Genomic DNA, 57,671 nt, shown 5'->3' with positions numbered 1-57,671 from the left:
GCGGGCGGTGCCGTGAACACGGCGGTGAGCTCCATGAAGTGGCGTCGGCCGAAGCGTTTCTCGGCTTCCGGACCGATGAACAGCAAGCCGCCGTCGCGCTCTAGGAAACCCCGATCGACGAGGTACGTCAGGATGGGTTCCGCCTCGTCGAAGAACTTCAAACCGGGCCACCAGGAACGCCACATGTGATCACCCACTGCGTTCTCCTGTAGGCAAAGCGCCAACAGTTGCTGTGCAACGATGTGCATCGGAGAAGGCGGCGGCTTGACCGGCTCCACCCAACCTTGCGACCAAAGGAGCAACAGCCCGGCAGCGTGGAGTAGGCCCTGGTCCGAGAGGGTTAGGAACAGGCAATTCCGCGCGGTTCCATACCGCCGCCCAGTGCGGCCGAGCCGCTGGAGGAACGACGCGACAGTGGTCGGAGCGTCCAGCTGAACCACCCGATCGAGGTCGCCGACGTCGATGCCGAGCTCCAAGGTACTAGTCGACACTATGACACAGTCGCGCGCCGATGCGAACGCCTCCTCTGCCGCGCGTCGCTCGTCCAGCGCGAGGGAAGCATGTGACACATAGGTCGTCACGTCGAGTGCCCGCAGTGCGGCGGCGAGCTCCTCTACGCGTTTGCGTGAGTCGCAGAACACCAGCCGCTTCTCCCCCTTGTGCAGCGCAGCGATTACTTTGGCGGCGTTGAGCACGGAACCGACGAAGTCTAGTTCGAGATCGACAGGAATGATCGTGCTGTGGCTGGGAGAAGCAGTGATCCCAGTGGAGGAAGCGTCGGCGTCTCCGAAGGAGGGGTTGACGACCTCAGCTGGTACAACACCCCGGTTACCCCCCTGCAGCCAGGCCAGTAGTTCGTCGGGGTTGCCCACCGTAGCCGATAGCCCGACTCGCTGGATTGGACGCCCCGCGAGCCGGGTGAGGCGTTCCAGTACCGACAGCAGGTGCCAGCCGCGGTCGTCACCAGCGAAAGCGTGAACTTCGTCTATGATCACCGTGCGTAGACCCCGGAACAGAGCCGCATGTTCTACCTTGGCGCTCACCAACATGGCTTCGAGCGATTCGGGCGTGGTGAGTAGCAGGTCAGGCGGTTCCCGCAGGATCGCCGCTCTCTGACCCGCTCCCACATCACCGTGCCAGAGAGCCACGGACAGTCCTAGCCAGGAGGCGTAGTCGTCGAGCCGGGGACGCAGATTGTTCAGCAGCGCCTTGAGCGGGCAGACGTAGATCACGCGTAGGCCTGGGGAGTCAGCCCAGGCGGCAGCTGACAGTACTGGAAACACGACGGCCTCAGTCTTGCCTCCGGCCGTCGGGGCGAGGAGCAGGCAGTCTGCACCATCGAGCACCGGCCGGATGGCCGCCGCCTGCAGGGGGCGCAGCGACCGCCAGCCGAGGGTGTTGACGATGTGGTGAACCAGGGACGGGTGGAGCGCATCCATGGCTAGAGATCCAATTCGACGTCGTCCGCCCGTGACGCAACGGCGTTGCGCTCCACCTCGCTCAGCTCGTCAGACAAAAGTGTAAGGGCGTAGTGTCGGCGTGGATCGAAGTCGGTGAACTCCTCGACCCGATCCAGCACGTCAGCGACCAACTTGCGGAGGAAAATTCGAGGTGCGACGCCGACCTGACCGCCGAGCTCCCCGGTGACGGCAGCGGCGAGCGAACCAATATAGGCGTTATCCACCGATGAGGCGATCCGATGGGAATCCTTGGACCCTGTTGCGTAGAGATCCCGTACGGCCCGGCCCAGTTTTTCCAACTTCTCCTGGTCGAAGCCCCCCAGGCGTAGCTGGACAGCTCGCGGCGAGTCGAAGCGTGGATCTGTAGCGAAGTCGGTGGCGAGTCGCTGGGCAAGGGGAACGAGTCGCCGTACTCCCTGATGACCGTCGAAGAATTGCGGTGTGCCGGTGATAACCAGGAAGAGCCCGGGAAATCGCCCGGAGTCGATCTCGTCGATGAGCTGACGCAGCGCGTTCAGACCTTTCTCCCGCACATCGCCACGCACCCGTTGGAGGGTTTCGATCTCGTCCAGCACCACGAGCAGACCGGGGTGCCCACAGTCACGCAGGATCGTTAGAAGACCCTGCAAACACCCAAGTGCCGCGAAATGATCGAGGTCGCCCCGCACGCCGGCGAATCTGCGTGCCGAGGCGGCCACATGCGGCTGGCCGCCCAGCCACGCGAGCAACGCCTCGGCCGTCGCCGCGTCACCGGAGATCATGGCACGGCGGTAGCCACGAAGCGCCGCAGCGAATGCCGGCGTCGTACGGGCGACGGCTGCGAGTCGCCGTTCAAGCAACTCCTCGACAGTTGCGGTGAGGTCAGCGTCCGGTGTCGCAGCCAGGACCTCTTCCTCGAGGGTGTAGAACCACGCGTCCACTACGTCGCGCAGCGCGCTGGGCGGATGCGCAGCCGTGGACAACCGTTCGGCAAGCCTCCGGTAGACGGTCTCCAGCCGGTGTAGCGGTGTCTCCGTCTCAGAGACCTGGATCTCGCTCGTCGCCAGACCTCCTCTGCGCGCCCGCTCGGCGAGCCACCGGGCGAAGAATGTCTTGCCGGAGCCATACTCGCCCCGCACCGCCTTGAAGGCAGCCCCCTGCTCGGCGACCTTACCGAGCTCTTCGTCAATTGCATTCTCGAACCGCTCCAGCCCGACCGCGAAAAGATCAAGGCCAGCAGTCGGGACAGTGCCGCGTCGCAACGCGTCGATGACTTCACGTCGACGGGCAGGGCTGACGGTGGGCCTCACCCCTGCTCCCGGAAGCCGAACTGTGTCTTCAGCAACTCCTCATCGAGTGTGACGGTGCGGCCAGCGTCAATCACGGCAAGGATCGGATAGCTCTCCACATTCAACAGGGTACGTAGCGTGGCGAGCAGGCCAGGCACGCGAACCGGCTGGGTGGAGGCGATCTCCGCAATGGCCTCGACTGACAGGGTCCCTCCGGCGTCGATCAGCGCGTCGATGACCACGGAGACCAAGTCGTCCTTCGGCGGCTTGCGGACGTATCTCCGCTGCTCCCGGTAAGTCTCGGTGTCGACCACCTTCTCCCCCAACGTGGAGACAGCCGGAATTTCCGAGACAGCAAACAGCGCGTCCACCTGTGGAAGGGCCTTTTTGCTCTGCCTGACTTCAGCTGGCGCTATGGGCATGGCCGCCTGGAAGGACGTGCCAGGTTCCCACCATGCTGGGACAGTCCGTTCTGGTGGAAGCAGGTGCCAGCCGCGCGGCAGGGATGCATCAGCCGAGGGTAGGAAGACCAGCACCGGGATTGTCATCTCCGCCAAGGCTGCGCCACCGTGATAGCCCGCCTTTCGGGGGGTGTAGCGAATCGTCTCACGCCATGGCACGACCACTGTGCCACCGCCTAGGAGCACTCGGGGCCCGCTCAGCTCGACTTCCCCATTCTTGGCTGGGATGTTCGCGCTCCGCCAGCGGGCTGCGGTGGCGTCCTCGCCCGAGGGCAGCCCGCGCTCGCGTTCCAGTACGTGGCCATGGTCGGATACCAGGACGACCGGGCGGCCCCGCAGACGCGCGGCTGTAAGGAGCTCGGCCAGGTATGAGATCTCGTTGACGGCCCACTCGGCCTTCGCCGGGCCCCGGTCGAGCGCATCGTCGATGGTGTTCAGAACCACCGCGACAACCTGACGTTCGTCGCCTTCCGCTCGGCTGATCGCATCGTTGACCCGGCTCGACAGCCGCTGGGCCGCCCCGCCGGCCAGGTCGCCCTTGTGAAAGAGCACCGCATCGATCCGGTGGCGCCGCCAGAAGGCCGTGAATCCTGCCTGCTCGATGTCCTGCCCACCGCTGGTGAGCGTCGCGCAGAGCAAGCTAACTCTGCTGACCCTGGTCACCGACGGAATTGCAGCCAGCGCCGCCTCTCGTCCCGACGCATCGCGGGCCGCTTCCACCCAGCCCGCCTGCCGGATCTGCTCAGCCAGTCGCGACGCGGCGGCACTACTCATCCCGTCCAGAATCAAGATCAGAGGCGCCGGGTCAGTGCCGCGGGAGAGAGGGAGCGCGATTCGTTCCATCGTGTTCTCTGCGACCAGTAGCCCATCGGACGGGGCAGAGGCCTGGCTCCAGGCAGCTAGTCTTCCAGCAAAGCCCTCATCGACCTGGTCCCGGACGACTCGAGCCTGGTCGTGGATGCGTGCGTATGCCTCGGCCGTCGCTGGGGAGGCGGATGGGTCACCGAGCCACAGGATGGCAAGGGCCCGGTCCACGAAGCCCAGCGTTCGGACGTGCGTTTTGATGCCATCGGCCACAGTGGCGGGCGGCTGATCAGGATTGACGAGCCAGCGCACTAGCCGCACCGCCATCCGCGCCGGATCGACCTCCTCGGCACGCAGCCTCGCCAGCTCGTGATCCTCGACAGCGTGCAGCGCCTGCTCGACGGCACCCAACCCTTGTCCGTCCCTCTTGGCAGAACGCGGTCCCGGCTCGCCAGGCATTTCGGGGATCAGCAGCGCTGCCAGCTCGTCGATCCGAGCCCGTAGCGCGGAAGGGAGCACCGAGCTGTGCCCGGCCAGCGCCCCGGCGCCAAACAAGGAAAGAAGCTGGTCGGCGCGACGCAGGACGAAGTCGAGTAGCTGCCCAGTCGTCGCCGAAGCAGGATCTGTGTCGGCGGCCCTGCCAATCCACAGGGTTACTATGCCGCGGGCGGCCTTCGCCAGCGCCAGGAGTTCCCCTGGATCGACCAGGCGGCCGAGATAGCCTTCCGCCCGGCCCTGAGCCCGGCCGAAGGCCAGCGCCCGGCCCTGGGCCGCCACCGGGTCTTGGTCGCTCGCGTCGGCCTGCGACAGATCGGCCTTCCACAACGTTTCGGCGACAAGCGCGAAGGGCAGCGCATCGGTTCCGTTCCCGTTGCGAACCAGTGCGAAAAGGGGATATGCCGCAGGGCCAGCCGTCCTGACCAGCCAGTCCTCCAGTCCCACACGCTCGTCCGGACCCAGCTCGTCCAACCGAGACACGTTGGTGCGCTCCAGCGTCCAGGTCAGAAGGTCAGTGATGTCGGGCGCGTCGGAGGTGAGGCCGAGCCGATGCTGGACCAGGCAACGCAACGCGGTGTCGTAATCCAGCATCGTCCCCGGCACCTTCAGTCCGTCACGTCTGCCGATGGACAACAAGCCCTCGGCAACCCAATCCAGGTCACGCAGGCGCGGGTCCCGCTCGCGAGCGCCGAACCTCTGCAGCACGATCTCCCAGCGGTGAATCCGCAGCGCCCGCTGTTTCACGGCGCGGCTTCGCAAGGTGTTCCCTAGTTCATCGTCGGACCGAGGTGTGACGATGACGAGCAGCCCGCCGGGGTGGCCGACCTCGGCTTCGAGCACGCTGAGCACCGACGGGCAGTCAGCCACGCGTACCTGCCGTTCCTCCACCTTCAGCTCGGTCGGCGCGCCCGGTTCGTACCTTCCGTACAGCAGAATGATGTCCTGCGTAGGCGGGTGGGTTCGCCGCATCAGGGTCCGGACGAACTCGCGGACCACCAGGTCGTTGAGGAGTGGGGCGTCGCTCACTCGCCGCCCACCGCTCGCCAGCCGATCTCCAGTTCGACGCCCGGCCCTTTCGAGAAGACTCGCCGCAGCTCGGCGACTAGCTCATCCAGCTCGGACGCACGCACCCGTCGCACGCCACCGCTGCGCTGGTCCGCACTACCCTGCTGGGCGTCGTTTCCAACCAAGCCTGTGTCCCCGGCCTGGACCGTGACAGGCACCTGATCGGCCGACATTGGGTTCTGACCCTGAAGCGAGATATCGCCTGGAGTGACCGGCCCGGGCTGGATGGTGGCGTTGCTGGCCTCCCGAAGCAACGAGATCGCCGAGGCCCGCACGTCCTTGAGCGCCGAGGGAAGGGAGGTATCGCTCGACTCGTCGGAATTGGCAGTGTCCGCGAGATTGTCGAGCACCCGCCGAGCCTGCGTCCCGATGCTCCCTTCTCGCTTGCCCAGCTCACGCAAATCCTTGATGAGAGTCCAGTCCGTCTCGACCTCGAGCGCCCGCCGCACGGCCTCAGCCTGCGCCATGCTCGTTCCGACCGTTTCATCGGTGGCGGGAAGACGCTCACCGGCAAGGAAGCGGATCAGGGGTGTGGGCTCGTCAAGCCTGCCGATCCTTGCCAGCAGGTCGGCGGCGACCCTCATGGTATGCAGGCGTCCCTGCCGGGCGTCGGCGTCGATGCCCAGCTCGCCCGCTCGCTTCTCCAGCGCACGGACCAGGCCGGTGTTCGGGCCCACAAGGTGTGCGGCCCTGTCACGCACTGCAGAGCAGAGCCTGCCGACGTTGGGCGCCGAGTACACCTTGCGGATCGGCACGGCAAACAGGCGCTGGGCTCGCTCCAAAGCGGTCTCGAAGTCGTCCTGGCTCGGCAGCTCCTGAGCCCTCAGCGAGTAGGTGGTGTCGATGCCGTCTAGCGACGGGGCGGAGACCCGCGTGCCGTGCCGGATCCACATACGGTTGTCGGTGAGGGCGTAGTGGGAGACGATCAGGTTGCGGACCAGACGGTCGGTGCCGCGCAACTCATTCTCTTCCAACCACTTCAGGAGGTCCTTGACATCGAGCACCGGAACGTTGCCTGCCCACTGGTTGATCCGGTCGCGCCACTCGTTACCGAGCTTGAAGAACGCCTCCTGCTGCATTTCACCCAGCCGCAGCGGGTGCGCGATCTTATACATTACCTTGCGGCTGTTCCGCTCTACTTCGGCCCGGCCGCCCTCAGCGGCCACCACGGTGATGACGTCCAGCACCGTACGCAACTCGGCGGCACGGACCGCCGCGCGGGACTTGTTCTGAGGGTCGAAGTCCGGGTGCTTAGGATAGAGATGAGTGAATAGGTTGTCGGTCAGATAGACGAGAGCGTCGAAGAAGCTGTGGCCGACGTGCAGCCGGGGTCGATGAGTGGCGTCCATGCACACCACGTGCTCATCGACCTCGGTGGCGATATTCGTCTGCATTGGCTGCAACGTTCCGTACGCCTGCTTGAGGACACCTTTCAGCTCCGAGGTGAGCGAATCTCGCAGCCACGCCATCTGGTTGAGAGCCTTCTGCCGATCCCGCGAGGATAGGCCGGAGGCGAACTCGTTGATCCGCCGGTCGTTCCCGAGGAGATACCGCAACTTCAGCAGCCGTCCGAGGTCATCACGACGCTGGGCGGTGATGAAGGACGGTAGCCAGCAGATGACCGGCCCGTTTTTCCCCCGCTGCTGGAGGTCGCCGATCCGGGACAGGTCCTCGTGCGGGTTGTGTGTGCCGGTGTCGAACGGAAAGTCGAAGACGATCCGGGCCTCCTCTGGCGGATCGAAGTCGAACTGTGTGTCGGAGAGAGATCCAGCGTCCCTGATGTTGCCAAAGACCAGCCCGACGGTCCGCTTAGTACCCCGCCACACCACGTCGATATGCGGGTTGAACGACTCCCGGTCGGCCACGTCGAACTCGCTCCACAGCAGGTCCCTGACCAGGATCTGCCGGTTGCCCTCGGTGTCCACATTCGCCGGCAGCTCGCTCAGGATCGCATCGATGTTGACCCCGGTGAGATGCAGACTGAAGACCGGGGTCTCGCTGTCCTTGGTGTAACGGATCTCGCCGAACTGCCCGGAGAGCTGCCTCAGCCGCTCAACGACCTTGGATGGCTCCATCCCTTCGACCCGGGTGCGGATCGAGCCATAGTTGAGCGCGGCCACCTTTCCGGCGGTAAGCTTTTTGATCGCTGGAACGTCGGGGGCCAGCGCCGCGAGCAGCAACGTTTTGATCAGCCTATCGTCCATCCGGTACGGATGCTGGTGCGGAAGGCTGCGCAGGTCGGCGGCGGTCAGGCCGTGGGTCTGCAGCAGGAACGGCCGAACCTTCTTGTCGTAGAAATCCTTGGCCGCCTCGAACTCGTGCCTGAGCCGGTTGGAGAACGGTTGGACGGCGCCGTCGGAAAGGATGTCCCACAGGTCGCCGAGTGGGATGAGCTGCCCCACCTCAAGGTCGTCCCGGCGGGCAACAAGCATCTCCCGCAGTACCTTCAGGCCGGTCCGCTCCCGCTGCAAGGCACCTGAAATGGCGATCAGGGTGTTGATCAGCGCAGGGCTGAATGGGTAGAACTTTCGAAACGCTTCGGCATCGGCGTGGGTCAGCCCGCTAGCGTCCAGCAGCGTGTCCCAAACTTCAGAGCGGTCACGGGGCAGCTGTGCAAACGCCTCGTCCAGCATCTTCCTGGCGGCATCGTCCTTAGGTTTGAGCACCCGCTCCTGGGCAATGTCCGGCAGGTTGTTGTCGGCGAGCGTGATCGTGGAGAAGCTTCGCTCCAAGTACTTGATGGTGTCTTCGAGGCTCACCACATCTGCACCGGCAACCTCTTTGCCGACGAGTTCGGCAATGTCGCGCTGCCGCGCGATGAACGACACGATGGGCACCGGCCTGCCCGCATCTCCGCTCTCGACCAGCTTCACCAGCTTGTTGGCCTCGGTGGTGACGAACTCCAGGTTCGCCAGGTGACCATTGAGCCAGAGAATCAGCTCGTCAAGGAAGAGCACAACGGCGTCGTATCCGATGTTCTTGGCATGTCGGCTGATCTCCGCCAGCCCTGTCTCCAGCGGGACGAACGCAGTGCGATCCCCGTGGACGGAGCTTCTATAAGCCGATAGCAAGCTGTCGAGCAAAGCACTGATCAGCTCGTTGCGCAGCTGGTCACCTGGAGGGGCGTGGAAGGCGGCGTCGAGCTCCGTGCAGGTCCAAGGCGTGCGAGGGCCGGATGGATCCGCTGCCGGAGCGTCGTCGTCCCAGTCGTCCTCGTCAGCGGCCCGCCCCGGGAGGGCGTCGATGAACGCCTGGTCGCCCATCCGCTCGCGCAGGATCCTGCCGTTGACCAGTAGGTGATCGTCCCGGTAGACGGGAGGCGTGGATGCCTCGGGGTGCAGCTCGCGGACCCGCTTGACATATCCGCTGAGGATCGCGGCGTCCAGCGACTCCGAACCCACCAGATGGAAGGGGACCAGCAAGAAGCGCCTGTTCTGGATCCACGCTTGGTGCTTGGTGACAAGCGGCTGTAACCGCGGCTTGTTCTCAGCCGCCGGCTCACGATTCACGACGGCGTGCAGGATCGTCATGAAGTGGCTCTTGCCCGAGCCGAAGGAACCGTGAAGGTAGGCCGCCATTGACTGCGGTGTCTGCACCGCCGTGCGGATCAGCTCCAGGGCCTCGTCCAGCTTCTCGTAGAGCTGGTCGGTCACCACGTAATCGCGCACCGCCTGCTCGGTGGCGTCGAACGTCGCGGTGATGTCCATCACCAAGTCCCCTGGGTCAACGCGCCGGGGGATGTCGATGAGGTCGCGGAGCAGCCTGCTCACAGCGTTTACTCCTTCTTCGCGCGGCGTTTACGGGCGGCCTTCTCCGGCCGCCAGGCTTTGAGGTCATCCTGGCTGAGGGAGTACCGGGATTGGTAGTCCATTAGGACCGACGAAAGGTCCTCCGCTAACGAGTCGCCCCACTCGTCCTTCTCAGCGTGCCACTGCCACACCCACGGCATGATCTCCGCCAGGCCGGCGAGCAGCGGGACCACGCGCTCCTTACCCCAGGCGTCGCCATCAACGCGCTCGGCGAGCAGCCTAGCCAGGGCCAGCCCCTGCTCCCCATGATTCCACCCAGCCCAGCCGATCAGCAGGGACTCATCACCGTCCGGCCCGGCCTGCGGATAGGAGGTGAAACGCTCCTTCGGCACATCGAGCTTGCCACGCAGGTCGAAGAACGCCTTGGAGGTGAAGTCGGTGCCGGTGTACTTGGGCGGCACCTGTATGTCGAGCCGCTCTCCCGTCCTGTCCTCTTTTCGCTGCTTATCCCAGACCTCTTCCCACTGCACGTGCTTACGCAGCCCCGCCTCGGTGTAGCGGAGCGCCGCCAGATACGGAACGTGCTGGTCAGCGATGACCATCTTGAGCACAGCGGCGACGTCCAGGTCGGGCTTGCCCAGGTGGTCTCGTGCGTACAGCTCGGCAACAGACAGCACGTCCTTGCCCTGGCCCGTCACGTCCCGGCGCAGCGCGTCGGCAAGCTGATTGACCGTCATCACACGAGGATCGGGCTGACCCCCACGATTCCGGAACCACAGCGAGCTGTCTTCGCACCGATCCAGCAGCCAACCCCTGATGGCCTCAGCTTCGCGGTCAGCCCAGCTCTTCTGGTGCCAACGCCGCTTGCATTCGGGTCGCTCTATCAGAGCGAGGTCCCGTCGACGCCTAATGATCTCGATTCGCTTGGCCACCACCCGCCGGTAGGCCTCCGGCCACTCCGCCGGGATTTCCCTAACCGGCTCCGCGTTGTGCCGCCGGAACCAGTGCGTATCAACTTCGCCCGCATCTTGCTGACTGGCCAGCACGAACTCGAAGGCACGCTCGCCGAACCGAATGTCGGGCACTGTCGCCGGGTCAGCCCGCAACTCTGCGGCCTCTCGCTCAGAAATCAGCCCGTAGAGCCGGTAGGTCTCCCAGTCCAATTCCTCCTGCAAGGCGATCATCCGCGCCCTGATCCACTCAGCCGCTGTCTTGGCTTTGTCGAACCGCTTTCGCGTAGGCACACCATTCATACAGACCGCCCAGGGAACCTGCACCGACAATTCCTGTGCGAGCCCATCCAGCTCCCGAGCAAGCTCCAATGGCCTACCAATTGGCAATGGCAGTTTTTCAACGTTGGAACTATTGAAAACGTATCGCTCCATCCATGCCTCCGGCTGAATTCCCCGACCAATGCCACTCCCCCCCTTAGGAAAGCAGCGTTGACGCAGCCAAAAACATGCTACCGAACTATTAAGAACTCCGAGCAGGGCCAGGTGTGAATCAGCCTCCTCGCCATCCATCAGCTTGATCACGGGGGCGGAATTTTTAAATACACTTCCGCTTCGACCGAAAGAGAAGTGATTATGGGTTGCCATCTCGCTGAAAGTGATCGCAAAGGGGGTGCGAAGTTTCCTGCTAGTCAAGCGACCGTATTCACTCCACTTCAAGCCACCCTGAATCTTCGTCTTTCCACCAAAGAGAACGTTATTCGACACCACCGTACGGTACGGCCACATATGCAGCAAAAGGGGCTTGACATACTCTACATCGATCGGTTCAAAATCTGCAGTATAGGGGAAAATCGCGACTTCCCCGTCCAATTGACCCCAGTCCCGCACACTATCGCCCACCACCATGCGCCGCCGCCAGGCTGGCGTTATTCCACGCCGACATGCAGTGTATGTCGACATTAGATAAACGTCATCTTCCAGAGTGAAGGATGTGATCCCAACCGAGTCAGCTACACTATCTACCCGCCCTTGAGAAACCTTGTCCAACTGCTCGATGAGCTCCAGACCTCCGGCGGCAAGCACCCATGGATGTCTACCGAAGTAGCGCGCTCGATCGACAAGACCGGCTGTGATCCACTTACCTTCATAACGCGCGTCTTCGACATGTTCCTCAATCTCTTTCCACACGTGCCCACGAGAAGGATCATCAGGAATATTCGGTTCTCCTTGAACGCTCCGCACGGCGTGCACCATGCCGCCGATTCGCGATATTTGGTTACGGCCAACCAGAATCACCGTTGGAGTTCCATGGCCAGGAATATAGGCTCCCGACGTATCGATAACGTGAGTTAGCTCCACTTTCTGCGCCAGATAATTCTCGATAAGCTTGTCGCCGAATTCACGTTTCATGAATGAGTTAGACGTAATTTGCCCGATATACCCTGGCTTGCCACTACGCCGACCACGGGCAAGCTCGAAGAACAAGGCGACAGACGGAACTGAGAGTACATACTTTCCCCCGCAGACATCCTTGAACGCCTTCCTGTAGGCCTCCCGCTCGGCCGAGTCCCGTACGGCGATATAAGGCGGATTTCCGACGACGACGTGATAGCTCCCTCGTTCCAGGACGCCTGGATAGTCGTAGATATCTTCCTCTGTATAGGTGAAAGGTCGATCTTTCCCAGTCTTTTCACCCGATATATCGAACAAGGTGCCCGTTCGTCCGCTGTGCGAGTGGTGCCAAAGGGAGTCAGCGACGGCAACGTTGATAGGAAAGGCGGGGGCGGTGGCAAGGCGCTTGATCTGACCGGCCTTCATTGCGGCGATCAGTAGGCGGAAGCGGGCGATGGCAGCCGCGAAGGGGTTCTTGTCGACACCGTGGATCGAGTTCAGGGCTCGCCGGATCAGTTCCCAGTCGTTGACGCCCTCAGCCTTCTTCCGCCATCCGGCCAGCAGGCGATCGAAAGCACCGAGAAGGAAGTGGCCCGAACCGCAGGTCGGGTCGATCAATCGGAATTCCTCGGTAAGCGGGAAAGCCTCCAGCGCAGGCGTCAGCGTCAGGTCGAGGATGAACCTCTCCACGAAGTCGGGCGTCTGCAGCAGCGCGTAGGCATCCTTTGCATGGTCGGACAGGTCCTGATAGAGGTCGCCGAGGAAGCGGGTGTTCCAAGACAGGTCGGTGAAGTCGTGGACGATGGCCCCCGACTCATCGGTGCGACGCCAGAAGGCGAGGAGTTGTTTGGCGGCATCGTGTGACGGCGTGATCGACCACATCGGGTTGTGGCGCTTCGAGAAGAGCCCCGCAGCCACCGGCGACGCCGACAGGGCGTCGAATGACGCGATGAGCCACGAGCGGGCAGTCAGGTAGTCGGCGTCAGCGTCGATAGGAGCGGTGCGAAACCGTTCTTCGGCGCGTTCCGTCGCCAACGCCAGCCGCTCGCCCGGGCCAGCGATGAACGGCAGGTCAATCAGCTCGTTGTCCTCGCAGAACCGAACGAACACGGTCGCCAGCACCCACGCAACAGCCGACTGGATGACGCGGTCCTCGCGCCACACGCCAAAGCCGTTCGCCGTTCGCTTTGCCCTGCGGGCGGCCTGGTACTCCGTGTCCAGTCTGTCGGCGAATTCGTTCTCCGCACTGCGCTCCCGCAGATCCTCAATCAGTAGCTTGACCTGCCTCTGCAGATCGGTCTTGAGAGCTTCGCGGTCGACACCTGCCACTGAAGGCTCCATCACTTTGCCGCCTACGCTGCTTTCTCGCCCAGTGACCTGAGCAGTTCAGCCGTCAGCTCCAGCCACTCGTTCTCACCGATGACCTCGACCAGCAGACCATCCAGAGTGGGCCGTTGCCTGGGTGTTCCGGTGGGGCAGAGCAGCCATACCCCGCGAGCCCCACGGCGCCCAAACCGCGCCGCCTGCTGGATGTCGACCAGAAGCTCACGTCCGCCTGGGTAACGGGCGAACACGCCACCGTTGTGGAGCAGCACCGTACCGGAAGGTTGCGACAAGCGGGTGGCCAGACGCTGCCACGCCTCCCGCACGTAGCCGGCGAGACCACGGGGGATGACGCGGTCCCGGCTGAAGCGTTCGTCGGCGCGTAGCAGGTCCGACCATGGCCGGTCCCGTTCCATTGCCAAGTCTGCCAGGGCATGCAGGAACACAGCTCCCACGTCGACCGGCTCTACATCTAGGGACTCGGGAAGGATTCGGGCAGCGAGGTCGGCGCGTCGCAGGTCAACGTTGAGGGCGAGGAAGCCTCCTCGGCCGACGGAGCCGGTGATCCGCTGCATAGCGGCCGAATCCACGACCACAGCCGGGCGGGTAACTGCTTCCCGGGTACGACTGGCGGAGAACGAGAGCGCGCTAATCGTCCCCGAAACCTGCCTGCGGTGGAACCGGCCACCCTCCGAGATCAGCTCGAGCCCTGCTTTGTCGAGCGCCGCTACGAGTGCTGCCTCGACCTGGCGTGGAGTTGGGTATTGCCCTAGCCCAAAGGTGGATTCAGGGAAACGGCTCTTGACGAGTGCTAACAGCTTCTCCGCATCAAGACCGTCAGGCCCGGGGTTGATCGCGCCCTGAGTAAGCTTCAGTGCCCGGTCCAGGCCGAGGTTACGCGGATAGAGCTCCAACCTAGCGGTCGCCGCCGCCGTGACGGAGGTCGCGGCAGCGAGGGCTACCAGTCGGCTATCGGGAATCGTCGGTAGACCGTTGGGAGACTTCACGCTGCCGCGAAGCTCACGGAGCACGGTTAAGGGACCAGGGAGCGGGTCCAGCATGGCGAGTTCGTCCGCCCGCCTCCCCAGGCGGACAGCGTAGTCGATCAGCTCGGCCCCATTGGGCAGCGACTTGTCGTCCAGGGACTCCAGCGCAATTATCATATTCGACCCATGCCGACTCCGGTCGAGGCGAGGCTCCGATTCAATCGAGTCGTCCGCGCCCTGCTTGTCACCACGGAGTTTCTCGGTGCGTCGCTCGCTCTCCACCGCGATCATCGCCGCCGCATACGCATAGGCAAGGCGGGTCCGCTCATCCTCAGCGCGCGCACCGCGCCGTTCAAGCAACCCAGCCGCGAGTTCGGATGCCTCCATGATGCGCGACGCCTCGTTCAGAAGATCGAGAACGTCCTCACGTAACCGCGTCACGTGGTCGTCGAGCAGCCACCGGTCGCTGGAGGTCCGCCAGTGCCGGGATACAGTTACCTGGGATGTCCCGAGCAGCGCCCCCACAGCCTTCTGCGTCGGCCAAGGGTCCAGCTCGGGGATAGCGCCGGATGAATCAGGCAAACCCAGCGATAGCCTGACGGCCTCCCCCTCCTTCGACGTCCGGTGCCCGCGCCCAGGCAGCAGGGAGAGGATCAAGTCGTCGAGATAGCCGATCTGGATGCGCAGAGCCGGCTCCACCCCGCCGTGGGGGACGACGTCTGCGAGCGGCTTCCACTGGCGGATGCGGCGGAGCAGTTCATTGCGAATCGTCCGGCCCACGCCGCGAACCTTTGTCACCTTGTATGCGGGCACGGCCAGCAGCTCACCGACTGTCTGTGCACCAAGGCCAGCTGCCGCCGCTACGGCACGCGGGGACAACCCCGCCTCTCGAAGCGGCGTGGTGAGGGCCGCCTTGGCGGCGTTGAGGTCACGCGCCTCCTCGGTGCTCTCCGGCTCCGTGGTGGCGGTGGCAGCTGTAGTGGGCGGACGCTCGGCGTCGAGCTCGGTGAAGATCGCACGCCAGGCGTCGCGCATCTCGCGCAACGTCTGGAACCGCTTGTCGGTGTCACGGTGCAGCGCCCTGGCGAAGAACCTGTGCAGGCCATCGCGGAGCTCTGCCTCGAACGCCTCGACAGCAATCGCGGGCAGCTCCTCATCGGTGAACTTCGGGTCGGCGTCACCACCACCCCACACCGGCTTCTCACCCGAGGCCATCTCGTGAAGGGTGATCGTCGCGGCATACCACTCGGCGTGCGCATCGTAGACAGGACGCCGATCAGTACCGATGAAGGGGTCAATGTAGGCCCGGGTGCCCACCCCCACGTCCCGCTCGGGGGCCCTGGCGTGGGAGAAGTCGAAGAGAACCAGCTCCTGTGAGCGGTCCCGGCGGCGACGGATCCCGAGATTCTCCGGCTTGATGTCGCGGTGCCAAACTTGACGCCCCGCAAGATGATCCAGAGCGGAGAATAGGTCATCGCCGAACCTCTCCAGCTCGTGAATGCTGCACGGGCCCTTATCGCGTATGCGCTGGCCAAGCGATTCTTCACCGGCCTGCTCGATGGCCATGACCATGCGTCCAGCGGTCGCCGTGGGCCCATCGAGCCAGCGCACTACGTGGGAGTCGTGCAGGAGGCGCAGCACAGCGGCCTCCTCCCGGAGGGTCTCCTCCTTCTCCTCGTCCAGCGCGACCTTGAGGACTCTGAACTCCTCTTCGATGCCCTCACCAAGCCGCTTGACAAGCAGCGCCTTGGCCGTGGATCCAGTGCCGAGCGACCGGACGACCTGCCACTCACCGTCGATTACCTGGCCGGTGACCAAGTCGAGCGGATCGACGTCATCGTCGTCCACCCGTGCGAGTTCCTGCTGAACCTCGTCGAGCTTCCCAAGGAAGGCTAGGACGTCGGGCACATCGTGGATACGGTTCTGCGAGTACGGCTGAGTAGACTGCCACACCAATGTGTCCAACACCGCGGGGATGCCGTCTGCCAATGTGCTGAGCAGAAGTCCCGAATCCGTCTTCAGCCGCGTAGCTACCTCCCTACGGCTCGGAGCCGGAGGCCTGCCTGTGACGATGAGGTGCGCCAGGGCGCCCAGCCCGAACACGTCCATCCCGAGCGGGTCGGCGTTAGGCTGGTCGAACTCCGGCGCGAGGTACACATGAGTCTCGGACGACACCTGCCGGCCGGAAAGCGATGTCGGCTCCAGGCTACCGAGGCCAGTGGAGTCAGAAGTATGGGTCGCGGTCCGCCAATCGCCGATCCGCAGCACCGGCCTGCTGCCGTCCGGCTTCGCCGACACCCAGACACAGCGGGCGGCCAGGGCCCGATGGTAGAGGTGTCGCTGGTGGGCATAGTTGAGCGCTTCGGCGAGCTGGCGCACCATGTCGAGCCGGACGGCGAGGTCCATGGTCTCGGCATACTGGTCGAGGTAGCGGTCGAGGCGCTCGTCGCTTTCCTTGTGCCGGAAAAACACCGCTGGCCCGGCCTCGTGCACCTGGTAATCGGCGACCTGTACAACGCCGCGGTGGGTGAGCCCTAGAAGCGCCGTGTACTCGCGCCGAGCGGCGCGCTCGGTCATCCGCTGATCCGCCGCGGAAGCAAGCCTCCGCGAGAGGTAGATGCGGATGCGACGCTGATCTCCAGCCATGTCAGCGTCGTGGGCAAGCCGATCTTCCCAGTCGGGGCCCGCATCGATGGGCTTGCTGTCCATCTTCCAGCGGCCGATCTGGAGGTAGCGCCGAGACCCTTCCACCCCGATCTTGCGCATCAAGCGGGATAGCTGCAGGTCGAAGTCCGGTTTGACCTGATCATGCCGACTTCGCGGGGGCCGGTTAATCAGATCACTCCAGACCTGGGGCAGGCCATTAGTGCCACCTTCCCGGCCGAAGACCTTGATGCGCTGCTGCTGATCAAGTTGGACTATCAAGCTGGGATCGGAGAGGAAAACGGCTGCATCAATGAACGGAATGAGACTCTCGTTCACTCTGAGCTCACGCGCCGCCCACCTCAGGCGCCCCTTCAGCTCCTTGGCCTTCCGGTCGGTCGCCGCGAACGGGTTAGTCATCCTGCTGGTCTTGCCACCGGGCCGGTGAAAGATCCATGTCTTTCCGTTCTCACCATGGTTAACGATCCGGCCCGGATGGCTCTTCATTTCGATCAGGAAAAGCCCAGCCGGCGCACAAACCAGAAGGTCGCACTCAGGGGATCTGCCATCCGGCGTACTGAAAGTGAACGTCGCCCAGGCCCGGTACGGCTCGACATCCGGCATGAGACTCCGGACGTGATCGAGCCCCTCCTGTTCCCAGGGGAACGGAGAGGGGAACTCTTGGTTCCAGCGCCCTTCACCGGCAGCCACGCGTAGCCCCTCCTCATCCGTCTCCCCGTCGGTCGACAGGATGTCACTGTTTTACCGCCTTGGTGAAGCGTCGGCCACCGACTTACTTGCGTTCCGCAGAATCCACCCTCGCCTGGCGACGCAAAGAACGGTCTGACCTGCAGAATCTCTACAGTCCGCCTGAATCATCCATTTCTCTAGGCGATCGCAACAGCCCAGGTCAGCGAAACGGGTGATTGCGGTGGGAGGCCAACAATGGGTCACGAAACGGCATAGGCAAAACCCTACAATCAGGACAAACAGGCAGTATCCAGGTAGAACCTTGCATCGGCGCTCTATCATCGCTCCTACAGCGGGCCTACAACGGCCTTCGGTCAGGCCTCCGGGGAGCTTCGCCGGGTGACCTCGCTATCTGCGGAAACGTCAGGACCCAGAGACGCGGCCTGTGGCAGCCGCGAAAGCGAACCCCTTGGTCAACAAGCATGCCGTTGCTCCATTGCGCGGAACGCGGGACTTACATCGCCTCCGGTAGGGCTGATCCGACGGCGTCGACCAACGATGCCTCATCCCCTGTCTCGTCACGCTGGGCTCGAGCATGTGCTCCAACACGCGCACGGCCGGGAATCAGACCCGCGCCCGCGATGGTCCGATTAACTAGCCCGGGATATGCATGGGATGATCTTGTATGACTTAGGTGACACACAGGCTGTTTACCCAGGTCGCAGCAACTGAACAGACGAAGGAACCTCCACTCTCCTACAGCGGGTGCCGCAGGTTCGAAGGGGGCACTCTGTGATGTCGCGAGACATCGGAAACCCTCGAACCTGCGGCAGGACCGCAGGTTCGAGGGTTTTCTTTACTGTCTGGGCTGTTGTGGCTGATAGTCGCGGGTCGGGTCGACGGTCAGCTCCCACAGGAGTTCGCCGGCGACGGCGTCGATGATGCGGACGTCGAGATCTTCGATCAGGAGCATGACGCAGGTTCGGGCGTAGGTCCGGCCGACGCCGATGTTGTGCAGGCCTCCGGCCAGGCGGAGGATGACGACGCCGGCCTGGTCGATGCGGTCGTGGCGGACGCGGGTGTGGGTGCCGGTCTCGCGGCTGGCAAACGTAAGCCGCCCGCCCGCCTCGGGGGCGTCGGCCATTCCACAGCCAAGACCCACGTGAGCCACTTCCTCACCAAGCTGGGCCTGCGCGACCGCATCCAGGCGTGATCTTCGCCTACGAGTCCGAACTGATCACCGCTCAAGTCGGCAGGATGCCGCCGGTAGGCACCGAGCCCCATCGGGTCGGCGTGGTCCGCAGCAGCGATTGCGCTGGCGAAGCCACCGCCCGAACCAAGCGGGAGTTGATCGAGGTGGCGCTGCTGCGGCATGTCGAGCAGCTCACCGACCGGCCCACGCGTTCGTCGCCGACACCGATCCGGCCGTGGCATGGCCCGTCCTCCTACGGGCGATGATCAAACCGGTATCAGCAAACTCACCCTCGCACCCCCTGGTGGCCGACCGCGACGAGTTCTCGTCGACACCGCCGCTTCGAACCGACTGAAGGCCGTGGTCAGCGAGGTCCTGCGTCGGGGCGGGGCTACCCGACAGATCATCGGGCCATGAAGACCTTCTTGGCTTCGGGGGAGTCGGGGGTCGAGACGTAAGCTTGGCCGACGGACAGTTTTTCCAAGGCCTGGGCCATGTCCTGGCCAGCTCGGCCGCGCAGGAAACCGGCGACTGTCTTGCTTTGCGGGTAGTTGCAGCGGAACGCCACCTTAGTGCCGGCGTTGCCGAGCACGTCCTTGTGGAAGTCGTCCACTCCCTGACTGGCCACCACCACGGCGACGCCGTATTTGCGGCCTTCCTTCATGATCTTCGGCAGAGTGACGTCCTTGGCCAGCCGGTGCGCCTCATCCAGCACCACGGCCAGGCGCAGCTCGCTGGTCTTTCCCCAGTGGAACATCTCCCGGTAGACCTTGCGCAGCACGAACGCGGCGGCGGCCAGCTGTACCTGTTCCATCAGCGTATGCACGTCGAGCACCACCCCACCGGTGAGCAATTCGCCGAACCGACCCTCGCCCGCGTTGTCCCCGAACAGGCCGAACTCGCTCAGCGGACGAGTTCGCGCCGCGACGTTTCGGCCGTGCCCGGCACTTTCCTTCTGTTCCAGGAGCTTGGCGAACTCAGCCATAGTCGGCAGCCCTGTCGGGCCGTTGGCCGAACCGAAGCCGTGTCGTTGGTACAGCTCGCGGAGAACCTCGTAGACCACATTCCGTTGGATCTCCCCCAGCGCGCTCACATAGCCGACGACCTCGGCCAGCTCCCACGCCGTCTGATTATATTTCTCGTGGCTGACGTCGGTCCGGAGCTCGAATGGGGAGAAGTCCAGCCCGTCGCCCGCGTCGACGACCGTTGCGTCGGCCGCGGGGTCGGCCGCCATGTCGCCGTGGAAATCGATGACCAGCGCTGGCAAACCTTGCTCGGCGAATGAGTTGAGAATACGCCGGGTGGTCACCGACTTGCCCTGCCCGGGAATGCCGAGAACGAACATATGCGGACTGCCCGACGTGCTGATCCGCCACGTTAGATCGGCGGAGTTCGCGTCCTTCCCGAGCACTACCCGCACTTCATCGGGCCGTTTCTTAACCGACTGTGTCGCCGGTGTTTCCGTGGTGGATGCTGGCTCTGATTGCGGGGTAGCCAGGACCGGCTCGGAGAGCGTGTCCACGGCCAGCTGGGCAACGGGTTCCGTAATGTCCACGGTGGACACCGGGGCCCGGCTCGGTGTCAATGTGGCGATGCCTGCTGTGCGCAGTTTCGGAGCGGTCAATGCCTCGATCGATATCCCGCGATGCTCGCTCGGCAGGTCCGGCTCGCCGGACAGGCTGACCACGTATCCCTGTTTAGAGATCTCCGGACGGGTGCCGTCCTCGATCCGGGCGAACTGGCGTTCTGCTGCGGCCAGCCGCTCGGCACTGAGCAGATCCGCTTCGAAGGCCCGGTTCGCGTGGTAGCGCAGGATTCCCGCCAGCCGGGCCCGCTGCAGGTCGGCATCCAGACGGGGTTGGTCGTTGCCGAGGAAACCGTCCTCCAACATGGTCACCGTGGCGTTGAGGCTGTCGACGATGTTCTCGGCGAGTTGATCTGGCGACGTGTCTTCCTTCAGCGGCTTGACCTCGACGCACTCGAACCTGATCGCCTGCCGGGTGGCGCGGACCAGAATCAGGTCGCAGAACCGCGCCTTTTCCTCCGGTGACTCCTTGTCCTGCGATTTCTTGCGCGTGATGCCGAACATTTCCTGGTGCATGTCGACCGGTACGACGATCGTGTCCTTCAGGTCGCCCCGGCTCTCCAACCAGGACACCAGCGCCGCGAGGCTCACCGCCTCGGCGGCCAGGTCCGACTGACCGATGAGACGCAGCGCCAACCGCCCGGACACGAGTTGCATGGCCCGCAGGGTGCCGCGCACCGACTGGGTGTCATCGGCGAATCCCAGGCCGCGCATCGCGGTGGCAAGCAGGCGTTCGATCTCGGCCTGGTGTTTCGTGGTCACGGTTAGCCGAGGCCCGATTCCTTCCAGGAAGTCGGGCGCGTAGTCCAGGATGTACGGCTGGTTTTTCTTCGGGCTCGACGAATACAGTTCCGGTCCGAGGTTGCGGTCGATCGTCATGACCCAGTCGGCCCGATCATGCGCCGCGGTCAGCGCCCGGCGTTCCGGCTCGCCGAGCGAGACGCGCAACGCGATGCCGTTCTCCGTCGCCAGTCCATGAGCCGCAGCAAGTGCGGCCTGGTGTGCCCGGTGTGCGTCGACCGCGTCCGCCGCACCGTCCCGCCGCTTTTCGCCCCGGTATTCCCGGAGTTGTACTGCTGGCATGGTTTCCCAGTGTGGGCCGTCCGGGGTGTCTACCGTCCGGTTGCTGGTCGGGGTCAGCAGGTTGCGGAACGACGTGGTGCCCGCCGGGGTGGTCGAGCCGCCACCTGCCTCGACCACGGCCAGGTCGTTGACCACGCTTATATGCGCCGGCGTGTCGTCCTTGGCCAGTCGGTCGAACGGCCGCACGCTCAGCCCGAGCGGCGGCTTCAAGTACGATCGTCCGCTCCCTACCCGGTATCCGCCGACGGCCCGCTGCAGGTCGGTCAGCGCGGGCAGCGGATCGGTATTACCAGGCCGGGTGCTATAGGCGGTGACTTCTGCACGTCCGGCTAGTCTGGTGGCGTCGAAGTCCGCGGCCCGGTCGGTCAGTACCGCTTGGCGCAGCGCCTGGGCCAGCAGTTCGCCGGAGCCGGGGTTGATCGCCAGAAGCCGGACCGCGTCGGGCTTCGAGTGAGTCTCACGGTAGTGCTCAATGCGCTCGGCGACCATCGCGGGCGGCACGTCAGTGGCGACGTCCCGCCAGTCCGTGCCAAGCACGTCGAACACCGCCTGGATGGCGATGCCCGGTTCCTGCTCGTCAGGGGCGAGGTAGATCCCGGTGCCGACCGTTGCCTCCCTGGCGTGCACGAAGATGTCACCGGAGGTCGAGTGGGGCACGGCGAACGGCAGGTTGGCCGGGGTCACCCGGCGTACCAGGTCGGCGTCCACCATCGCGCGCCGTTTCGCCTTGTTCGGTTCGATGTCGGCCAGTTCTTTTGCCCAGCCGGTGATCGCCTTGTCATATTCGGCCAGCCAGGTCAGCCGGAGCGGATGGAACGGCAGCACGACGACCGCCCGGATCGGTCGGCCGCCAGCGATCGTAATGTCCAGTGTCAGCGTGTCCATCGCCAGCAACGCGCCCCGATACGTCGCGTCAGTCGTCGCGCGGTCGAGCGCGTTCTTGTAGCTCTGGCAGTAGGACCGGACCTTGTCCCGGAGCTCCTCGGTCCAGTCGAGCGACTCCACCAGCCAACGGGCTTGATGCGCGCCGAGTAGTGCATGGATCTCTTTGCGTTGTTTTGACAATGCTGTCGGCAACGGGTCTTCGACGGGCTCCGTGTCTTCGGCCTGTAGCACCACACCCATGCGTCCGTTGGCGCGAAACGCGGTGGCTGTGCTGCCGTCCTTGAACAACTGGTGTTGCAGGTTGACCAGCACCGGGCTGACGCCGAGCAGTACAGTGCGCCGACCACCGAGGCGTAGCGACACCGCCGTATGCGTGTCGTCCAGGCTGTAGGCGTCCTCGGTCAGGTCGTTCTGTCCGGCGAGAACCGCGTCCAGCCTGCCGAGCGCGAGCGCCCACGCCGAGGCACGCCGGGTCTCCCCGGTGATCAGGTCGGCCTCCCAGCGTACGGTGAACTGCTGGCTCTCGTCCTGAGCGAGCTCACCCTCCCTTCCCTGCAGCAACACCGGCTGGCCTGCTGTGTCTAGCCCGGTCACGCGCACCACGAACAGTGAGCCCTGTTCGAGGTCGGACTCGTTGAGCTTGATCTCGACGGTGGCAGTACGCCGGGAACCGGCAACGGTCACCTTGGCCTTCGGCCCGGTGTCGTCGCCGTCGCGCAGGTCCTCCGGTGGGAGCACCTCGACCAGCCACCGGTAGATCGCGTCGCTCTTGGCCGGGACGGTCTTCCACGTCACTCGCACCACGGCAGGGGACTCTTCGCCTGCCTCGGTATAGGGCAGGTCGCCAGGGTTGTCTTGCTTGAGCCGCGAGCTTTTCACCACCGCGCCGTTCTCCCGGAGGAACGGGTCGACCCGAACCTGATCCACCGCAACGGTTTCCGGTTCGGTCAGCGGCCATTGACTGAAGTCGAGGCCAGGCACGGCGGCCAGCTCTGCGGTCCACTCGGCGGGATTGGACAGATCTCGGTACGAGCCGGACAGGAACGTGGCAAGGTCAACGCGTACCGGACCATCCTTCAGCCGGGCATTGTTGAGCCGGTCGGACACCGAGGACACCGCTCTGGCCGGCCGGGAGATGGCCTTGACGCACTCACTGTTGCGGGCGAGCCGGTCTACGAGGTCCGGGCCGCCGAGATCCGGGATGAGGCCGACCATCGGCAACGATGCGCCAACGGTGTGCCAGATCGGTTCGGCTGTGACTGCGGCGACGTAGCAGGCCCAGGCCTCGGCCGGCCGGTTCCTGCCGAGTACGCTGGCGACCTTGTCCACTCCGACCCGAATATCGTTGTCTGGCAGTTCGTCAACCATCGTGGCACTGGCTGTACGCAGCAGCTCGACCACATCCTGGCGCTCAAAGCTGTTGTCCAGCGAACTGGCCGCAACGCCGGCGCCCACAGGGACCATCAGTACCAGTTGACGCTCCTTGCGGTTGCGTAGTTCGACCGCGCGCTCGGTCGGGATCAGCAACTCGTCGTCGGCCTGGGCGCGGGCATCGACCAGGACGTGTATGTCAGCCTTGCCGGGCGCGAGGGCTCGACGCACCGCGTCGGCAAGGCGCTCGGCGTCGGCGTGGCGTAGGTTGTCCACCCGGACACAGTGGCCGGGTTCGTGGCGACCGATCCGCTTGGTCAGTGTGGTTGCGATCCGGTCGATGACCAGATCCGGCAGCGTGGTGTCGGTCGGCTCAGGCATCACGATCTCCCAGCGGGTGGCGAACGATCTGTTCGGAGAAGTCGTCGGACAAGCTGTCGAAACATCCGAGCAGTTGCAGCCTGCGCTTGAATGCCGCCAGGTTGGCCGCCGCGGCGGCGCGTGCCTCCGCGCCGTCCAGAAACGCCGGAGGCGAGTCGACGAGAATGCCGAATCGGTCGCGAAGCTCTCGCAACAGGTCCTTGAGCGATATGGTCGGCCGGACCGACATATCGGGCCGGACGAACACCGTCATCAGCAGAATCTGCAGTAGTTCGTCTGTCGGCGCGTATCGCCACGACCGGCGGCTATTGGACGACCCGGTGAGAATTCCGTACGGTTTACGCAGCCCGCCGACCGATCTAAACCAGCCTACCGCGTTTGACGTTGCGCGATCTTGGTTGACAAACTCAAGAACGTCTAGCAGTTTGTTAAGTTCGCTTTTATCGGAGTGTTGTGTTCTGTCTAGGAAGTCGGCTTCATCTTCCGAGATGTGTTCAGCGGTGCGCTGGTTGATTGCCGCGATGTCGTAGAGCTGGCTCATCGCAAACATTTCTATGACGTCGTGTTCGCGTAGTTCGGCAAGTTGGGCCAGCTTATCTGGGTCGGAAAGCGCTTCACGTCGCTCTCGCTCGTCCGGGATCCGCTGGACCGCCAACTCGACGATCATGAGAGTCATGCGGTCACGGAAAGTGAGCCTGATCTGATTGAGATCGCGCTCTACGCACAACCGGGACAGTCTGTCCGAATCGTCGTTTATTCCGCCGGTGAAGTCGCAGTACAGTTCGATCGGCGATTTCGGGCGGTCCTCGATCATGTCCGCAGGCGGGGTACCGGTACGCAACAGTTCTCGTCCCGCCGCGTTAACCCGAAGTGTGAGAGTGAAGACACCGAGGGCGAGCAGCCCGGCAAAGGTGGACATTAACGCAGCTGTCGGCAACCGGTTGGCATAGGCAAGGAGGTGTGCGAGAAGCATTTCCCCCAGACGCCCCGTTACGCCGGGGAGCGGGTTCGGTACTTGCGATTCTTGCTTAAATTCCCGCGCATCGCCCATCTCGAATCCTTCGAGGAAACGAAACTCGAGGAGTGCGCTGATGTCCAGCTTGCTCGGGTCGATCAGTTCGGGTTGCCATTTCGGCTCGTGTCCGATCCCCAGACCATGGCCAATATGCTCCGCGATGAGCCTGCGGAGTTCACCGGTCGGGTTGCCCGCTGTTCGGCGGGCTACCTGGGTGCGCAGAAGTTGATAGGCGAAGTCGTCGATATGGCGGTGCCGGGTTCGTGTCCGGGGTACGCCCGCCCGATAGGCCGCCAAGGTGAGGGGAGCAACCGACAACATCTGTTCGTCATTGTGCGCCTTGCCGACAGTGCCCATGTCGACGATGCAGGAGCGCAGCCAGCCGTCCATCAGCTCCCGGGCGTCCGGTGAATTGAAGCCAGTCATGTGCTCGCCGTTGAGCAGCCGGTCCCGATATCCGGCGTAGTCCCGTTCGTTGGTCAAGAACCTGGCCGATCGGCCGCCCTTGACACACGCCTCGAACAGATGGGGCAGCACGCGGTCCACATCCGTGTCCAGTGTGCTGAAAATCGTCAGCGGCCGGTACAGATAGGTGCTCATCGCCTTGGTCAGTTTGATGGTCATGGCGCGTCCTCCCGCACGATCTGGCCGCCGATGGCCTTTGCCCGCAGCGAACGGCCGGAGCCGTCGATGATCCGTACCGCGTGTGCTGGTTCCCGACGCAGCCGGTCGCCGAACGCAGTGACCTCCTGGCGGATCGCCTCCGAAGCCAGGTCACCGAGGATCTCCCCGTCGGCGGCGCGCAGCAGCAACTCCGCGGTGTCCAAGGTGATCCGGAGTTCCGCGCCGGAGGAATGTCGCAGCACCAACAGGTCGGGGAACGACTCGATGTAGCGGGAACGTGCTCCGCTTGCGGCCAGCGCGAACTCGGTCGGATCCAATTCCTTAATTACCACGATGGCGCGTACCGCAGGCGCGTCGTACATCTGGTCCCGCAATGCGAGGCGGACGCCGTCGTAGCCGACGAAGCCCAGCACTCTGGACAGTCCGGCGAGGAACCGTGGCAGCGCTTGCTCTGGCGTGTCCAGGGCGCCGAGGTATTCATCGAGATGCCGGTAACTACGCACCTCCAACCGTCCGGATACAGTGCCCCACTGGCCGAGGAACAATGCCCGCTTGAGTCGACGTATATCCGCGTCGAGGATAGTGTGCAGGTCGGGGATGAGGTATTCTCTAGCTCTTGCGGCTCGGATGGCGCCGGGCGCTGGGAGTCCGGCCGGGTCGAGTTCGGCCCATTCCTGGAGCAGGTTGTCGCTGCTGGCGCCGGCGAAGGTCAGACCAGGCAGTAACCGGGCGTCGGTGGCCGGGTTTTCGTCCGCCTCGCGTTCCGAGTGAACTTCGCCGCAAGACAGGTCGCCAGTGATCAGCCAGGCGAATGCGGACCGGACGTCCCGCACGGTCGCCCGCCGACGGCGGCGCAGGTGGCTGGTGAGTACGAGCTCCATGACCGCCGCCTTGGTGGCCGGTGCTCGCAGGTCCGTGGCGTTGCGGAGAATCGGGCAGACGTCTCGAGACACGCAGCCGGCGCAGTCCGACCAGCGGAAGTCGGTTGTGAACAGATCTAGAATAGCTGCCGCAAGATCAGGCGCTTCGCCGTTTGCGTCGGCCTTTTTCGGCATCGCCAACGCCCGTTGCTTGAGGTCGACTAGTACCACCCGGGAGTCCGGGGATGCGTCGCCTCGGCGTTGCTTGGACAGTTCCGCAGCGACGTCCGGGTACAGGTCTTCGTTTTCGGTGAAGAACTGGGTGACTCGGCCGTCGTTCGCGGCGATCAGCACCGTGCACCGGTTCCGGTCCTCGCCATCGGCTAAGTCGAGCGCCCGATACAGCATCTCGTCGGAGGACAGCGCGCCGTTGGACTCCGAGGCGTCGTAGACCGCGACGAACGTGTGGCCGTCGAGCCGTTTGACCCAACCAGCCTTGTCTTCGTGCACCTTTTCCGCCTGCCGAGCGTCCAGTGCGTCACCCACCTTGACAAGGAACGAGGTCTTGCCGTCACCGGGATTACCGCTCAGCACCACGACGTCGAGCTTCTTGTTGAGTATTGCTGGCAGCAGTTCGGTGTCCAGCCGGGTTTTCGCGTAAGTGTCGTGCGCGAAAACGTCGTCTAGGCCGCGGTTTCCGGCGTTGCCGATGCCGCTTTCCCGGTACAGCCCACGCAGCGCGGCCACCGTAGGATTCACCTTGCGTTTGTCCGTAGTGGACGGAGTGCTCGGCTCGGTGAGCAGTCGCGCGAAATCTGCGGCGCTCTGCGGTCGGTCAGCCGGGTCGTACGACACGCCCTGGTAGAGCGCGTCCAAAAAGGCGCCGCCGAACCGTAGCCGGTCCTCGTCGGACGGCGGCACCAACGTCCTGCGGCCTGACAGATCGGTACTGGCATAGGGGTAGCGGCCGAGCATTGCGTGCAGGATCGACGCGGCGGCGGCATACAGGTCGGCGGCGGGGGACCAAGCGCGGCGCTCCCACACCTCCGGCGCGGTGAATGGTGGCGAGCCGACCGCGGAATGGGCGTCGTCGACGTGTGCGGCCAGCCCGAAGTCGATCAGCCGGGCGGCGCCATCCTCCCGCACGATGATGTTGGCGGGGCTGACGTCCCTGTGGTACAGGCCCTGCTGGTGCGCGTCGCCGAGGCCAGCAAGCACGTCCAGCGCGATGCGCCGGAACTCGTCCCCGGTCGGGGTTTCGCGCGTGACGAGTTCTTTGAGCGTAGTGCCCGGTACGTATTCCTGGACCAGCACGCCCGGTTCCGGTTCGGGGCGCAGGTCGTACACCCGGGCGCAGAAGCGGCTGCGCAGCGTGTCGGTGTTTTGATATTCGTCGAATGCCTGTGCCCATGACACGCGATCCGGTTTCAGGTATTTGAGCGTGCGCAGCTCACCCTGGAGCTGTTCGTCGGTGGCGAGCCAGGTGACGGCCCATGCGCCCTCGCCGAGTTGGTGTTTCAGCCGGTATCTGTCGGCTACCAACTGGCCTGCTATCGGTGTCGACGCGTCCTCGATGATCGCTAATGCCGTCGCCTTGTCCGGCGCGGTCGCTGAGGCCACTTCCGCGGCTTCCGGTCGGTCGTTGTAGTCCGGCGCGAGACAGCGGGCCATCAGTTCACCTATCTCCGGATAGGCCGCCGCGCGTTCCCTGGCCTGGTCGTGGTCCGGCGTCTCGTCCTGGTCACCGTGGATCCACAGCACCAGGGACAGCGCCAAGCTGTAGACGTCATCTTTGGTGCCGAAGAATTCCATGGTGGCGCCCGGGGCGCGAAACGGCGTCGACGGATGGTCGTCGAACAAGCTGGGAGCGATGGTTTCCACGCTGGGGATCCGCGCCCGACTGAAGTCGCGGAAGCGGACCCGGTCGTTGCCGGTGAGCTCGATGTACCGGGGCCGGAGGGCTCGATGCATGATCTCCTTCGCGTGCACGGAGGTCAACGCTGCGAACGCGTCGTGCACGACGGGTTTGGCGATTTCCGGCGGAATCCGGTTTTCCTGATCGGTCGGTGTCGGACGGTCACCGCTGAGTTTCCATAGACTGATGCCACTCAGGTCAGGCACGATCGGGGTGATCCGGTATCCCTCCCAGTCGAACCAGTCGCGTACATGCCAGGTACGATCTTCCTTGGCCAACAAGGTAAGCGCGTCATGCTCGCGTTTGGCGAGCAGTTCCGCAGCAGGCCGGTCAGTGGCGTTGGCCACTGGAACGCAGTGCAGGAACACCAGTTCGCCCGCCGGGTTGCTACCGGCGTAGACCCGGGCGTTGCCATCGGTCCCAAGTAGTCCGGCGACTTTGTACTGCATTATCTGCTTCGGGGCCTCGGCCAGGTTTCGCGGACTGAGACCGAGCAGGTAGCTCATCGCTTTTGGACGCAGTGCGGACATCGTGTCCGGCAGGGCGGCGTCCCGGGCGGTCAGCATGGCAGCCGCAGCATCCAGCGTGACCACCTTGTCCTCGCCGAGATCGCCGGTCCCGGATAGGTCGATCGACGAGTGAGACATGACCACATGGCCGGTGACCGGGCGAACCCCGCGGGGCAAGTTGGCCTGCGCCGCAGTCCACCCGCCGACCTTCGTGCGCAGTCGGCCGGCCAGCACCCGGGCCGCGTGCGCCACCTGGCCGACGGGATCGGACCGCTGCTCGCCGTTGACGTACCATGCTACTTCGCCCGCGACCACGTGTGGGCCCCAGGATTTCTCCTCGCAAACGTAGATGCCGTTGACGCCGACCACGATCAGGTCCAAATCGACCGGGTCGGTGTGCGTCGGGATCTGGCGCCCGGCGATGACGTCCCAGTCGTCCGGTAGCTCGGCCGCGAGCCGGCGGGCCGTTCTTTCTTCGCCTGGGCCGTGCCAGTCGCTGAGCACGTGCAGCCGCGCCACGTCACTTCACCTCTTTGCGATTGTCGATCTTGTAGTCGTCAGGCCAGGTCCAGCGCCGGACGTCGGTGTTCAGCGCCGCCAGCCGGTCGACGTGGGCCGTGGACTTCGTGTAAGTGATAAGCAACTGGTCCGCGGCGCGGGTGGCGCCGACGAACCCGACACGTTCCCGTTGCCTGGTCGGCTCGTCGATTCCCGCCGGTAAGGTTTCCAATCCGACCAGGAACACCATCGGGAACTCGTAGCCCTTCCCGGAATGCACGGTGATTATCTTCACCGTCGACGTGTTGGAGTCGAATCCGGACGGGTCGTTCCGGTCGAACACATGGAACGGAATATCGGCCGAGGTCAACGCGGCACGCAATTTTGTAAGGCCGCGCCATTGCGTGAGCAGGACGGCGATCTCGCCTGGCTGCCGCCGTCCGTCGGCGAGCAGAGCGGCGATTTCCCAAACAACGCAGTCGAGTTGCGCGTTCTTTGAGTCCGCCCAGATCAGATCGACCGGTTGCCCGTCCGGCGCACCGTCGATCCCGGCCACATGTTGCCCGGTCAGCACGCTTGCGGCGCGCAGCACTTGTTTCGTGCTGCGGTACGGCCGAGCCAGCGTGTGGCGGACGACGTCGCGGCCAGTTAGCGCCGAGGTCAGATCGACGTCTCGGTACAGCCCCTGCGCCTGGTCACCGACGAGCAACGCGCCGCCACGGCCGGGCCGGACGGTGTCGAGCGCGAACTGTAGCCAAGCCGGGTCGAAATCCTGTAACTCGTCGACAAGCAATGCGTCGAAGGCCTGCGGAATCCCGCGTGCCCTGGCCTTGGTCAGATCCTTGGAAGCGCCGTCGCCACCATTGAGATCCATCCGGAAACCAAGCCGGTGGGCGAACTTGCCGACTGTGGTCACCAGCACCGACGGGTCGTTCACTAGTCGCGTCACATACGCCACCAGCGCACGGTTGTACACCAGCACGGCGATCTCCCAGTCCGGATGAACCCGGCGCAGTTCCCGTGCCCGGGCGGCGAGCAGCAACGTTTTCCCGCTGCCCGGCGGCCCGGTCGCCACGGCCACGTCGGAGATCGGCGCCAGCGCGGTCACGGCCTGCGAGGTGTCCAGTTGGAACCGGGCTGCGGCCCGGTCCGCCGCCCCCGGGTCGGTGGAGCCGGTGCGCCCGGACTTGCTGAACACCACAGACGGCGCGAGGCGGTCGACGATGGCGGTGAACTCGGCGTCCGGGATCGGCCGCTGAGGCAGGTGATCCGGCCAGGCCGGATCGGTGAGGTCCTGGCGGGACAACACGATCCGCTTGGCATGCGGCTGGTCCGAGCCGAGTAGCCGTCCTGCCGCAGCGCCGAGTACCACCGCCGCGCCGACCGCAGGTGGGCCGAGACCGGTGAGCGACTCGCGTAACTCGGCGCGTTTCCGGTTGATCGAGACCCAGGGCTGGCGGTCATCCGGCGACGTCCCGTTCGGGTCGAGGTCGATGGCGTACAGCCCGGCCATGCGATCGATGAGCAGTAGATCGGGTCGGTCAGGTCCGTCCGCGACCAGCAGCACGGCGCCCTCGCGACCGGACACCGCGGCCGCAGCCTCCGTGAACACCGGATCGATCCTGAACATCAAGAAGCCTTCCCATGTCGCTACCTACTGATCGGTTCGTCCGAAAAGCCGCTGCTCCTCGTCCAAAGTGGACAGAACGGCGGCGGCAGCGTCCCGTTCCGCGCGGTCCTTGGGCGCGAGTTGGTCCAGTTCGTCCTGAATGGCCTCGCGGGCGGTCGCGGGGTCGATGCGGTGGTCCAGGCCAGGCACCCCAATGCCTAGCTTGACTACCAGATCGGAAATCCGGGCCCGCTGCTGTTCGCGACTCGACCGCAACACTTCGCTGCTGGCCGCCCGCAACCCGGCCAGTCTGTCGAGCAGTACTAGTAGCACTCGGAGCACGTCGACCCGCGCGGACCGGGTGCCGTGGATCCGCAACCACGCGGGCCAGGACGACAACGCCAGATAACCGCGCGCCGGCATGAGCTGGGTGGTGAGGGCTGGAACCACCCACATCGACCGGGTGCTGCTTTTCGCCCGATAGGCGCGCAGCTCGTCCCGACGAATACTGGCCAATGCCCGTGGCGCAAGTTCGGAGCCGAAGTATGCGCGGCAGAACTCGGCGATCAGCGCGGGATTCGCCGGCACCCCCAACTCGCTTAATGCGTCCACCGCCTGCTGGCGCGCCGGTGTGGCGGCAGAGCTCGCCGTGCCGGTCGTGGCTTGGCGCACGGACTGAGCGGCCGCGTCGAGTGCTGTGCCCACCCGCTCGGCGGCCTGCTGGTCAAGGCCGGGTGTCTTGGTCAACGCGGCCAGCTGACGTAGCAGCTCGTCGATGTCCAGCGGCTGCGGCCCTTCCTGCATGTTCCAGACTCTACCAGACTTTTCCAGATGCCAATGGGGAGAGCCGTGTACTGCTGGTGTTGGTGATTCATGCACGCACTGCGCCACCACGGGATCGCGTTATCCTGCCGAGTCGTTACACTGAAGGCGCGTGTTGGTTGACCGCCGTTTGCGCCGCCGACCGCGACTGGTCAAGCAGGTGACCGACGAGCCACGCTCCGGGCCGCGACACCTTGAACCGCGCCGGGTTCGGTGGAGGCTTGATCTCTTGAGAGGGTCGAGTCCATGCCAGGTAAGTCTCCCCACCCCGTCGAGCTGCGCCGCCGAGCGGTGCGGATGGTCGCCGAAGTGCGGCCGGATTACCCGACCGAGTGGGCCACGATCAACGAGGTGGCGACCAAGCTCGGCATCGGCACCGCGGAGACACTGCGCACCTAGGTCCGCCAAGCCCGGATCGACGAGAGGCAGCCGGCCCGGCCGCACCACGGATGAGTCGGCTGAGTTGAAGCGGCTGCGCCGGGAGAACGCCGAACTCCGGCGCGCGAACGAGATTCCGAGAAGGCTGAGCCGGAAGCTCTCTTCCATCAGGCCCAGACTGCCGGCTCGCTGGTACAGCACCTTGCTCAGGTGAGGTTGGACAAGGCCTGATCCCTCGGGCTCCGACAGCTGAGCGTATTGAGAAGGTCCTCTCTGCCATCGACGCGGACGCCCTGCTGGGTGTTGTGTCGGTGACGACTCGAGCCGGGCAGGAGACAGGTGCCGGAGGTAACCCGTGGCTCCAGCCGATCCCGGCCGCCATTTTCGCATCTTCTCCCTCCAGTTCTCTGGTGCGATGTCCAACGATGAGCATGGCGTCAAGAGCGCTGGCAACTTGACTTCCCGCAGCTTTCCATGACTCGGGAAGGCTGTTCCTCCGCTGCACTTCCAATGCAAGACCTCGCCACGCTGTTACTCTGGTGGCCACCAGATGACGTGGCCGCTACCGCCACAGGGCGGGACATGTACGGGATGATCTTGAACAGCCCAAACGTCAAGTGGGCTATTAGCCCAGCTCAAGCGGTCGCAACCGGCGGAGGAAGCTCCACTCTCCTAAAGCGGGTGCCGCAGGTTCGAATCCTGCCGGGGGCACCACGTTCGACCAGCAGCAAAGCGCCCTCAACCAGGGGGAACGCCCGTCAAGGGCTTTTTCGTGTGTCCGGTGACGTACGGCTGTCGGCGATCATTTGCGGGAGATCCTTCCCAATGTCTTCCCAAGGGCTGCACGCTTTGCACTGCCACCGTCAATCGGCTTGCCCCAAGGACACTCTCACCCAGACCTACCCCACAGCGCGATCACAGCCCCGAAGAGCACGCCCATCATGGTGGTTCTGGCGATAATCGCCTTTAGCCCGATCATCGGAACGACCGGAGGCCACCGTTGCCCGGGTGTCACGACTTCGTGACCGGGAAGCCACTGCTGAGGCTCCTGCGAGCGGACAACGTGAAGAGTCTTGGACCCGGGCGGCCATGCTGCTAGACGGATCGGCCGCCACGGCTGGAGTCTGCCGAACTTGATCAGCGGGACCGTTTCCGCCGGCACCTCGCCTGGACGCGAGCCCCAGCAACTCGACTCCCACTCAATTTGGGAGCAGGTGGTCAGTTCTGTAGCCATCGTGCGAATACACCTCGGGAGACGTCAGTGGGCTGCCAAGCTTGGTAGGTGGCAACGAAACCCCTCGCCGGCTACCGAAGAGAAGATCCTCCCTCGAGCGAAATGGGCGGCGTTCGCTTGACGCCGATCGGCGCGGCGTTGGCAGGTGCTTTACTGCTGGCCGCAGCTGGAGTAGCCGGCCTGGTCGCAGCTTTGCTGATCGCCTGGGGGACTCCGGAGATGGAGCCGCCCCCCGCTCTTCACTGGCAAGCCTCCTAGAAATGATCAAAATCTCTGGCGCCACAGTTGCCGGGGTCGGCGGCGTGATCGCACTCGTAGTTGCCTACCGGCGGCAGCGCGTGCTCGAGACGACCTCCGCGCTCGAACATTCCAAGGAAGACCGCGAACGCTCCCGTGTGTTCAACGAACGCTTCGCAACCGCCTGCGGTCGACTCGGCGAGGACAACGCGGCTGTGCGACTAGCAGGCATCCATGCTCTCGCCGGACTCGCCGACGATTGGCCTGCTGGCCGCCAGACATGCATCGACGTACTGTGCGCCTACCTGCGCATGCCCTACGAGATCACCCCCGAGCCAGACGCCTCCGTGGAACATCGGCTCTATCTGCAGTCGATGGCCGAGGTCAGACGTACAATCTGGCGGATCATCGGCGCTCATCTGCGACTGGAGACAGGACCGTCGTGGCACGGGCACGACTTCGACTTCACCGGCGCCGTGATCGACTGCGATGTTCCTTTCTTCGGGGTACGGCTTTCAGCCGGCACACTGATGTTCAGCGGCGCCCAGATCGTCAGCGGAAACGTCTGGTTCCACAAGGCGGAATTCTCGGGCTGTGAGGTAGTCCTGTCCAACATGGAGTTGATCGGAGGCGAACTGTCGTTCCATGGAGCGACATTTTCCAGTGGTGTGATTTGGCTGGTAGGCACGCAGTTCCGCGGCGGAGAGGTGTCCTTTGGTCATGCCGACTTCTGCGGCGCCGAGGTCTGGTTTGCCAACGCGCAATTCCGTGGGAGCAAGGTGTGGTTCGACCAGGCACGGTTCCTGAACGGCAAGGCATATTTCGGCTCAGCGGTGTTCAACCGCAGCGAGGTCACATTCGAAGGCGCACGGTTCGAAGGCTGCGAGGTGGATCTGCGAGCCGCCTCTGGCGTGGACCCCGCCTTGTTCGGACTAGCCCCCGCCGCTCCTGGTTTGCTTCTCCCGCCTCCGGAGCAGCGGACTACTCATCAGGATCCGGATCAGAGGGGCGCGTAATCGCACTTTTGTGAACACGTTCATCCCGGAAATGGCAGCGGTGCTCAGCCGAACCGCTAGAACCCCGCACAGACCAACAACCTCAGCCGCGGGCGGGTGTGACCAGGATTCCCCTCGGCCTGGGTCAGCTCGACGCCAAGTGCACATTGAGGCTGTCCCAGCACCACACGATAGGAGCGCCGAGCCTCTGCTGGACGGCCATGATCAGATCGCGGACGCCAGGTGAAGCTCCTGTACTCGTTCTTGCGTCCGTGATAGACGGGCAGCTTGAACAGCATGTGCGAGCGCGCTGGTTGGAGCACATCGTTATGCACCGTGATCTCAACTCGTCTTCGACCAGGTGAGCATGTCACTAATTCATGGCTAAGCACATCTAGGCAGGGCAGGCGGGCACCGGCCTGATCCGGGTGACGGCCTTAAGCGGGACGATCTGGACATCCGCATTGGCCTTGATGATCAGTCCGCCCCCCGCGGTGTCAACGAGCGAGCCGCACAACCGCCCGCCATCTGACTCCACCACGACCAGCTGGGCGTCGGGCGCGGCCTTCGGGCCGAGCCAGGACAGTCCAAGCGCGAAGGCGACCACCGCCACGCCCGACACGGTCAGCAGCCGCGCTCTCGCGATGGCCTCCTGGACCCGTTCGACCTCGCCGCGCGTCCAGTCGCGCAAGTCCTCGCCGGTGAGCAGGGTCTGGTCGGACGGCGAGCCGGAGGCGGCGCCCACCGCGGTGAGCGTCGCCCAGGCCAGCAGGCCGAGCGCGATGGCGAGCAGCAGCGAGATCAGCCAAACGAACGGCTGCGCCAGCGCATCGACGGTGTCTCTGCCCTTGACGACGAGCACGGCCGCCAGCAGCGTCGTGATGCTGGCTAGTCCAGTGCGCCAGCTCTCCGCCTGCTTCCTGGCGATCTCTAACTGCTGGAAGCGTAGTTGTTGAGCGCGCTGCGCCCAACGCCACAAGTCGACGCTCACGACGGCAGCCTTACTTGCCAGTAGGCACCGCACCCGAGGTCCCACGCCGTCTCCGGACGGTTGGGGTGCATGTAGCCGCACTCGCAGTAGACGGTGCGCGGGCCTGTCGGCTTGGGCTTCTCCTGCTTCTCCCGTTTGAACACTCCTTTGGTGCCTGCGATCCCGTACACCCAAGGAGAGGCGGTCTTGCCCAGGCAGGCGGGACATGTGCCCGACACCTCCAGGTCGCCTGCCGGAGCCGGGGTCACGGCGAAGCCTGAATCCTGCAGGCCGCGGTCGTCCACCTGGTAGTCGATGGCCTTGTGGCTCTCGATGTCAGCCAAAGAGCTCCTCCTCTGGAAAGGTGAGGCCGAATAGGGCGGCGTAGGGCAGCAAGCGCTCGCGCACCTGGGTTTGGGGCTCGTCGAGTTGCTCAGCAGCCTGAGCCAGATGGTGCGCTGTGACTGTCGGGCCGATGGCAGGGGCGTGGCCGTCGAGGTGGACGGTGAGGGCGAGTAGGTCTTGCCAGTGGACAAGCGCGTCAGGACAGACGCCTGGTGGGTAGTCGAGGGTGAGCCCCAGCGGCACCAGCCTGTGCAGCCGCTCGTCTGCCGCGGAGACGTGCCAGCCGTAGCGTCCCGCGATCCGGACCAGGTCAAGGGCGCCGACCCGGCACAGGGTCGGTCTCTCGTTCCTGTCGTAGTTGACCTCGAGCAGCAGGTCGGCGTCGTAGACGTCGGGGCGGTAGTCACGCAGCTCGGGTGAGTCTACGGCGGGGATGGGAGCGCCGAGCTCGCGGTAGGGGGCAAGCTGGGCGAGGAACTCGCCCAGCGTCAGGCCAGCGTCGAGCGTGCCCCGGACGATCTCACCAGGAGTCAGGTGCCAGGTGGTCTCCAGCGGTATCGGCCATGCATCACCTGCTAGTGCGTAGCCCAGCTCGTCCGTCGGGGCCAGCACGCTCTCGTCGCGTGTAACCGGCGGTAGCAGGACGCAGGGAAAGACGGAGGCGACGTGCTCGCGGGCCTCGGCGATCGAACAGTAGAGTAGCCGGGCGACCCGGACGAGTTCAGCCTGGGTGATTGCCTCGACCCGTACGAAGGGCACGAGCGAACGGGCCACGGCAACCCGCCGCGGCTCCCTGTTGCCCCTGCCGCACAGCACCCACAGCAGTTCCGTGACCGCCATCGGTCCCGTGCAGAGTACCTGGCGGCCGTTCCTGCCCCGCCGCCGCAGGTCCTCGTCGATGAGCTCCAACTCCGCCTGGCCGGGCGCGAGGTCGGGCAGACCGGTGAGGTCAGGCAGCGACAGCAGGCCCGTCGCTGCCAGCCCAGTTAGTCCCGCGTGAGCTTCGTACAAGGTGGTGTCAGCTCTAGCCGCGATCGCTACCAGGTGCAGGGGTTCGAGCGCCTTGCCCGCATAGTCCGCCTGGCGCAGCGCCTCGACTTCCAGCGGAGTGGGCTCGCTGGGGTAGCGGTCGCGCTCGGCAACCCACATCCCCAGCGGCTGAAGTCTGTCGCACATGAGAAGGGTCTGGCCGATGGTCCGGCCGGTGTCGGCCGCAATCTCAACCAGCAGTGCGGGGCACAGCGCCCTTTCTCCCCATGCCGCCTGCCAGGTGAGGCGCATGGCCAGCAGAGTGTCGCCGGCGGTGCACACGTAGTCGGACAGCGCGCCGAGGTCGAGCTCCGGCGGCGTCCATCCCTCAGGCACCAGAGCAGCCGCCTTGGCGAGCACCTGCCCGAGCGGTTGGTCCAGCCCGTTGGATGCCTTCACGAGCTGGTAGGTGACGTCCTCGCGCGGAGGCTCGCCCGGCCGCGACCAGGCGGCCGTAGCCCAAAGCAGCGCGCTTTGTTTGTCGTCAAAGGACTGGCGCAGGGGTGGGAGCTCACGCGCGACCGTGACGTCGAGGCTGGTGATCGCGTAGCGCCGAAGCCGTTTCATCCGAGCGGCGACCTCCTCGTCCTCGTGGGCGAGCGCGTCGATCATCATGTCGAGGTTGGGGGCGACGGCCCTCGTGAAGGCGTCCAGCTGGGTCAGGAGTTCCGCGTCGATGGGGCCCGCCGTCGGGAAGCCGGAGGGGTCCTGCGTCACCGCCTGGATGGACGTGCCGGCCGGACGGGCGCCCGCATGGCGGGTCCACGCGCCGACCCGCCAGCCGGCGAACCACCTGGCGTGGTACCCGCGCCATCGCATGGGGTCGAGCAGCCGTTGGTCATCTGGCAGGCAGCCAAGAGCGGGCGATCGCATGACGGCGCCCGCCGCCATAGTTCCGCCGACCGGAATCTGGGTGTTCGTCCGTACTAGGTGGTTGAAGATGCGCTGGGCCACGCGCGGAGCCGACTCGGTCACCGCCCACAACCAGGTCAGCGTGAGCCCTGGCCACAACATCAGCGCCGGCAGTGAGCGCTCGATCTCCTCCTCCACCCAGTGCTCGTCCCACTTGCTCAGCTCCTTGCGGCTGACGCTGAACTGGGGCCTACGCAGGTCGCGTAGGTTGACCACCAGGCCGAAGACCTCCTCGTTCGTCTTGATACCGTCCGCGATCAGGCCGCCCTCGCCCGACACCCACCACAGGTCGTCGCCACACCGCAATGACTTGACCGTCTCCTCCTGGTAGCGCAGCTCGCCCGGTTCCCACGTCTCCGCGCCCACCTCTTCCTCCGCCGCGTCCACGGCGAACTCGGCGACCCACAGCAGCTGGCGCAGTGTGCGCAGGACCGAGATGTCCTCGTCTCCCGTCAGGTAGAGACGCACCATCGTGCCGCCCTCCGGCATGCCGGCGGGTGAGGGGGTGATCTGCAGCAGGCTGCCGCTGCTGGCGATGTGCACGTGGTAAGCCTGTTGCGAGACGATGCCGTTCCTGCCAACGGGCCTGGTGATCACAGAGATCTCGTCGGCCAGCATGAAGTAGCTGAAGACCCCGACGCCGAACTGGCTGTTGGACACCATGCGTAGGGGCGGGTGAACGCTCTGCCAGTCAGCCTGCTCCGCTCGGTACTCCTGCCGGTAGACGAAACGCTCCCCCGCGTTGGCGAAGACATGCAGGAGCGTGTCGGGGTCCATGCCAACGCCGTTGTCGCTGCACTCGATGTACGCGCGCCCGTCATCCACGCCCTGGCGGAACGTGATGCGACCCTTCCACGTGCCGGGCGGCACGCCCTTCGAGCGCAGGTAGTCGATCCTGGTGCGCCTGTAGCGGCAGGCATCGAGCGCATTCTGGTAGACCTCGCGTATGGCCATCGCCGGGTCGTCGTAGAGTTGGCGCCCCATCAACAGCTCGCGCACCTTCTCCTCGGCCAGCCTGAACGTGGTGACCGGCGTGGCGTAAGCGGGCTCCTCCGCCCGCTGCTCAGGACGCAGGCCCAGCGTGGTGACGCGCTCCGGCAGGCCCTTGGTGAGCTCTTGGGCCATCGACAGGCAGGCGCGCACGGTCTCCAGCGCTCTGGTCGCCCGGCCAGCCAGGTCCTGCATGGCCAGGTGCAGCGCAGGGTGGTCGCAGATGAAGTGCAGGTCGAGCCGGTCCTCTGCGCGCCGCCAGTCGAGCCGCTCCGCAGCGGACAGTACGGTAGCGAGCGGGAGTTCGAGCCGGGTGCCGAGATGGTCGGCGACGACCGAGGGCAACCGGCGGGCATCCGCAGCCAGAAGTCCCGCCACCCAGACGATCGCGGCGAGCCCACGCCAGCGGTCGTCCACATACACCTTGCCAAGCTGCTCCTGCACCTGGTGGTCGACCGGATCGGCGCCGACGGCGCGCACGATGGCCTCGATCAGCTTGGCTAGCTCGCCCCGCGTGGTGGCCGGGCCGCCCGCGTTGAGCAGGGGGACGCCGTCGTCGTAGGCGCGCTTCGCGTCTGGCCCACGCCAGAGGGACGACCCGGCCGCCAGCCATTGGTGCACCAGCCACATGGCCAGCGCGTCCCTGGCATCGTGCTCGCCTCTGGCCGCCAAGCCCTCCGCGCGTTGCACCAGGTGCTGGTGCATCTCGTGGGTGACCTCCAGGTCACTACGCGGACCGCTGACGTAGGTCCGTTCGAACGTGCCCGGTTCGATCCGCGCCGCCTGCCGTACCCCCTCAGCCATGACCCGCTCGCGCAGGAACGGCGCGGCCACGAGCATGCCCACCTCGCTCAGGGACAGCTCGGCGGACTCTGCCAGCAGCAGCGAGATCTGGCCGAGGACCCTGATCGGGTAGTTCTGATCGGTCCACGGGTCGTCAATGCCGGTGCGCCGGCGCAGCTCGGCCTTGGCCTCGCCGCAACGGCTCGCGCACGTGTCGACGACGTCCCAGACGGTGTCGCGCATGGCTGACACGGCCTGCGGACTGGCCTGGGCACGGCTCCACAGCGGGCTCGACTCCACCGCCCTGCGCCAGGCGACGGTCAGCTCGTCGCCGTCGCACACCTCCACCTCCGCCGCGGGCAGGGTGGTGCCGGTGAAGTGCGCCTCTGGCTCCTGCCTGTCGTCGGGCCCCAGACTCGGCTTGCGCGCCATCTGACGCCGCACGTCGTCGAGCACCTGTTGCAATGTACGTGCCGGGTTGCGGCGGTCAAGCGTCTGCGCGAGCGCCTGGGAGAAGTAGCTGCCCGCCTCCCCGAAGCGGCAACGCTGACCCGCTCCGCAGCCTGTCACCACGACGAAGTCGCCGCCCTGCAGATAGGGCAGCATGCCACCGCGCACGTCGGGGGCGTGCGACTGGGCGGGGTCGTCCCTGCAGGCGTCGACGAAGAAGGCGACCAGCCTGGCCCGGCACCGCTCCAGCTGCGGAGGGACGAGCGGGACCAAGTCCTCGACGGCGGGCGCGGCCGCGCCAGGATCGCGGTCGGCGTCGCTGGGCACCAGATAGTCGGTGCCGTTGACGGTGATGCCGTGCCCAGAGAAGTACAGCAGCAGCACGCCGCCATCGGGGACCGCCTCGCAAGCCCGTTTGATGCGGGTCCTGATGCGGTTGCTCGTGGGCTCGTCGGCCCCTTCCACGCCAAAAGTCTCCACGCTGGCGTAGTCGGACTGCTCGAGCGCCTGGCGCATGGCGCGTACGTCCATTCTGACGGCGTCGCCGATGTCGCTGAACGCCGCGTCATCGCATCGGGGGACACCGATCAGGAGGGCATGGCGCACCGTCATGCACATACCTTGCCATGGCGATTCGCCGCTATACGAGGGGAATCAAGGTCTTGGTCAGCGTTCGATTGAGGGTGCACGCGATGATCGAAGGTGCGGTGCGACCCAGGGTGGAGATCTGTTCGCTGAAGGTCTCCAGGTGGGCTCGACCGCAGTTGAGCGACGGCCCGCCACCCGCTCCCCTGGGCGTTCCCTCGGATGGCGTCGGACCTGGGCGTCCCTGCACCTCCCGGCCGGAGGTGATCCGTAACTCGACCACCCTCATCACCCTCATCCCAGAGCTCTCCTCGCCGGGCCTCGCGCGGGAAAGGATGCGATGACGACGCAGCAACGCCATGATGCTCCTCGGGGAGCCCGATCCATCCGTCGGGCTCCCCCTCGCTGGTCACAGCCCTAGTCGGCAAGGGCGTCGGCGATTCTCCGCTTTGCGGCCTCGTCTTGGCCGACGATGCATTTGGCGTAGATGCGTAGGAGCACATCGACGCTGTGTCCAGCCCATTCGGCGACCTGGGGTGCGGGGACACCGGCGTTGAGCCACATGGAGACGCAGGCGTGGCGTAGGTCGTATGGACGCGCGACCAACGGTGAGGCGATCTCTTTGTCTGTCAGGACTGTCTTGCGGGCGGCCTTCCATGCACGCCGGTAGGTGATGAACGGCAGCTCGCCGACCTTGACCCCGTAGAAGAGACGGCCGTGCGGCCCTTTGTCGAACGTTGCGAGGTGGGCCCGCAGGATGCGTACCAGAGGCGGCGGGATCGGCACGCTCCGGCTGTGGCCGACCGCGCGGTGCTTGAGTGCCCGTTCCTCGCGTGCCGTGCCACTGTCCGTCCAGTCCCTGCCGGCGTATGGCGCTGCTCTGATGAGGCGGAGTTCCCCCCAGGCATTGCCGTGTTCCTCCATCTCGCCTGTTTCTGAGTTCCTGATAAGGGGTGGGAGGGTGACGTTGTCTCGGCGGAGGTTGATAGCTTCCTCTGGGCGTAGGGCGGCGTAGTACATGAGGGCGAAGAAGGCCACCAGGCGTTCGCCGCTTGGCTGCTGAGCGGCCACGGCCGCGAGGAGCGCCTTGGCCTGGCTGTGGTTGACGACGCTGCGCCGGTCTACCTCGTAGGCGTTGGTCGGTGGCTTCCACTTCAGGGTCTTGAGTGGGTTGGTGGGCAGGAGCTTGAGTTCTACGGCGTAGTCGAGGGCGTTGGACAGCAGCATGCGGTGCTTGCGGACGGTGCTCGGAGCGGCGCGCGTGCCGTCGAGCAGGGAGGTGGCGGACTCCAGGAGGTCACGAACTAGGCCTGCGTCGTCGATGAGGGCGGAGATGGACTTAGTGTTGTCGGCCAGCCAGCGCAGTGTGTCGGCGGCCTCCTCGGGGGCTTGCTGGCGTTGCTTGGTGTTGAAGCCCCAACGGTGCATGGCTGAGCGCAGAGCGCGGTCTTCCGGCTTGCCACGGGTCGTGGTGTACATGGCGGGTGTGGCGGCGGTGAGGGCGCGGGCGATGTCCTGGCGGTACTTGGCGGCGGCGTTCTTCCATTTCATGTCGGCGAACTTGCAGGCGAAGTCGTACCAGCTCATCTCTGGGCGGTCGGTGCGGGCCCAGGAGACGGGTTCGCCGGTGAGGGTGCTGAAGGCTTCGCCGTTGCGGGCGGCGGTGAGCAGGGCGCCGCGGAAGGTGTCGGCCTGGGCGACGAGCTTGAACGAGCGCTTCCAGGTCTTCGTGGTGGTCTGCCAGGCCACGCGGTAGGAGGTGACCTTGCCAGCCGCGTTCTTCCTCGTCTCGATGGCGTAGACGCGGACGTTGTAGGTGAGGTCCTTCATCAGGCGGCGTCCTCCATCGTGGCGAGCCAGCGGTCCAGGTCGGCACGGCGGATGCGCAGGTCGCCGTTGGGCAGCTTGAGGCAGCGCGGGGCGCGGCCCTTGGCTCGCCAGTCGTAGAAGGTCGAGCGGGAGATCTGGAGTTCGGCGCAGAGGTCGGCGAGGGTGAGCATGCCTCGGTGGGTGGTGCCGGTGGCCAAGTGCGGCTCCTTGCGGATCAGGTGGTTGGGTGTTCGGCCCCGTGCTTGGTGGCTGTGGGCCGGGAGTTGATCAGGACGAAGGAAGAAGAAAGAACAGGTCGGCGCATGGCGGAGCCGGGATGGTGGTGATCGGCTTCGTTCGTGGCCGACGAAGAAAGGGCTGTCCTTCTGGGAGAGCGTTGGCGCTGCTGCGTGCTGGGCTGCGTCGGTCATGAGGTCTTGTTTCTTCTTTGTTCGTCGGGGCTGGTGCGGCGGTAGCGGAGGGACGGGCGGCCGCCCGTGGGCGTGGTGAAGGTCTCGTACTGGCCGGTGGCGGTAAGGCTGGTCAGGAGCTCGTCGAGAATCTGTTTGGGGACGTTGCGGGAGAACAGGGCGCTGATCTCCGAGCGGGTCATGCCGGTGCCGGCGGCCTGGTCAAGGGCACGGCGGATGCGGTCGATCTTCGGGTCGCGCATCTGCTTGTCCAGGACGAACACGGCCGAGGCGATGGAGTAGCGGACCAGGGCCGCGGCTGCTCCCAGGTCGGTGGTGGTGATGTGGGTACGAGCGTCGAGGGCGGCGTACAGGGCGGCGATGCGCAGGCAGTACGGGGCTGAGCGGCGGGTGAACTCGGTCCAGGCGTGGTCTTCGTCGTCGGCGGCGGTGAACTCCTCGTACAACTCCGTGGACCACTGCGCGCGGGCGTCCTCGTCGAGGGCGATGCGCTTGATCTGGCGGGCGGCCTTGACGGCGTCGTGGAGCCGGCCGCTGAGGCGGGCCAGCAGGTCGGGGGCGACTCCTTCCGGGATGGGCAGGCGCTTGGAGCGCTCGACGTAGACGGGCAGGAAGCGGTTGTAGGAGCCGCCCGCCATGTCGGCCTCGGCCAGGCGCATGCGGAACTCTTTGGGCGTGATGTGGCCGATGATCGCGATGTGCGGGTTCGAGGCCCGGTAGGCGTTGCGGGTCAGTACGGCGAGCGTTCGGCCGTCCCATGCCTGGCGGAGCATCGTGCCGAGCGTCGAGCCCTCGCGCTTGGCGCGGGCCATGACGGTGGAGAACTCCGGCTCGGTGACCGACAGGCGCTTGTCCATCGTGCCGCCGGGGTCGTCCGGGCTGTCGGGGTCGCGGATGCGCTCGATCAGCCCTTCGCCGGAGGACAGGCCGGTGACGCACAGATCGCCGTAGCCGATGCCTGCGTGGTGCAGGAAGATCTCGGCGGTGTCGGTAGCCTGGCCCTTCCGGCCGGAGCCGGTGCGGCCGAACAGCAGCGGCCAGATCAGGAGCGGGTGGCGGGTGTTGCCGATCTGGACGTACGGGCCGGGGCCGATGACCGCACCGCAGGCGGACAGGGCGGAGACCAGGACGCCGACCGGGTCGGCCTCGGTGGACGGGTCGGCGACCTTCACCAACTCCCCCGGCAGCCCGTAGAACATGGCCGGGTCGGCGGCCGGCGGCGGGACCGGCAGGCCGAGGGGCAGGTCGCCGGACTGGTCGCGGTGCAGGCGGGTGATGGTGGCATGGGCGTCGAGGTTCTCCAGGATGGTGGTGGCGTCGAGTGGGTTGGTCATGCGATCCCCCGGCGTGGCTGGCGTGCTCCGGCGGTCAGGCCGGAGCGGATGGTGGCGGCGGCCTCTCGGGGGGACAGGCCGGCGGCTTGGGCGGCGGTGTGCAGGGCGTCCTCGGTCAGGCGGTGCGGCAGCAGGCCCGTGGCGACGAGTTGGCCGAGGGCGAACGCGGCGGCGTTCAGGGTGTGGTTGCGGGTTCCCGGCCCGGCGTCGAGGACGTGCTGCAGCTCGTTGTGGAGTGCGGTCGTCGCGTAGCCAGTGGACTGGTTGCCGAGGGCGGCCAGGACGTCATGGACCGAGACGTGGACCGCTTGGTGCTCGTGGTCGGTGCGGGCCAGCCGCTCTGCCAGCCAGGGCGGCAGCGGGGCGGGCTCGGCGGTGTGGATGGTGTCGTAGGTTCCGGTGCCGTCCGGGAGGTCGACGTAGCTGCCTGGTGCGACGACGTAGCCGCCGCTGGCGCGGGTGTCGATCAGCCAGCCCAGTCCTTGGCCCTTGGCGCCGGAGGTGTTGCCGAGTGTCAGCCCTTCGGGTGCGGTGAAGTACAGGTGGGTGCCGCCGCGCCGGGTCCGGACCTGGAAGGTCTCCAGGGGTAGCGGTTGGCCGGCCTGCTCGCACAGCAGGGCCAGGACGTCCGCCCCGTCGTTGACTCCAGGCTGGTTCCAGGGCGGTGGGGGCTGCTCGCCGTTCTTCGGGGTGTCCAGGTCGATGACGACGAGGTTCGACGGGCCGGTGGCGATGCCGATGTTGTACGCGGTGGCGGTCCAGAAGCGGCTGATGGTGTCGGCGTCGGTCGTGTGGTGTTCCTTCCACTTCCAGCCTTTGAGCGGCACCTTGTCCCCCGGCGCGAGCGGGAAGACGTGCCAGCCTCGGGCGGCGGCGGCCAGGGCGTAGGACCGCGTCTGGCGGGGCGGATGAGGTGTCATGCTGGTGGTTGCTCCTTGAGTCGGCCCCGCGGGGCCGGTGATCGGTTGGGGCATGGGCCCCGGCGTCGTGCTTGGTGGCTGTGCGCCGGGGCCGCTTCCGTCAGCGGTGCAGGTGACGGACGTAGTTCCAGACATGGCGGCCGAGACGCAGGCGAAGGCCGGTGGCGTCGCAGCGGCGGCAGTAGCGGATGCCCCGACGCTGCGGGAAGCGGCCTTTGCCCTGGCACTTGCGGCAGCGGCCGAACGGGCTCACGTAGCACTTCGCGGCGTAACAGAGCGTGCTGATGATCGTGGTGATAGCGACGAGCAGAGCGAGGTACACGACAGCCTCCTGGGCCGGTTTTCGGGCGTGGTCGAGGAGGGCCGCTAGCGTGCTAACGGCCTGGCCGGAGCGGATTTCTGGTGCTAGCGGGGGTGCTAGCGCTAGCAGGGTCGGCTACTAGCGCTAGCAGCCCGTGACGGGTCAGCCGGGGCGCTTCTGGCGGTTACGCTCGGCGATGGCCTCGGTGAGATCGTCGAGGCGGATGCCGCGTCGGGTGACGGGCTTTCCGTCGATGCGGCGGCCGATGTCACCGACCCGCAGACCGTGCGGCTTGAGCGCGCTGGTGAGCTGTTCGGACTTCCAGCCGGTGTAGGCGTCGGGACGGAGTTCGGTCAGGCGGGTGCACAGGGCTTCGTTCCAGGCCGCCGTCTCCCCGGCGGGCCAGACCTCGGCGAGGTCGGCCAGGACGTCGAAGACGGGTGCGTCCTCGCGGGCCTGGGTGCCGGGGTCGGGCAGGGTGCCGGCCAGGCCGCGGAGCCGCTTGGCGCGGACGATGACCTTGTCGGCGTCGGTCGTGTCGAGGTAGTAGGAGCGGCGGGCGGCGGGTTTGCCGAGGCCGGCGAGGATGCCCCAGCCGGCCTCCAGCACCGGCTGGAACACCGTGGCGCGGTACCCCTGCTTGTACATCGAGGTGCCGAGGATCATGTCGTTCGCGGTCTGGTCGGCGACGCTCATGCAGTAGCGGGTGTTGACGTTGCGGGTGATGCCGGTCGGCAGGCTGTCCTTGTCCGGGATCTGGGTGCCCAGGAGCAGGATCACGCCCAGGGCACGGCCGAGCTTGATGACCTTCTCGCAGATCTCGCCGGCTTCCTTGCCGTACTGCGGGTGCAGGAACAGCTCTTGGATCTCGTCCACGGTCACGATCAGCGGGTGCAGGCCCGAGCCCTTGAGCGAGGCCAGTTCGGGTGTGACCTTGTTCTCCGGGGCCTTGCCGAGGGCGTGGTAGTGGGCGATGCGCTTGGAGCGGCGTTCGCACTCCTTGTAGAGCCAGGCGAACATCGCGGCGCAGCGGGCGATCGTCTCGTCGTCGAAGCCGTTGCCGTACTCGGTGCAGACGGGTTCCAGGACCTTGAAGTCACCTACTCCCTTCAGTTCGTAGATGCGCAGCTCGGCGCGCGGGTCGAGGGCGGCGGCCAGGACCGCGAGCCTGAGCCCGAACGTCTTGCCGGAGCCGGGCTGCCCGCCGACGAGCCAGTTGCGGAACACCAGCTCGGCGTTGACGGTCTCCATCCGTGGTGTCGTGGCGAACGGGAACGGCTTGAACACGTCCACCTGGCCGTCGCGCAGCAGCGGCCAGGGCGGCTGCTTCATCTGCGAGGAGGGCTCGTAGCCGACCCACAGGGCGAGGCGGCCGGGGTGGCCGGCGGCTGGTTCGGGCCAGACCTGGTCCATGGGGAGGCGCATGGCTGAGGCGAGGCGGCCCCGGCGGGCCACCACCTCGGCTGCTTCCACCCCGAAGGGCAGGTCGATGATGGCCAGGTGGCCGGGGCCGTCGCGGTGGATCTCCTGCGGAAAGCTGATCGCGTTCGGATCCTTGCTGACGGCCTGGGTGATGCCGGAGATGCCGCAGTGGAGCAGCGCGCGGCGCACCAGCTCGGCGGTGAGCTTGCGGTAGCGCGGACCGTCGCTCACGCGGTCCGTGATCGGGCTGTCGGCAGGACGGCCGGCTCGGGCCAGCAGCGGTACGGCCAGCACCAGCGCGCCCAGACGGAACCAGCGAGGCACGTCGGCCACCAGCAAGGCCAGCAGCCCGCCCAGGGCGGCGATGGACAGCGCCAGCACGACCGACCAGCGCCAGCGGGACTGGCGTTGGCGCTGCTTGTCGAGCTTGAGCCACATCTCCGGGTCGTTGCGGTCGGCGGCGTACTGGCGCAGCACCCAGTTGCCCTCCTCCGCCGTCGCCCAGTGCAGCAGCCGGCCGATGGACTTGAAGACGCCGGGAACCGCGTACCAGAGCGCCTTGAGCAGGTACTTCGGTGAGCGAACGGCGTGGTAGCCCAGGACGTACGCGGTGTCGCGGGCCTGCCAGACGATCATCGCTCGGATGGACTGCCAGGTACGGAGCCAGGCGGGGATGATGGGCGCGCGACGCTGGCTGGTCCGTGCCGCAGGCGGTACCGCGTCCTCGTCGGGCGGGTCGACCGGCGGGCCGATGACGCGGTCGGCGATGTCGATGGACTCGTGGTCCAGGACCTCGTCGTCCGGCTCGTCGTCCGGCTCGGCGTCCTCGGTCTGGCGGGCACGCCGGCGGGAGTCGAGGGGGACGACCTCGGCATCGCCGTTCTCGTCCTTATCGCGGTCGGGCCACTCGAAGCCGTGCAGTTCGCGACCGGGCTCCGGACGGCGGTCGGGCTCGTGCGGTGTGTGGGTCATGATGAGTACACCTCGTGTGCCTTGGCGGTAGCGGGGTGGTGGGGCGCGGCCGCTGTTCTTGGCGGAGTGGAGGCCGCGCCCTGCTTCTGCGACGGTGTGCGGTCGGACCGCGCTTCGTCCGGTCGGTCGTCCGCGGTCGGACCCTGCGGTCCGACCGCCTCAGCGACAGCGGTCGGCGTGCGGTCTGGTGGTTCTGTCCGCAGGCGGGCCAGGAGTGCCCCCGCGCGGTCGGTGGAGACCGACTGACCGGTCTGCCGGATGGCGTCCCGAAGCCGGTCGCGGGTGAGCTGGACCTTGCGCGTCTCGTGGTCGGCGGCGATCTGCCGGCCGAGCAGCATCAGGTCGTCCACGTCGGCACGGGGTCGTCGGGCGGTCTTCTTGGTTGCCTTGTGCTTGGGCTTCGGTGGCAGGGCGGGACGCTCGGGCACAGGTGCGAGTCGGATCCGGTCGGGAGTCAGCTCGCCGAGCCGGTAGAGCGCTCGTTCGCGGCGAGTGGCCTTGAAGCGCCACAGCCGGCCGTACCGGTCCTGAAGGTCGGTGCGGGCGAGGATGCGGTCACGCTCGCGGCCGAGGGCGTTCGGGTAGGAACGGATCTCCCACAGCACCATCCGGCGCCACAGGGCGAACGTGGACGGGAAGGCCAGCACCCACCGGGAGAGCCGGATGGACTCCATGTGGTCGGGCCTGGTCAGGTCGGCACGCTTGCGGATGGCGTACGCACCGACCTCCACGGCCACCACCCACAGGCCGGGAAGCATCGCGTGGGCGATGATCCCGAACAGGGTGTCCTCGGCGGCCACGTTGAGATAGACCGTGGCGGCGGTCAGCGTCCATGGCACGAGCCGGAGCAGGCGAAGGCGCATGCCGAGCCTGGCCAGGACGATGTCGAGCGCCGAGAAGACCGCGATGCCGAGGTCGATCGCGAGTGGAACGATCCAGGCGAACCAGCCGAAGGACGGTTCGGCGGCCCTGGCCACCGTGGCGAAGCTGATGACGAAGCCAAGCAGGCCCAGGCTCGCCACCGCGGCGGCGGTGACCGAGACGGCGGTCTGTTCGCCCTCGCTCAGCGGACGAGGTCCGTAGACAGCGGCGGTCATCGGCCCCACCGTCCCCAGCAGCGCAGGCAGCCAGGCCGGTTGCACCAGTTGGCGCGGCGGCTGGACCAGACGCGGAGCACTTTGTCCGGCGATCCGGCGGAGTGGACGCTGAAGCGTACGACCTGGTGGATGCGGAACCGTTCCTGGGCGATGCGTACCAGCTCGCAGGCCAAGAACCCGGCGGCGAACATCACCAGATAGAGCAGAACAGTGATCATGCGGTTCTCCAGAGTGGAACGTGAATCTCGTGGTCGAGGTCGGCGGCGAACACCGAGCGGCGGCAGGCCGCGCAGTAGAACTGGACGGGGCCGCCGTCGAGCTGGGCCTTGCAGCGCGGGCAGCACGTGCCCGGCCATGGCGACAGGCGGATGGCGTTCATGTGACCTCCCTTCAGATGCCGGACTGTGAGCGGGCGAGGATGCGGCACATACGGCAGCCGGGCAGGCAACGGGTGCCGTGAGCCGTACAGACCTCGACCTGGCGACGGACGCCGCAGCCACGGCACCTGAACGGGCTAGGGGAGCGCCGGCCGCAGTCGGCGCACTGGAAGCGAGCCATCAGGCAGCCACCTCCCTCAGGTCGCGGAGCTCCTCGACGGTCAGGCCGGCCCAGACACCGGCCTCGGGAACCACGGCCAGCGCGTACGCCAGGCAGGTCGCGCGGGCCGGGCACTCGGCGCACAACGCCTTGGCCTTCGCCTCGCGCGCCTCCCGGACGTCGTCCGGCTCGGGCTCGAACAGGTCGGGGCCGGTGAAGAGCTCGGCGTCGTCGCTCTCGCAGGCCGGGTCGGCGTTCAGCAGAACATCACGAAGGTCGGACAGCTGCTCGTCGCCCCGGCTGGTGGTCATCTCGTTCATCGGCGCACCCCCAGCAGGGTGGCGAGGGCCTCGGCGACGGCGAGCTGGTGGCAGGACGGGCAGATCGGCGGAGTGGGCGCCTCCTCGGCCGGGTCGATCTCCTCGGCGCCACCGCAGACGAGGCAGGTCCATTGGATGGCGGACCAGGTCACGGCCCGCATGGGCAGGCCGATGTCGGACGTGGGCTGTGTGTTGCTGGACCCGTGGGTCATAGTTGAGACACCTCTTCTAAGGGGTGCCGGGGCGCGGATCAGGTTTGGCGACTTTGGGCCGCGCCCCGGCTTCTTCCGTTTGGTGTGGTTCAGCCGAGTCCGTCGCTGAAGACGGTCAGGGCTTGGGCGATCTTCTGTACGGCGTCCATGGCGGTGTTGACGGCGGCCGCGGCCTTGTGCGGCTGAGTGACCACGAAGAAGGCCGTGACGATCATCAGCACCGTGGGCAGGAAACGGCGGGGTCGGAGAGCAGGCATCGAGCGGTGTCCCTTCTGGTCGTCGCGAAGCCTGTTTCTCCTGGTGGCAGCCCCTCTCATGAGAGAAGCCGTCCTGTACAGGTATAGAACAGGCTTGGCGGGTCCGTCAAGGTCCTTTCGGGACCCGCCGTGTTCGTGGCACCAGAAAACCGCGCAGGTCAGGGGGTACGGCAGCGTTCAAAAGACGGTGCAATTGAGCGAAGGGGGGTGCACTGCGACCCGGAGGGGGTGCAAACTGTCTGCGACATTATGATCACCCAGGGTTGTGAAGCCGTTGCGCGACGGGAGTGCCATGAAGCTCCGAGAGCCGAATCACCAGCTCGCGGCGGTCATGGCGAGAGCCGCTTGCTCGAACAAGGCCCTGGCACGACGGGTGCAGGACGTGGCCGCGACTCACGGCGCCGACATCCGCTGCGATCACGTGTCGGTGAAACGCTGGCTGGACGGAATGCACCCCCGCGGACTGACGCCGCACTTCATCGCCGAGGCCCTCGGCCGCAAGCTGGGCGAGCGAGTGAGCGTCCGCGACATCGGCATGATGTACGCCGAGGCGACGCCCTTCGTCGTCCCCTCCCAGCAGCAGGCCGGCGGCTTCGCTGACGATGTGACGGTCCTGATCTCAGGAGATCTGTCGTCGAATCCCCGCGTGGTGGAGAGCGAGGTGTCCCCAAACACCTGGAACGACTCCATGGTCACGTGGCTGGTGACGCCTGAAGGCTCGGTACGGTCGTGCGCCGAAGGCCGCCTGATCACTGCGGGCTGCGTCGAGGCCGTCCGAGAGACGACCGCCCTGTTCGCCAAGCTCGACTATCGGTTCGGCGGCGGACACGCCCGCTCCACGGTCGTCCAGTACATCGCCATGGAGATCGAGCCGCTGCTCAAGCACGTACGCCCGGACACGACGCTCGGCAGGCAGTTCCTCTCGGAGACGGCGGCCATGCTGCGACTGGCCGCCTGGATGGCCTACGACACAGGGCTGCACGGCCTGGCCCAGCAGTACATGACCAAGGCGCTCACGCTGGCCCGCGAGGCAGGCGACCGGATGCTCGGCGGCCGCATCCTGGCCGGGATGAGCCACCAGGCCAACTACCTCGGCCACTACGGCATGGCCGCGAACCTCGCCAGGTCCGCCCGCATGGGCGCCGAAGGCGCGTCCACTCCGACGGCCATGGCCCTGTTCAACGCGATGGAGGCTCGCGCACTCGCGTCCCAGGGCGACGAGTCCGGCTGCAGCCGCGCACTGGGCGAGGCTGAGCGATGGTTCGAGCGCCGGAATCCCGAGGACGACCCGGTCTGGCTCAAGTACTTCGACGAGGCCGAGCTGGCGGCCGAGTTCGCCCACTGCTTCCGTGACCTCGGGCATCACCACCAGGCCCGAGACCGCGTACTGGAGAGTGTGGAACTCTCGGAAACCCTCTACGTGCGAAGCCTCTCCTTCGTGCGGACCATTCTCGCCACGAGCCATGTCGCCGCCGGAGACCTGGAGCAGGGCATCGCGATCGCCCGCGAGGTGGTAGCCACAGTGGCGGATCTCCGATCGACTCGAACGCGGCGGTACGTCAGGGAGTTCATGAACAAGCTCGCGCGCTACCAGGACGATCCACTCGTACGGGACTTCAAGACCTTCGCCGAGACGCGACTCGTCCAAGCACGTTGCGAGACTCTCGTCACGAGCTAGCCGTCAAACGGAATCGCTCCGGCGGCTGGTGGAGTACTCCGGGGCGCGATTGTGGATGGACGTGCTGTCCTCACCGAGCCAGAACGCGGCAACCCATCGGGGCGGCACTGCAGGGTCTTACCGAAATGTCGTCGCCCTCTGAGATGCTGCGGCAGCGAATCCGGTGATCCGGTGTTGGGCGTTGATCTGGAAGATGCACAGGTGTGGTCCGTGCGTCAGGAGAGGTCGCTTGCTCTGAACGGCCTCGGCTACTGACGGCGTTGCCGTTGCGGTTCTTGCGTCTGGAGAGGTGGTGCGGCGTTGGAGGCTGTGGACGAAGTGCCGTGGGCGCGACTGGGCTACTGGCCCGATGGCCCGGATGCGGTGCCCGAGCTCCTGAGGGAGATCGCGGCGGCACCTTCGGGTATGCGGGAGGGGTCGCCGGTAGGACGGCTGTGGAATGGCTTGTTCCACGACATCGCGTGCCAGGAGGTGTACGCCGCGGCTCCCTACCTGGTGCCGTACCTGATGGAGTCGGTCAGGGTTGCGCGGCAGCCTCACCGTGGGCTGATCGTGGACCTGATGACCGCCATGGCGAAAGCTCAGCCCCATCGCAACGTGTTCCGGGATCCCGCCGCCGGTCCCGAGCCTGACCACGCGGCTCTCGCCCGGAATGCCATGGTCGAGCACGTCGACACGCTCGTGCGGTTGCTGAACGATGTCTCTCCGAACGTCGTGGCGAAAGTGGCACGTCTGCTGGCCTGCCTGCCGAAGGCCATGCCGCAGAGTGTTCCTGCGTTGCGCGCGCGGGCCGAGAAGGCGGCGAGGCGGCCGGGTGACACCGGAGCGGCTGCTTGCGTACTGGCTGTGGCATGGCTGGCGGCGGCCGATCACGCAGCGTGGTTCAACAGCCTGCTCAGCGACCCCTCTGTGCATCGCGACCTGCGAGCCACCGCCGCGGCGGGGCTCGCCCTGTCGGATCCCACAGCGGAACCGGACGACGACGCGCTGATCAAATTAATGGCCGACGTACACGCTGACGCCGGTTCGGTGCTGGAGCGCTTCGTATGGCACGGCCTCGGAATCACGCCCCTCAATACGGCGCTAATAGGGGCGGAACATTGGCAGCGGGAAGTGACCCGCGATCTGCTGCTCCGTCCCGGACACCAAGCGGTCGACCGAGGTCTGCACAGTGCCCGGGAGGCGATCTGGCACTGGCGCGCCGCGCCGGCAGAGTTGCTTCCGCTGCTTGCCGACCTGGCGCGTGATCTGGTGTCCGTATCACGGCCCAAGAACAGCCAACAGGACGCCCTGAGATATGCAGTTCAGCTGATCGCCGGCTCCGGCCAAGCCGCCGCGGCGTACGCGGACGTGCTGGCAGCGATGCTCACGGGAGAACCCGCCGAACCGTGGCCGGAAGCAGTCGCTCCTGCCGTAGAAGGGCTGGCCATGCTCGGCGATGGCCGCTGCATCCCCTGGCTTATCGCCGCCTTCCAGGACCAGCACGGCCACGTCAAACACCTCAACGTCCGAGACATGATCCCAGCCCTGGTGGTGCAAGCGGATGCGCTGATCCCGGCATTGAAACACTATCTCGGTCCTTCGGACACAAACGGCACCATGCAATACGTCGACTGCTGCGACGCGCTGATCTCGTGGGGAGCGGCAGCAGCGCCCTTGGCACCGGCGATCACCGCCCGCTTGGCACCGATGTACCTCTCCGTTGTGCTGCCGCTGTTCGGCGCAATGGGCCCGGCCGCCGCCGACGTCGAACCTCAGATACGTGCTCTGCTCGACGACGAGCGTGACCAGCACGAGGCGGCCTGGGCACTGTGGAGAATCACCGGCGACCCTGGACAGGCCCCGGCACTGCTGACCGAACACCTCGAACGATACGGCGGCCATGCCGCTCGTGATGTCGCCCCCATGCTCGAACAGTTCGGTCCCGCCGCCACCATCGCCGCGCCAGTGCTGCGCCGACACTTCTACGATGCCGAGCATGGCCACCTGTACGACCGAGTCGCGATCGCCCGAGCTCTCTTCGCGATCACCGGCGACAGCGAAGGGCTCGTCACGCCGCTGTTGGAGGCCATCACCGCCAGGCCACTGTCGGATCTGGGACATCGATGGGTTCCCTCTGAACTCCTCGCTGTCGAGGCGCTGGGCAGGATCGGCTCAGCGGCAGAAGCGGCCGTACCGGCACTGGAGACCATCGCATACGGCCGGGCTCGCGTGACGGACTGCGACGTTTGGGCCGACGAGCACTACCAACAGACCGCCCGGTCCGCGCTGGCTTCCATCAACCAGAGCAACCCCTAGTTGATCGTGCCAGGCCGGCGGATAACAGGCCTCAGAAGGGCCGCCAGGCACGCGGCAGAACTTCATGGCGTAGAGATGCGATGCGGCGGTCGAATTCAGCGCGAACATCCTGACCATGTTCCACGTTCTGCATGAGCCAGGTGGTCATGGTGATCTCGCGAATTCGACGCAGTGTATGCAGTCCCGGCCACTCCGCTATGCCGAAGCCGTAGGCATCCACAGCCTGTGCGTACTCCTCGTCGTCGAGCCATCGAAAGCCCTGGAAGGGAACCCCGATGGCCGTACTGAGATCCCACTCGCGTGGACCGAACGCGAATCGCTCGAAGTCGAGAAGAATCACGTTCCCATCCGTGCGGCGCAGCAGGTTGCCCTTGTGGGCGTCGCCGTGAATGTGGCCGGCGGGTAGCGCGAATTCCAGGGCGTTGTATTCGGCGTAGAGCTCCTTGACGCGTCGACGCAGGAACTCGATGTCGCCTTCTGAAATGCTCTGGGCGCAGTCCAAGCGGTCCTCTACTCGGCCCAACGGGTCGAACAGCGGCAAGACCAGGTCCACCGGTTTGGGCAGCGCGTGCAGTTCCTTCAGCATCACTGCCAAGTCCCTGAAGCCCGGCGATGGGCCGTCACTGTCCACGTGCTGCCAGAACGTGACCACGCGCCCCTCTTCGATGAGTGCCTGGGGATGGTCAGAGAGGAGCTTCACGCCCGGGAAGTCGACCGCTTCCAGCCAGCGCGCGATCGCGACCTCCTTTCGGACGTCACTCAGGAGATCCACGCTGCGAGCGATTCTCACCACCACCGGAGCGGATGCGAGGCGGAACAGGATGTTCTCCCCCACTCGCAGAGGAACCGCGTCCCGGCTGTCCAGTCCGACGTCATGGCAGGCCGCCATCAGCGCCATTTGTGCGTCCTGCAGAGAGAAGCCTCGTGCGGTGTGGGACTCCGTCATGAACTAGCCCTCGCTGTTCCTGTCTGAAGGTGGTGGCTTGGTGGCCACGAACCGGCCCTTGCTGGGGATGACGACGATCAGGCCCTCCTGCTGAAGCAGTTCCAGGGCCTTGCGTACCGTGATGCGTGCGGTGCCGAACCTTGCCGCCAGGACAGGTTCGCCAGGCAGGCGGACGTCCGGGGCAAACTCGCCGGCCTTGATGGCGGCGCGGAGCTGGTTCGCCACGTCTTCGTAGCGGGTGCTCGGCTGTACGTCCGGCGCGGCTTGGCCCTGCACCCTGCGGCCTCGTCCCATCTGGCTGACGACCAGGCCCTCACGCTCCAGCTCCGCGAGCGCCTGGCGGACGGTGCCGCGAGCCACGCCGAACTCGGCCATCAAGGCCGCCTCCGACGGGATCATTCCGCCTGGCGGGTACTCCCCCGTTGTGATCCGGCGGCGGAGGTTGTCGGCCATGGTGGCGTACGTGGGCTGAGCTTTGCCTTGCGTCATGGGGCTCCCTTGCGAGCAGCAACAAGACTCAAGGCTAGGACGACGGGGCCTGAGCGGGTTCGCGTGTCTCTTCACAGAGGCCGTCAGGTACATAAGCTCACTTCGCCCGAGAGGAGCTGTGCCCAGATGCGATCTGCTGCCTGACGTCGCCATGGGCCGGCGTACGTCACGCGAGGAGGTGCCGTCCGCTCCGTTCGGCGGATTCGATAGCTGCCCCCGGACGCCACTAACTCGTAGACGATCGGCTGGCATGCGCATGTGTAGTCGAGCGTTCGGGACTGCGCCGGCTTGTCTGTCGTCCAGTCGAGGAACGATGTCCTGCCGTGGGCGAGGCGTGGTGGGTGCGGAGCGAACCCCGGACATGGCCACGCATCCTTGTCCAGAACCGGAGGCCGAGTCGGGACGCCGTCAGAGGCCCTCCCGGTCTTCGTGGCTTCATTGCGCGGCATCCATCGCTCCAGCTCTCCGGCCGAGCATCTGGTCAGTACGCCCCGAGACGTCTTCCAGTTCCTGAGCGGCGGGCACCACGCGGAGCTTCGCGGGACCGGCGGCGGGTTGGCTCATCGGGGGTGCGCCTCCTGCTGCAGGACGTCCCGGTACGACTCGCCGAACCAGATCTTGAAGTCGGCCGCGGCATCGCCGGGATTGTCGCTGGAGTGGACGAGGTTGCGGATGAGCCGCCCCTCGGCAGCGGCCTTCTCAGCGCTGTCGTCGCCGTAGAAGCCGCGGATCGTGATGGACGGAGCACGAGACGGGTCGTAGTGACCGAGCAGGTCCCGTACCTGCTGGGCGGTGTCGTTCGTCTCCCCGTGGGCGAGTGCCACCGTCACGGTGGAGCCGACGTAGTGATCGATGAGGTCGGCACGGACGTCGAACGGGAAGCGATGCCGCAGCTCCAGCATGTCGGCGTAGTGCGCGAGGATCTGCCGGGCGGTGACGATCACTTCTCGGGTCCGGACGATAGTCACAGTGCCGGCGATCCATTGGAGGATCGGCCTGACGAGCCCGCGGTCCGTCGCGTCGGGCTTGCACATCACGACTGTCCAGCGGCCCCAACCACCTGGCGGCTCATCGAAGGTAGGCACTGCCATGCCTCCACCTGCGACCGACGCAGGCCACGCTGGGTTGCCGTCCTCCAGGCGGGTCACGAATGGCCGCATCATCCGGCCCTCCACAGGGAATCGGTATGCCGCGCTGAGCCGATGCGCAGCTGCCAAGCGCCAGCATCATCGGCATGGTCACTGCCCAGGTCCAGAAGAGGATGTAGGGGGTCGAACGCGAGGATGCGCTCCCATAGCCCTTGAGGAGTAAGTGCCTTCCGGTAGCCACCGTCCTCGGCCGTTTCGCCCAGATATGCGGCGGTGAACCGCTGGCTGCCAGATTCCCAACGTACGAGCCATTGGCCACCCGCGTGGTGTTGCAGGTGGGCGGCCCACGCCCATCCGAGTTCGTCCGGGACGAACGACAGGCCGCTCGCGAAGGACGGAGGGTCGGTGTTCATGAAACCTCAGCGGATGTCATGGGGACGGAAGCTGATGCGAGAGGCCCATCTGCGGGAGCTGGCCGTCGCTGCGCAGCGAGACGACCGGCGGTGTGTCCGCAGTCGGCGCTTCGCCCTCGTCGACGGCCCACACCTGTGCCTGCCAGACCACTTGGGTGACGCCCTCGTTGGCCGACGTACTCATCGCGGTCATGAGGAAGAGGCGTGCAACGGCGTCGTACCGGTCGGTGGGCAGGTCGAGCGTGCCGCTCAGCTGCCATGTCCGGCCGGCATCGCTCGACACGAGAAGAGCGAGCAGCGCCGATCGCCTCGGTAACACGGACGCCTCGGCCGGCTGATGGAAGGCGGGGCGGAGGGCCGCGTTGCGGGCCTGCATCGTGTTCTACTCCTCACTTACGGTGACGGTTCTCCTCCACCTTGGATTCGTACGGCTCAGGCGGGAACACCAGCGAGGCAGGCAGTCAAGAGTCAGACCGCGGTCAGATCTCGGTCAGCTAGGCCGTGTTTCGAAAGATCACGTGTGAGGCGTGTCGGTGATCGTTGAACGAAGAGGTCTCCGGTAGTTGGTTCAACGACCAAGAAGAACGAAACACCGGAG

36 protein-coding genes and 1 pseudogene (1 of these 37 running past the window's edge) are annotated in these 57,671 nt (G+C 65.9%); 5 read left to right on the top strand and 32 right to left on the bottom strand.

Annotation, left to right across the window (positions count from 1 at the left end; genetic code table 11):
* The 7 genes from IEZ27_RS48590 to IEZ27_RS48560 form a co-directional block, all read right to left on the bottom strand.
* Positions 1 to 1,439, bottom strand: partial view of a DEAD/DEAH box helicase gene (locus tag IEZ27_RS48590; RefSeq protein ID WP_189653455.1) — the 5' portion only. Its footprint begins 676 nt before the window's first position; 1,439 of the gene's 2,115 nt are visible here — the first part of the coding sequence; it begins with the start codon at positions 1,437 to 1,439; the stop codon falls past the left edge of the window.
* A gap of 2 nt (positions 1,440 to 1,441) precedes the next feature.
* Positions 1,442 to 2,749 carry a BREX system ATP-binding protein BrxD gene (brxD, locus tag IEZ27_RS48585; RefSeq protein ID WP_189653454.1) on the bottom strand — a complete coding sequence of 436 codons (1,308 nt, stop codon included), beginning with the start codon at positions 2,747 to 2,749 and terminating at the stop codon, positions 1,442 to 1,444.
* On the bottom strand, positions 2,746 to 5,517 hold the full coding sequence (gene pglZ / locus IEZ27_RS48580; RefSeq protein ID WP_189653453.1) for a BREX-2 system phosphatase PglZ: 2,772 nt from the start codon (positions 5,515 to 5,517) through the stop codon (positions 2,746 to 2,748). Before pglZ ends, brxD begins: the two co-directional genes overlap by 4 nt.
* Positions 5,514 to 9,326 (bottom strand): PglY protein, encoded by a 3,813-nt coding sequence (locus IEZ27_RS48575; protein WP_189653452.1) that lies wholly within the window; start codon positions 9,324 to 9,326, stop codon positions 5,514 to 5,516. The genes pglZ and IEZ27_RS48575 overlap by 4 nt, the downstream gene beginning before the upstream one ends.
* Positions 9,327 to 9,331: 5 nt before the next feature.
* Positions 9,332 to 12,979 carry a BREX-2 system adenine-specific DNA-methyltransferase PglX gene (gene pglX, locus IEZ27_RS48570; RefSeq protein ID WP_229825028.1) on the bottom strand — a complete coding sequence of 1,216 codons (3,648 nt, stop codon included), beginning with the start codon at positions 12,977 to 12,979 and terminating at the stop codon, positions 9,332 to 9,334.
* A 23-nt stretch (positions 12,980 to 13,002) separates the two neighbouring features.
* Entirely contained in the window at positions 13,003 to 17,313 is a 4,311-nt protein-coding gene (pglW, locus tag IEZ27_RS48565; RefSeq protein ID WP_189653450.1) for a BREX system serine/threonine kinase PglW, read from the bottom strand.
* A gap of 835 nt (positions 17,314 to 18,148) precedes the next feature.
* Positions 18,149 to 18,436: a hypothetical protein gene (locus tag IEZ27_RS48560; RefSeq protein ID WP_189653467.1), complete on the bottom strand. Its 288-nt coding sequence runs from the start codon at positions 18,434 to 18,436 to the stop codon at positions 18,149 to 18,151.
* A gap of 65 nt (positions 18,437 to 18,501) precedes the next feature.
* Here IEZ27_RS48560 and IEZ27_RS54590 point away from each other — a divergent pair, with 65 nt between their 5' ends.
* A complete protein-coding gene (locus tag IEZ27_RS54590) occupies positions 18,502 to 18,750 on the top strand; it encodes a hypothetical protein (protein WP_229825027.1) in 249 nt (82 codons plus the stop codon).
* 137 nt (positions 18,751 to 18,887) lie between these two features.
* Here IEZ27_RS54590 and IEZ27_RS48550 read toward each other — a convergent pair whose 3' ends face one another.
* From IEZ27_RS48550 to IEZ27_RS48530, 5 genes are read right to left on the bottom strand one after another with little or no spacing between them, the layout of a single operon-like run.
* On the bottom strand, positions 18,888 to 23,789 hold the full coding sequence (locus IEZ27_RS48550) for a helicase HerA domain-containing protein (RefSeq protein ID WP_189653449.1): 4,902 nt from the start codon (positions 23,787 to 23,789) through the stop codon (positions 18,888 to 18,890).
* Complete coding sequence (mads7, locus tag IEZ27_RS48545; RefSeq protein ID WP_189653448.1) at positions 23,782 to 25,428, bottom strand: methylation-associated defense system protein MAD7; 1,647 nt, start codon at positions 25,426 to 25,428, stop codon at positions 23,782 to 23,784. Before mads7 ends, IEZ27_RS48550 begins: the two co-directional genes overlap by 8 nt.
* Complete coding sequence (locus IEZ27_RS48540) at positions 25,425 to 29,231, bottom strand: protein kinase domain-containing protein (RefSeq protein ID WP_189653447.1); 3,807 nt, start codon at positions 29,229 to 29,231, stop codon at positions 25,425 to 25,427. The genes mads7 and IEZ27_RS48540 overlap by 4 nt, the downstream gene beginning before the upstream one ends.
* A gap of 1 nt (position 29,232) precedes the next feature.
* On the bottom strand, positions 29,233 to 30,840 hold the full coding sequence (locus IEZ27_RS48535; protein WP_189653446.1) for a 3'-5' exonuclease: 1,608 nt from the start codon (positions 30,838 to 30,840) through the stop codon (positions 29,233 to 29,235).
* 24 nt (positions 30,841 to 30,864) lie between these two features.
* Positions 30,865 to 31,623 (bottom strand): hypothetical protein, encoded by a 759-nt coding sequence (locus tag IEZ27_RS48530; protein WP_189653445.1) that lies wholly within the window; start codon positions 31,621 to 31,623, stop codon positions 30,865 to 30,867.
* A 264-nt stretch (positions 31,624 to 31,887) separates the two neighbouring features.
* Between IEZ27_RS48530 and IEZ27_RS54585 the strand changes: the two are divergent.
* Together IEZ27_RS54585 and IEZ27_RS48520 are read left to right on the top strand one after the other, a co-directional pair.
* Positions 31,888 to 32,155 (top strand): annotated as a pseudogene (locus tag IEZ27_RS54585) (transposase); the annotation flags it as partial.
* Between the two features lie 1,358 nt (positions 32,156 to 33,513).
* Positions 33,514 to 34,506, top strand: a complete 993-nt coding sequence (locus tag IEZ27_RS48520; protein WP_189653443.1) for a pentapeptide repeat-containing protein — start codon at positions 33,514 to 33,516, stop codon at positions 34,504 to 34,506.
* A gap of 373 nt (positions 34,507 to 34,879) precedes the next feature.
* Here IEZ27_RS48520 and IEZ27_RS48515 read toward each other — a convergent pair whose 3' ends face one another.
* The 15 genes from IEZ27_RS48515 to IEZ27_RS48445 form a co-directional block, all read right to left on the bottom strand.
* Positions 34,880 to 35,476: a hypothetical protein gene (locus tag IEZ27_RS48515; RefSeq protein ID WP_189653442.1), complete on the bottom strand. Its 597-nt coding sequence runs from the start codon at positions 35,474 to 35,476 to the stop codon at positions 34,880 to 34,882.
* Positions 35,473 to 35,799 (bottom strand): hypothetical protein, encoded by a 327-nt coding sequence (locus IEZ27_RS48510; protein WP_189653441.1) that lies wholly within the window; start codon positions 35,797 to 35,799, stop codon positions 35,473 to 35,475. Before IEZ27_RS48510 ends, IEZ27_RS48515 begins: the two co-directional genes overlap by 4 nt.
* The gene (locus IEZ27_RS48505) at positions 35,792 to 40,576 is read right to left on the bottom strand and encodes an HD domain-containing protein (RefSeq protein ID WP_189653440.1); all 4,785 of its coding nucleotides are present in this window, start codon (positions 40,574 to 40,576) and stop codon (positions 35,792 to 35,794) included. Before IEZ27_RS48505 ends, IEZ27_RS48510 begins: the two co-directional genes overlap by 8 nt.
* Before the next feature lie 390 nt (positions 40,577 to 40,966).
* Entirely contained in the window at positions 40,967 to 42,379 is a 1,413-nt protein-coding gene (locus tag IEZ27_RS48500; protein WP_189653439.1) for a tyrosine-type recombinase/integrase, read from the bottom strand.
* Positions 42,379 to 42,576 (bottom strand): helix-turn-helix transcriptional regulator, encoded by a 198-nt coding sequence (locus tag IEZ27_RS48495; protein WP_308427367.1) that lies wholly within the window; start codon positions 42,574 to 42,576, stop codon positions 42,379 to 42,381. The genes IEZ27_RS48500 and IEZ27_RS48495 overlap by 1 nt, the downstream gene beginning before the upstream one ends.
* A gap of 209 nt (positions 42,577 to 42,785) precedes the next feature.
* Entirely contained in the window at positions 42,786 to 44,123 is a 1,338-nt protein-coding gene (locus tag IEZ27_RS48490) for a YfjI family protein (RefSeq protein WP_189653438.1), read from the bottom strand.
* Positions 44,120 to 45,043, bottom strand: coding sequence for a bifunctional DNA primase/polymerase (locus IEZ27_RS48485; protein ID WP_189653437.1), 924 nt, complete (start codon positions 45,041 to 45,043; stop codon positions 44,120 to 44,122). Before IEZ27_RS48485 ends, IEZ27_RS48490 begins: the two co-directional genes overlap by 4 nt.
* Positions 45,044 to 45,143: 100 nt before the next feature.
* Positions 45,144 to 45,365 (bottom strand): hypothetical protein, encoded by a 222-nt coding sequence (locus IEZ27_RS48480; protein ID WP_189653436.1) that lies wholly within the window; start codon positions 45,363 to 45,365, stop codon positions 45,144 to 45,146.
* A gap of 141 nt (positions 45,366 to 45,506) precedes the next feature.
* Positions 45,507 to 47,738, bottom strand: coding sequence for a cell division protein FtsK (locus tag IEZ27_RS48475; protein WP_229825026.1), 2,232 nt, complete (start codon positions 47,736 to 47,738; stop codon positions 45,507 to 45,509).
* Positions 47,735 to 48,835: a DUF2637 domain-containing protein gene (locus IEZ27_RS48470; protein ID WP_189653435.1), complete on the bottom strand. Its 1,101-nt coding sequence runs from the start codon at positions 48,833 to 48,835 to the stop codon at positions 47,735 to 47,737. Before IEZ27_RS48470 ends, IEZ27_RS48475 begins: the two co-directional genes overlap by 4 nt.
* A complete protein-coding gene (locus tag IEZ27_RS48465) occupies positions 48,832 to 49,053 on the bottom strand; it encodes a hypothetical protein (protein ID WP_189653434.1) in 222 nt (73 codons plus the stop codon). Before IEZ27_RS48465 ends, IEZ27_RS48470 begins: the two co-directional genes overlap by 4 nt.
* Entirely contained in the window at positions 49,050 to 49,214 is a 165-nt protein-coding gene (locus tag IEZ27_RS48460; RefSeq protein ID WP_189653433.1) for a hypothetical protein, read from the bottom strand. The genes IEZ27_RS48465 and IEZ27_RS48460 overlap by 4 nt, the downstream gene beginning before the upstream one ends.
* A gap of 178 nt (positions 49,215 to 49,392) precedes the next feature.
* Complete coding sequence (locus IEZ27_RS48455) at positions 49,393 to 49,692, bottom strand: WhiB family transcriptional regulator (RefSeq protein WP_189653432.1); 300 nt, start codon at positions 49,690 to 49,692, stop codon at positions 49,393 to 49,395.
* Positions 49,689 to 49,904, bottom strand: coding sequence for a hypothetical protein (locus IEZ27_RS48450; protein ID WP_189653431.1), 216 nt, complete (start codon positions 49,902 to 49,904; stop codon positions 49,689 to 49,691). The genes IEZ27_RS48455 and IEZ27_RS48450 overlap by 4 nt, the downstream gene beginning before the upstream one ends.
* A gap of 89 nt (positions 49,905 to 49,993) precedes the next feature.
* Positions 49,994 to 50,161, bottom strand: coding sequence for a hypothetical protein (locus tag IEZ27_RS48445; protein ID WP_189653430.1), 168 nt, complete (start codon positions 50,159 to 50,161; stop codon positions 49,994 to 49,996).
* Positions 50,162 to 50,543: 382 nt separating this feature from the next.
* Here IEZ27_RS48445 and IEZ27_RS48440 point away from each other — a divergent pair, with 382 nt between their 5' ends.
* Together IEZ27_RS48440 and IEZ27_RS48435 are read left to right on the top strand one after the other, a co-directional pair.
* The gene (locus tag IEZ27_RS48440) at positions 50,544 to 51,839 is read left to right on the top strand and encodes a hypothetical protein (RefSeq protein WP_189653429.1); all 1,296 of its coding nucleotides are present in this window, start codon (positions 50,544 to 50,546) and stop codon (positions 51,837 to 51,839) included.
* A 300-nt stretch (positions 51,840 to 52,139) separates the two neighbouring features.
* Positions 52,140 to 54,137: a hypothetical protein gene (locus IEZ27_RS48435; protein ID WP_189653428.1), complete on the top strand. Its 1,998-nt coding sequence runs from the start codon at positions 52,140 to 52,142 to the stop codon at positions 54,135 to 54,137.
* 31 nt (positions 54,138 to 54,168) lie between these two features.
* On the opposite strand, the gene IEZ27_RS48430 is transcribed toward IEZ27_RS48435, so the two are convergent.
* The 5 genes from IEZ27_RS48430 to IEZ27_RS48410 all read right to left on the bottom strand — a co-directional run bounded on the left by IEZ27_RS48430 (position 54,169) and on the right by IEZ27_RS48410 (position 57,449).
* Positions 54,169 to 55,035: a phosphotransferase enzyme family protein gene (locus IEZ27_RS48430; protein ID WP_189653427.1), complete on the bottom strand. Its 867-nt coding sequence runs from the start codon at positions 55,033 to 55,035 to the stop codon at positions 54,169 to 54,171.
* A gap of 51 nt (positions 55,036 to 55,086) precedes the next feature.
* A complete protein-coding gene (locus tag IEZ27_RS48425) occupies positions 55,087 to 55,572 on the bottom strand; it encodes a GntR family transcriptional regulator (RefSeq protein WP_189653426.1) in 486 nt (161 codons plus the stop codon).
* A 560-nt stretch (positions 55,573 to 56,132) separates the two neighbouring features.
* Positions 56,133 to 56,606 (bottom strand): nucleoside-diphosphate kinase, encoded by a 474-nt coding sequence (locus IEZ27_RS48420; RefSeq protein ID WP_229825030.1) that lies wholly within the window; start codon positions 56,604 to 56,606, stop codon positions 56,133 to 56,135.
* A gap of 125 nt (positions 56,607 to 56,731) precedes the next feature.
* On the bottom strand, positions 56,732 to 57,073 hold the full coding sequence (locus IEZ27_RS48415; protein ID WP_189653424.1) for a hypothetical protein: 342 nt from the start codon (positions 57,071 to 57,073) through the stop codon (positions 56,732 to 56,734).
* Positions 57,074 to 57,089: 16 nt separating this feature from the next.
* Positions 57,090 to 57,449 carry a hypothetical protein gene (locus tag IEZ27_RS48410; protein ID WP_189653423.1) on the bottom strand — a complete coding sequence of 120 codons (360 nt, stop codon included), beginning with the start codon at positions 57,447 to 57,449 and terminating at the stop codon, positions 57,090 to 57,092.
* Positions 57,450 to 57,671: the final 222 nt, after the last annotated feature.

It is taken from the genome of Nonomuraea spiralis, assembly GCF_014648435.1.
Lineage (GTDB): Bacteria > Actinomycetota > Actinomycetes > Streptosporangiales > Streptosporangiaceae > Nonomuraea > Nonomuraea spiralis.
This window is presented reverse-complemented; position numbering and strand designations above follow the sequence as displayed.

Coding starts and splice junctions, on each gene's coding strand:
- mads7 (WP_189653448.1), bottom strand. CDS start 25,428: ATGACCATCAAACTGACCAAGGCGATGAGCACCTATCTGTACCGGCCG.
- IEZ27_RS48460 (WP_189653433.1), bottom strand. CDS start 49,214: ATGAACGCCATCCGCCTGTCGCCATGGCCGGGCACGTGCTGCCCGCGC.
- IEZ27_RS48550 (WP_189653449.1), bottom strand. CDS start 23,789: ATGCCTGAGCCGACCGACACCACGCTGCCGGATCTGGTCATCGACCGG.
- IEZ27_RS48475 (WP_229825026.1), bottom strand. CDS start 47,738: ATGACCCACACACCGCACGAGCCCGACCGCCGTCCGGAGCCCGGTCGC.
- IEZ27_RS48505 (WP_189653440.1), bottom strand. CDS start 40,576: ATGACGGTGCGCCATGCCCTCCTGATCGGTGTCCCCCGATGCGATGAC.
- IEZ27_RS48520 (WP_189653443.1), top strand. CDS start 33,514: ATGATCAAAATCTCTGGCGCCACAGTTGCCGGGGTCGGCGGCGTGATC.
- IEZ27_RS48470 (WP_189653435.1), bottom strand. CDS start 48,835: ATGACCGCCGCTGTCTACGGACCTCGTCCGCTGAGCGAGGGCGAACAG.
- IEZ27_RS48490 (WP_189653438.1), bottom strand. CDS start 44,123: ATGACCAACCCACTCGACGCCACCACCATCCTGGAGAACCTCGACGCC.
- IEZ27_RS48485 (WP_189653437.1), bottom strand. CDS start 45,043: ATGACACCTCATCCGCCCCGCCAGACGCGGTCCTACGCCCTGGCCGCC.
- IEZ27_RS48560 (WP_189653467.1), bottom strand. CDS start 18,436: ATGGCCGACGCCCCCGAGGCGGGCGGGCGGCTTACGTTTGCCAGCCGC.
- IEZ27_RS48530 (WP_189653445.1), bottom strand. CDS start 31,623: ATGCAGGAAGGGCCGCAGCCGCTGGACATCGACGAGCTGCTACGTCAG.
- IEZ27_RS48425 (WP_189653426.1), bottom strand. CDS start 55,572: ATGACGCAAGGCAAAGCTCAGCCCACGTACGCCACCATGGCCGACAAC.
- IEZ27_RS48465 (WP_189653434.1), bottom strand. CDS start 49,053: ATGATCACTGTTCTGCTCTATCTGGTGATGTTCGCCGCCGGGTTCTTG.
- IEZ27_RS48410 (WP_189653423.1), bottom strand. CDS start 57,449: ATGCAGGCCCGCAACGCGGCCCTCCGCCCCGCCTTCCATCAGCCGGCC.
- IEZ27_RS48420 (WP_229825030.1), bottom strand. CDS start 56,606: ATGTGCAAGCCCGACGCGACGGACCGCGGGCTCGTCAGGCCGATCCTC.
- IEZ27_RS48535 (WP_189653446.1), bottom strand. CDS start 30,840: ATGTTCAGGATCGATCCGGTGTTCACGGAGGCTGCGGCCGCGGTGTCC.
- IEZ27_RS48445 (WP_189653430.1), bottom strand. CDS start 50,161: ATGCCTGCTCTCCGACCCCGCCGTTTCCTGCCCACGGTGCTGATGATC.
- IEZ27_RS48500 (WP_189653439.1), bottom strand. CDS start 42,379: ATGAAGGACCTCACCTACAACGTCCGCGTCTACGCCATCGAGACGAGG.
- IEZ27_RS48455 (WP_189653432.1), bottom strand. CDS start 49,692: ATGAACGAGATGACCACCAGCCGGGGCGACGAGCAGCTGTCCGACCTT.
- IEZ27_RS48415 (WP_189653424.1), bottom strand. CDS start 57,073: ATGAACACCGACCCTCCGTCCTTCGCGAGCGGCCTGTCGTTCGTCCCG.
- IEZ27_RS48450 (WP_189653431.1), bottom strand. CDS start 49,904: ATGACCCACGGGTCCAGCAACACACAGCCCACGTCCGACATCGGCCTG.
- IEZ27_RS48430 (WP_189653427.1), bottom strand. CDS start 55,035: ATGGCGCTGATGGCGGCCTGCCATGACGTCGGACTGGACAGCCGGGAC.